Source organism: Pseudonocardia sp. ZF1, from assembly GCF_056835605.1.
In genome coordinates, this window is the sequence record NZ_JAJNBY010000001.1 from 5,561,960 (window position 1) to 5,618,287 (window position 56,328).

Genomic DNA, 56,328 nt, shown 5'->3' on the forward strand with positions numbered 1-56,328 from the left:
ACGGGGCGACCGTGACCCGCCCGGTCGCCTCGGCGGCGGCGAGGTAGGTGACGTCGACGGTGTGCTTGCCGCCGTTGTTCACGCCGAACGCGGCGTCGCCGTTGGTGTAGGCGGGCCTCATCTCGCCGCGCAGCTCGGCCAGCGCGTAGTCCCAGTCGATCGGCATCGGGATCTTCTCGACCTCGTAGCCGGCGGCCTCCGCCCGGTCGCGGAAGACCCGCGGGGCGCGGTACGTCGGCGAGTCGATCAGCTCGTCCGGGGCGGTGGCCAGGCGGAGCATCCGGGCGACCCGCGGGTAGTGCTCGCGGGCGAGCACGTCGTAGTCCAGCTCGCGGGGCATCGTCGCGGCGAACACCTCGGCCGAGGGCTGGAGCGTCATCCCCTGGTAGAGCAGCGAGCCCCCGCCGACGCCGGCCGCGCAGAACGCGTCCATCCCGTTGCCGCCGACACGCTCCAGCAGCCCGGTGTACCGGCCGGGGGACAGCGGCACGGCGCCCGGGGTGCTCGCGGTGGGGCGCCCCAGCAGCACCGACAGCGGGTTCGGCGGTCCGTCCAGGGGGTCGGCGACCGTGTCGAGCCAGAACAGCCTGCGGTCGGGGTTCGTCGTCACTCGGGGGAAGGTCTCGGCGTCCGGCCCGGTGACCCACCGCCGTCCGCGTTCGAGGACGAGCACGTCCACACCGGCCTCGGCCAGGCGCAGCGCCGTGACGCCGCCGCCGAACCCGGAGCCGACGACGACCACCCGTCGCTCCTCCCGGGTCACGCTCACCCGGGACGGCGCGGCGGCGACCGCGGTGCCCGCTCCGAGCACCCCCAGCCCGGCGACACCGGCAGCACCCAGCAGGACCGACCTGCGGCTGATCGAGCGCATCGGGGAGCTCCTCTCGGAAAGACACCCGACTGGACACCTGTCCACCCGTAGTGGATCACGGTAGCGGCACCGCCCGGCGACCCGGGGCCGGGGCGGTCGACGGCTAGGCTGGGTCCGGTGGACGGAGCATTCTCCCGGCGGAGCGAGGTCGCGCCGGCGACCCGGGACCGGCTGCTCACGGCCGGGGCCGAGGAGCTCGCCGACAGCGGCGCCGCGACGTTGACCGTGCGCCGGGTCGCGCGCCGGGCGGGGCTGTCCCCGGCCACCGCGTACAAGGTGTTCGCCTCGAAGGAGCACCTGCTCGCCGCGGTGTTCCTCGCCCACCTGCGCAGCGCACCGGGTGCCGAGCCCGCCGCGGACCTGCCGGTCGAGGAGCGCCTCGCCGGCTACGTCGACGGCCTGGTGACCGCCCTCGACGGCGGCGGCGACCTCGACACCGCGCTGCGGTCGGTGTTCCTCGGCCACGACCCGGACGCGCGCCGGATCCGGGACTCCGTCGTCGCCGACTTCCAGGAGCGGTTCGACCGGGTCTGCGGCGACGACCTCACCGGCGACGCGCGCCGCACCGCCCGGCTGCTGCTCGCGGGCGCGCTGGTGCTGACCGGGACCGGCATCGACGACGCCGCCGCGACCCGCGCGGAGCTCGTCCGGGCCGTCCGCGCGCTGCGGCCGGCACCGGCCGGTCAGACCGCGAGCAGCTCCGTCGACCCGAGCCCCAGCTCGTCGAGCGTGGCGCGGACCTCGCCGGTGTAGACCGGGTTCATCAGCAGCACCGACCGCGGGGGCGAGTCCAGCAGGTCCTTCGGGGCGCGGATCGGCAGCCCGAGCCCGCCCATGAAACGCCCCTGCAGGCCGGGGTTGATGTCGACGACCGCGCCGACCGCGCCGGTCCCCTCCGCACCGCCCTCGACGACGTTGAGGAAGGTCAGCCCCTTCGCCCCGCCGCCCCAGACGACCACCTCGTCGCCGGTCGCGGCCCGGCCGCCGAGCCATTCCCGCCAGCGTCCGACCTGGTCCGACACCCGGGTCGCGAAGTCCCGGCAGGCGCTGCGCAGCGCCTCGCGCAGGTGCGGCTCCAGCTCGGGCGCGCCCGGCGTCCCGTCCGGACCCGCCTCGGCGACGACGTACTGGTCGGCGTAGGTCAGCCGCACCTGCGGGTCGGAGAAGCCGACCCCGGTCAGGAACGTCCCCATGGTCGCCGGGGTGAAGTAGGAGCAGTGCTCGTACTGCAGGTCCCAGAAGGCGCCCTCGTCGAGGATCCGGCCCAGGTCGGGCACCTCGGCGAGCAGCGCCCGGCCGCCGCCGCGACGCAGCCCGGCGTACAGCTCCGCGCCGAAGACGGCGAGGTCGGGGATGTGCTCCAGGGTGTGCCGGCAGACCAGGGCGGCGGTGTCCGGCTCGACCTGGTCACGGGCGAACTCCGCGGGGACGGCGGTGAGCCGGTCCGCCAGCTCCGGGCGGACCCGCTGCGGCACGAAGTGCGGGTCGATCCCGGTCACCCGGCCGACGCCGGCGCCGAGCAGCTCGGCGGCGAAGTCACCGGACCCGCACCCCACCTCGACGACGTGCCGCCCGGCCAGCCCGAACCGCGCCACCCAGTCCGCGGTGACCTCCGCGGCGTAGGCGGCGAAGCGGGGGGAGTGGTGCTGGGACTCCTCGTGGTCGCCGGTGTAGTCGAGCAGCCCCGGGTCGAAGTCGCGGTTGAACACCAGCCCGCAGCGCTCGCACAGCACGAGCACCTGGTCACCGGTGGCCACGGAACGCGCCGAGACCGGGTCGGGGAGCACCGCGGTGCCGTGCACCGGCAGCCCGGTCGCGGAGAAGAACGGGTCGCTCGCGGGCGCGTCGCACGCGGGGCAGCGGTTCAGCACCGGGCGAGACTAGCGGCAGGCCGTCACCCGTCCGTGCGCGCGCTCCGCCCGGGACCGGGCCCTCAGCGGTTCAGCACGCCCTGCGGGTCCTGCGCGTCCGGGACGGCGCTGCCGGAGGTCCCGAGCAGCTTCTGCCACTGCGGGTGGTCGACGACGTCGGGCACGCTCTCCACCCGTCGTGCCGCCGCGAGCACCTCGACGGCACGGGCGGCGTCGCCCTCGGTGCCCGCGCGCACCGTGCGGGCCAGCTCCGGCCAGGTCTCCCCGCCGAGCAGGCCGTTGACGTCGTCGGCGCGGTGCGCGCGCTGGAACTCGCTCACCGCGGCTGCGGTGCGGTCGTCGAACCGGCCGTCCGGCTTCCCGGTCAGCGACCCGGCGTCGCGCAGCAGGTACTGGGCCGCCTCGACCATCGGGCCGCGATCGCCGGTGCGCAGCAGCGGCCAGCTCGCCTTGGTCGACTCGGTGCGCGAGAGCCGCCTGCCCAGCAGCCCCGCCACCTCGCGGCGCAGCCGGGGCAGCGCGGCGTAGAGACGGTCACCCGGGCAGAGGGTGTTGCGGTAGTCGCGGTGGCCGTAGAGCTCGGTCGGGGCGATGCCGTAGCGCAGGCAGATGTAGGCGCAGGTGACGCGCAGCGAGTTCCACAGCGCCGGGGTCGGGTCGACCCCCATGTAGGTGCCCTCGTTCTCGATGCCGATCGCGATGACGTTCTGACCGGGCGAGTGCGCCCCCTCGACGACGCGGCGGCCCCCGTTGAGCTCGCCGAGGCTCCAGAGCCTGCCCTCCATGACGTGCCCGCCACGCGAGATCGTGAAGTGCTGCCCCGAGTCGAGCCAGCCGTTGCGGTCCATGTGGTAGTTCTGGATCGCCCTGGCCATCCGGTGCGCGGCGCCGACGCTGTAGTCGTTCGTGTTCGCCCCGGCCGTGTGGTGCACCAGGATCCGGATCGGGCGCCGGTCCCAGATCTTCGGCGGGAACTTCGGCTTGCGCGCGCCCCACTCGAAGCAGCGCGCGACATACGGGACCGGCACGCCCTCGGCGAGCGGACCGGCACCGGCCGGGCCGGGCATGCCGTCCGGCCCCGGGACCGCCGACGGGCCGGGCACCGGACCCGTGGCGGGCGGAGCGGGGTCGGTGGTCGGCGGCGGCCCGGCGAACGCCCGGCCGGGAAGGACCAGGCCCGCGCCGGCGACCGCACTCCCGACCAGCAGCCCGCGGCGGCTCCAGCTCTGTCCCGGCTCGCCCATCGCTGCTGCCCCCTTCGGCGGCACCGCCGGCACCGCCTCCGTCACACACGCCACATCCGTCCCGTGCGACTCCGCATTCTCTCGGTTCACGGGAAAAGGACGGCGCGGGCGCGCCGGTCGAGCGCGTCACACGGGTGGGCGGTCCCTGACGACGCAGCTGCACCTTGCTCTTGTTACCGGTCGGTAATACTCTGGAGTCAGTTACCGGCCGGTAAGTCGATCGGCCCTGGCACGAACGGCGGTGAAGGACGGATGGGCCACTACAAGAGCAACGTGCGCGACCTCGAGTTCAACCTCTTCGAGGTGTTCGAGGTACAGGACCACCTCGGAACGGGACCCTTCGAGGACGTCGACGTCGACACCGCCAAGGGCGTGCTGTCGGAGCTGTCGACCGTCTGCACCGGCCCGCTCGCCGAGCACTACGCCACGATCGACCGCAACCCGCCGGTCTTCCACCCCGAGGACCACACGGTCACCACCCCGCAGGAGCTCAAGGACGCCTACAAGGTCCTCTGGGACGGCGAGTGGTGGCGCCTCGGCCTGCCGAACGAGCTGGGAGGCATGGGCATCCCGCCGTCCGTGCAGTGGGCCGCCGCCGAGCTGATGTGCGGCTCCAACCCGGCCATCTTCATGTACATGGCCGGCCCGAACTTCGCCTCGATCCTCCACGCGAACGGCAACGAGGAGCAGAAGCGCTGGGCCCAGCTGATGATCGACCGCGGCTGGGGCGCCACCATGGTGCTGACCGAGCCGGACGCGGGTTCCGACGTCGGCGCCGGCCGCACCAAGGCGATCCGGCAGGACGACGGCACCTGGCACATCGAGGGCGTGAAGCGCTTCATCACCTCGGCGGAGCAGGACTTCACCGAGAACATCATGCACCTGGTGCTGGCTCGCCCCGAGGGCGGAAAGCCGGGCACCAAGGGCCTGTCGCTGTTCCTGGTGCCGAAGTTCCACTTCGACAGCGGGACCGGCGAGCCGGGCGAGCGCAACGGCGCCTTCGTGACCAACGTCGAGCACAAGATGGGCCTCAAGGCCTCCACGACCTGCGAGCTGACCTTCGGGGCGCACGGCACCCCGGCCGTCGGGTGGCTGCTGGGCGACGTGCACGACGGCATCGCCCAGATGTTCCAGGTCATCGAGTACGCCCGGATGATGGTCGGCACCAAGGCCATCGGCACCCTGTCGACCGGCTACCTGAACGCGCTCGAGTTCGCCAAGGAGCGCGTGCAGGGCGCCGACCTGACGAAGATGACCGACAAGACCGCGCCGCGGGTCACGATCACCCACCACCCGGATGTGCGCCGCAGCCTGATGCTGCAGAAGGCGTACGCCGAGGGCATGCGCGCCGTCTACATCTACACCGCGACCTTCCAGGACAGGGTGCGCCTCGGCGACGAGGGCAGCGGGATCAGCACCGCGCTCGCGGAGAAGGTCAACGACCTGCTGCTGCCGATCGTGAAGGGCGTCGGCTCCGAGCGCGCCACCGAGCAGCTCGTGCAGTCGCTGCAGACCCTGGGCGGGTCGGGCTTCCTGCAGGACTACCCGATCGAGCAGTACATCCGGGACGCCAAGATCGACTCCCTCTACGAGGGCACCACCGCGATCCAGTCCCAGGACTTCCTGTTCCGCAAGATCGTCCGGGACAACGGCCAGGCGCTCGCGCACGTCGCGGGCGAGGTCCAGGCGTTCATCGACTCCGACGCGGGCAACGGCCGGCTCAAGGAGGAGCGCGAGCTCCTGCGCACCGCGCTGACCGACGTGCAGGGGATGCTCGGCACGCTGACCGGTTACCTCTACGGCTCCACCAAGGACGTCACCGAGCTGTACAAGGTCGGCCAGCACACCGTGCGGCTACTGATGGCGGTCGGCGACCTGCTCGTCGGCTGGCTGCTGCTGCGCCAGGCCACCGTCGCGCTCGCCGCACTGGGCACCGACGGCGTCTCCGCGAAGGACCGGGCCTTCTACGAGGGCAAGGTCGGCGTCGCGACCTTCTTCGCGAAGTCCGTGCTGCCCCGCCTGACCTCGGACAAGGCGATCATCGCGAACGCCGACAACGAGCTCATGGAGCTCGACGAGGCCTCGTTCTGATCCGGTCGGCGATGACGAAGGGCCCCGGGCGCGGACTCCCCGCCCGGGGCCCTTCCTCGTCGTGCCCCTACTGCGCGATGTAGCTCTCCAGCTGTTCGCGTTCCTGCTCCAGCATGTCCATCCGGGCCTTGACCAGGTCGCCGATGGACACGATCCCGGCCAGCGCCCCGTCGACGATCACCGGCAGGTGCCGCACCCGGCGGTCGGTCATGATCCGGGCGAGGTCGCCGACGCCGTCGTCGGGCGAGCAGGTGACCACCTCGGTGGTCATCACCTCGGCCACCCGCGCGTCGAGCAGCGCGGCACCGTGGCTGTGCAGCCGGCGCACCACGTCCCGCTCGGAGACGATGCCGACCAGCCGGTCCCCGTCGACGACGGGCAGTGCGCCGAGGTTCCGCTCGGCGATCGCGCGCAGCACCTCGCCCATCGAGTCCTCCGGCGCCACGGTGCTGACCGCGCTGCCCTTGCTCCTCAGAACGTCCGCGATGCGCATGGGGTACCCCGATCCCTCGCTGTCCGACGGCTGGAGGGATCAGGGTACGAATGTGACCTGGCTCTCGTCATCCCCTGACGGGGACGATCACCGGATCAGCCGCCGCACTGCACGATCGGCTGAGGGTTGTACTTGACCGTCCGCGTCTTGCTGGTCGTCTCCCCGGTCTGCACGTTGCGCATGGTCCGGGTGTCGGTCGCGGTGAAGCCGGGAGAGCCCTTGCTGGCGCTGCACGGCTGGCCGGCCGGGATGTTGACGACCTGCGGCTGGGTCGGGTTCGTCCGCGGCCCGGTCGCCGAGGTGACCTCGTACATCTTCTGCCCGATGAACGAGACGGTGACGTTGCTGGGCGTCCACGCCGTGCGGATCAGCACCGGGGTCGGGCCGTCGTTGCGGAACTTGACGTCGATGAGGTCGTTGAAGACCGTCGCCTCGCGGGCCACCGGGTAGCGGCTGATGTAGTAGCTGTGCTCCTTGTGCTCGATGTCGGTCATGCCGGCGAAGTACGACGCGTTGTACAGCGTCGTCGCGAGCTGGGAGACACCGCCGCCGACGCCGCGCGCCGGGTGGCCGTCCTCGATGATGCCGGCCTCGACGTAGCCGTTGGCGGCGTTGCGGGGGTTGCTGACGCCGTTGAGGCTGAACGTCTCGCCGGGCTGCACGATCTGGCCGTTGATGGCCTCGGCGGCGCGCTTGATGTTCTGCCCCGAGTCGGCGGCGAACCCGCCGGTGGTGAACGTCGAGATCTCGGTGGCGTTGCCCAGCGACTCCAGGTCGGCCGTGGTGATCTCGGCCGGCTTGTTCGCGTAGACCGCCGCGACCGTGCGCTCGCCCTGGCCGGTGAGGATCGGCAGCACGTTCGCGAAGGTGGCGTCGTAGTCGATGCCACGCCCGTCCTGCGACGGGACGACCCGCGGCGGGGTCGCGGCGAAGTCGAGCTGGGCGTCGACGCCGGGCTTCTCGGTGCCCGCCAGCTGCGGCTGCGCGATGTCCTCGAGGGTCTTGTTCGCAATCACCGGCTTCAGCTTCACGGGCCCCTCCGGGTCCGCGGTGAAGCTGAGCGCAGTCGTGATGTCCTCCGGGGTGATGGTCGCGTTCGCACCCTCACCGGTGATCGTCAGCGGGCCGGCGACGGCGGGCTTGGCGACCTCGTCGATGGCCTTCTGCACGTCGGCCGGGGTCGTGACGGCCTGCTCGACGATCAGCGGAAGCTGCACCGGCTCGCCGGAGGCCCACTGCTCCTCGACGACGCCGACGGCCGCGTCGACGTCGAGCTGCTGGCCGGGCTCCGGCGCGACCGGGGTCGGGGTGACTCCCTGCCACTCGACCGAGCCCTCCTTGGGCTCCTTCATGACCAGCGGGGCCATCTGCTCCAGCGCGGTGCGCACGGCGCGGTCGTCGGCGGAGTTGACCACCCCGACCTCGCGGGTGGTGAAGAACGAGGAGATCCGGGTGATCGGGTTCAGCGGCTGCTCGCCCGCCTCGTCGAGAGTGCGCGCGTAGTCGACCTGCAGGCCCGCGGCCTTCGGGTCGATCTCGGAGCTGACCTCACCGGCCTGGACCGGCACCGGCGCGGAGGAGCGGGGCTCGATCGCGGCCTGCAGCGTCTCGGTGGCCTGGGCGCGCGACATGCCGCCGATCTGCTGACCGGCGACGACGACGCCGCGCGGCACGCTGCCGGAGCTCAGCGCGAGGTCGCCGACGTAGCCGAGGACGAGCACACCGAGCGCGACGGCCGCGACGATCAGTCCGACCGGGCGCTTGCGCTGCGGGCCGTCACCGCCCTCGCCGTCGCCGTGCCCGTCGCCGTCCCCACCACCGGGGCCGCCGGGCCCACCGGGGCCTCCCGGCCCACCCGGACCGGTCGCGCCCGCGGGGCCGGTCGCACCGGCACCGAGGACCGCGGTGCCCGCGCCCGGGCCGCCGGTGTGGATGCGGGCGGTCTGCTCGGCGGCGCCGCCCGCGGGCGGCGTCGCGGCCGCGGCCGGGGTGACCCGGGGCAGGATCTGGGTGCGCTGCTCGCTGAGCGGGGCGACGCGGACGGTGTCCTGGTCCTGCCCCTCGGGGGCGGCGGGGACCGGGCGGGTCGCGTCCGGCGCACCGGCCGGCCGGGGGCCGGGCTGCGGCGCGGCGGGGGGCCCGCGGGGGCCGGGGCGCCGCCGGACGGCTGCGGGGCGGCCGTGCCGGACTCCGGGCGCTGCGGCGCGGGGGGCTGCTGGTGCGGGGCGGGCGACGGCGCGGCCGGACCGTCCGCGGTGGTCGCCTGCCCGACGACGGTGCGGGCCGCGGGGGACTCCGGCGGCGCCTGCTCGGCGGCCTCGGCCGGGTCGGCGGGACCGGACTCGGCGGCGGAGACCTCGGTGGCGCCCTGCGGCGCGGGAGTTCCCTGCGGCGCGGCGGGGGCGGCGGGGCCGGGCGAGGGACGGCGGGCGGGCATCACGGGGCGACCGGCACCGGCGGCGTCGCCGGTCTGCGGGTCTCCCGGCTCCGGCGCGGACGTCACCGGCTGCTCGTCCGCGTCGTCGGACGAGGGAGGACGCTCGGGCATGACGTGGGACTTCCTTTCCGCACTGCCATCGACTCTGTGATCGCGACCGGCGTCGTCGACTGCGTCGACACCGCTGTCGAACCGGGTGGGCCGCGGGTCCGTGCGGACCGGCGCGACCCGGGGGGTCAGAGGTAGAGACCGGTCCCGTGCTGGGTGGCCTCGGAGGCCACCGCGTGCAGGTCCCGCTCACGCATGACCAGGTGCCCGACGCCGGCGATCTCGACCTCGTACTGGTCCTCCGGGGCGAGCAGGACGCGGTCGCCGGCCTTCACCGTGCGCACGTGCTGTCCCACCCCGACCACCTCTCCCCAGACCAGACGCTTGGCGACCTGTGCGGTTGCCGGGATCACGATTCCGGCCGAGCTCCGTCGCTCGCCGGAACCCTCGACCCTCTTGATCATGACCCGGTCGTGGAGCATCTGGATCTCGAGTTTGGGCTCGGCCACCGGGCCGATGCTACGGGTGGGCCCTGACGCCCCCGGCGGCGCCCGGCACAGGCGACAGCATGCCCCGAACGTGGAACGCCCCGCGGCGCTACCGAGTCGGGGGTCGGGTGGCGCCGCGGGGCTCAGCAGGGGTTTCGCACCGGTACGACGACCTGTTACACCGCAAACAGTTTTCACTCGTCCGGAGCAGCGGGACTCAGGTGTTGGCGAGCAGGTACCGCCCGAAGTGCGGCACGGTGAAGGCGATCTGGCCGCGCTGGGCGGAGAACACCAGGCCCTTCTTGAGCAGGCTGTCGCGCGCCGGGGACAGCGACGACGCGCGCCGGTCCAGGTGCTTGGCCACCAGCGACGTCTCGACGGGGTGGTCCTCCCCGTCGGTCAGCTCGGCCATCGCCCGCAGGTACTCGCGCTCCGCGGGCGTCGCCCGCTCGAAGCGCGAGCCGAAGAAGCCGACCGCGAGCTCTGCCTCGGCCTCGGGGGCGGCCATCTCGACGTCCTTCACGCCGATCGGACTGGTCGGTGCGGCGTCCCAGGCGGCCTTGCCGTAGGCCTGCACGAAGTAGGGGTAGCCGCCCGAGCGGACGTAGAGGTCGTCGAGGGCCTCCTGGTCGAAGGTCGCCTCCTCGCGCTCGGCCGGGGCGATCAGCGCGAAGTCGGCGTCCTTGCGGTCCAGCCGGTCGATCCGCGAGTACTTGAACAGCCGCTCCGAGTAGGACTTCGACGCCGACAGCACCGCGGGCAGGTGCGGCAGCCCCGCCCCGACGACGACGAGCGGCACCCGGGCCTGGGACAGCTCGTGGCAGGCGGCGCAGAGCGCGGAGACGTCCTCGGGCCGCAGGTCCTGCATCTCGTCGATCAGCAGCGCGATGCCGGAGCCGACGTCCTGGGCCAGCTCCGCGACCTCGGTGAACAGCTCGACGAGGTCGATCTCGATGTCGCCGGAGTCCGCGCGCCCGTTCTTCACCGGGACGTCGATGCCGGGCTGCCAGCGCTCCCGCAGCTTCGTGCCCTCGGGGGACGACCGCAGCGCGAACGCCTTGAGCACGCCCAGCACCTCGTCGATGCGCTCGGGGGCCCGGTGCCGGACGGCGAGGTCGCGGACCGCGCGGTGCAACGCAGCGGACAGCGGACGGCGCAGGTCGGCGTCCGGGCGGGCCTCGATCTTCCCGGCACCCCAGCCGGCGTGCATCGCCATCGAGCGCAGCTCGCCGAGCAGCACCGTCTTGCCGACGCCGCGCAGCCCGGTGAGCACCAGGCTCCGCTCCGGGCGACCGCGGGCGACCCGCTCCAGGACGATCTCGAAGGCGTCCACCTCGCGGTCCCGGCCGGCCAGCTCCGGCGGGCGCTGCCCGGCGCCGGGGGCGAACGGGTTGCGCACCGGGTCCATGCGAGGACGGTATCCGCCGCTCTTCGGAATTCCGTAGACGACGGCGGCGTGTCGCGGCCCCGCCACCCGTGCGGCCCAGCGACGACGTCGGTCACCCAGCGTGGTCGCGATGCCCGTCCGGGCCGGCTCCGGCGTCGCCCGTGCGGTCCGCCGCGAACGCACCGTGCGAGCGGGGCCGGTGAACGCCTGCGTTGTCGTCACGATCCGGTGGCCCGCGCCCGGCGACCTTCCGCGACCGCGGTTGACCAGCAACACTTCGAGGCGTGCACCACCCTGTCGCACGTGACTACGCCCGGGAGGAGAGCGCTGTGGGCCGACACCGCGGACGGCACCGCGCCGACCGGATGCATCACTCGACGCTGCGGATGAAGCCGATCACGCTGCGTCGCCGACGGCTGGAGAGCCTGCGCAGCCTGCTCGCAGGAGCGCGCCCCGGCTGGTGAGAAGGACGGCGGGGGCGACCCCCGAACGCCCCCGCCGTCCACCACCCCGACCCGGACCTGCCGCGCCCGGCCGTCGCACCACCGGTGCCGCCGTCGCACCCTCCGCACGGGGTGCGGAGACCGCGTGCGGGGTGCGCCGGGAGACCACGCACCGCGAGGCCCGGTGACGGGTCAGGTGCGGTCGGGGCCGTCCACGACCTCGCCGTCGACGACCGGGCCGGTGCCCGCGGCGGGACCGGTGATGCGTGGGTACGCGGTCGCCGGGCGCGGCTCGGTGACGGTCTCCCCCTCGACCACGGTGGCGCCGTAGCGGATCCGCGCGGTGCGCAGGCTCGGTGCGGCCCGCTCGGCGGCGTTCACCATGCGACGCCGGACCAGGGCCCGCGTCGGGGGGAACACCAGGGCGAGACCGAGCACGTCGGTGATCAGGCCCGGCAGGAAGATGAGGATGCCACCGGCGGCGACGAGCAGCCCGTCGGTCGCCTCCTCGTGCGCCAGCTTCCCGCGCTGCACGGCGGTGGCGAGCGCGCGGGCGGCGCGGACGCCCTCCCGGCGGGCGAGCAGGAGCCCGATCACGGACCCGGCGAGCAGGACCAGCAGGGTCCAGCCCAGTCCGATCCACGCGATCAGCCCGGCGAGCGCGACGATCTCGAGCACGACGTAGAGCAGCACGAACGGCATGCCCGTACAACGCACGGGCATGCCGTTCTGCTCCCGGATCGCCCGAATTCCCCGGATCGGTCCCCGAGGCCCCCGGATGATCTCCCCAGGTCACCAGGTGAAGGCGACCCCGGGGTCGTGCAGCAGCGCGCCGACGTCGGCGAGGAACCGCGAGCCCTCGGCCCCGTCGACGAGGCGGTGGTCGAACGACAGCGCCAGCCGGCACACGGTGCGCACGGCCAGCTCGCCGTCGACGACCCAGGGGGCGGGCTTGATCGACCCGACCGCGAGGATCGCGGCCTCGCCGGGGTTGATGATCGGCGTCCCGGTGTCGACGCCGAGCACGCCGACGTTGGTGATCGTGAACGTGCCCCCGACCAGGTCGGCCGGGGCGGTCCGGCCCGCCCGGGCGGTGTCGGTGAGCGTCGTGAGCGCGTCGGCCATGCCGCGCAGGGTGAGCGTGTCCGCGTCGCGGATCTTGGGGACGACGAGACCACGCGGCGTCGCGGCGGCGATGCCGAGCTGGACGCGGGCGTAGTAGACGATCTCGCCGGCGCGCTCGTCCCAGCTGGCGTTGACCGCCGGGGTCCGGGCGGCGGCGAGGCAGGCGGCCTTCGCGACGAACGCCAGCGGGGTCAGCTTGACCCCGGCGAACTCGCGCGAGGCCCGCAGCCGGTCGCGCAGGGCCATCATCTCGGTGACGTCGACGTCGAGGAACTCGGTGACGTGCGGCGCGGTGAACGCACTCGCGACCATCGCCGCGGCGGTGGCCTTGCGGACACCGCGGATGGGCTCACGCCGGTCCTCGGTGGGCCGGGCGGTGGTCGTGCCCGGTCCGGCGGCGGTACCCGGCCCGGCGGCGAGCCCCGGGTCGCCGGGGCCCGAGCCGTCCGGCGCGGCACCCGAGGTCGCGGCGCCGGCGAGATCCCCGGCAGCGGCACCCCCCGCGGCGAGACCACCGGCAGCGGCACCCGCCGCGGCGGGACCCCCGGCGACCGGCGACCCGGCGGACGTGCCGGCAGTGCCCGCTCCGGCGCCCCGGCCGTCGGCCGCAGCGCCGTTCCCGGCACCCGTGAGCCCGGCCCCCGACGCGGCGGCGTGCACGTCCTCCCGGGTGATCCGGCCGTCCCGCCCGGTCCCCGTCACCGCCCGCAGGTCGACGCCGAGCTCCCGTGCGAGCAGCCGGACCGGCGGCGGAGCGAGCGGGACCTGGGCGGCACGCGGTCCGACCGCGTCGCCCCCGGCCCGGCCGTCGGAGCCCCCGGCCCGGCCGTCCGAGCCCCCGGTCTGCCCGTCGGAGCCCCCGGTCTGCCCGTCGGAGCCCCCGGCTCCCGGGTCGGCTCCGGTGGACGTCCCGGTAGCGGCCTGCTCCGGCGACCCGAGCGACTGCTGGGGCGACGGGACGGGGGCCGCGCCCGGCCCCGGGGCGTCCGGGCCCCCGGCGACGGGGTCCCCCGCGGCGACGGACCCGGCCGGCGCAGCGGAGGCGGTGGGCTCGCGCCGGGGCCGTCGCCGGGCGGAGCCCTGCCGCGGCCCGTACCCGACGAGCGTCGCGATCCGTCCGTCCCTGCCCGCCTCACCGATCTTCGCTCCGGTGTCGGCGCCGGCGTCGGGCGCGGACCCACCGGTGTCGATCGCGATGATCGGCGTCCCCACCGCGACGGTCGCACCCGGCTCGGCCAGCAGCTCGCCGACCGTCCCGGCCCACGGTGAGGGCAGCTCCACGGCCGCCTTCGCCGTCTCGATCTCCACGATCACGTCGTTCACCGCGACCGTGTCCCCCGGCGCCACCCGCCAGGTGACGATCTCGGCCTCGGTCAGCCCCTCGCCGACGTCGGGCAACTTGAAGTGCTCACGCATGTGCTCGTCCTCACCAGGCCAGGGAACGGTCGACGGCGTCGAGCACCCGGTCCAGGTCCGGCAGGTACTCCTCCTCCAGCCGCGACGGCGGGTAGGGCGTGTCGAAACCGGTCACGCGGAGCACCGGCGCCTCCAGCGAGAAGAAGCACTCCTGCTGGATCCGGGCGGCGACCTCGGAGGTCACCGACGACTCCGCGGGCGCCTCGGACACCACGACCAGCCGACCGGTGCGGCGCACCGAGTCCGCGACCGGGCCGAGGTCGAGCGGGGACAGCGACCGCAGGTCGACCACCTCGAGCTCGCGGCCCTCCTCGGCGGCCGCGGCGGCCGCGTCGAGGCAGGTCTTCACCATCGGCCCGTAGGTGGCGACGGTCAGCGTCGAGCCCGGCCGCACCACCCGCGACGCGTGCAGCGGGTACGCCGACGCCAGGTCGGCGCCGTCGAGCTCGCCCTTCTCCCAGTACCGGCGCTTCGGCTCGAAGAAGATCACCGGGTCGTCGGAGAGGATGGCCTGCTGGATCATCCAGTGCGCGTCCGACGGGGTCGAGCAGGTGACCACCTTCAGGCCCGCGACGTGCGCGAACAGCGACTCGGGCGACTCGGAGTGGTGCTCGACGGCACCGATCCCGCCGCCGTAGGGGATCCGGACGACAACCGGCACCGGCACCCGGCCCTGGGTCCGGTACCGCAGCTTCGCCAGCTGGGACACGATCTGGTCGTAGCCGGGGAAGACGAACCCGTCGAACTGGATCTCGCAGACCGGCCGGAAGCCGCGCACCGCGAGCCCGATCGCGGCGCCGATGATCCCGGACTCCGACAGCGGGGTGTCGAGCACGCGCTGCTCGCCGAAGTCCTTCTGCAGCCCGTCGGTGATGCGGAAGACGCCGCCGAGCCGGCCGACGTCCTCACCCATGACCAGCACCTTGGGGTCGCGCTCCATCGCGGCACGCAGGCCGTCGTTGAGCGCCTTCGCCATCGTGGTCGGCACGGCTCAGTCCTCCTGGTCCGCGAACGACGCGTGGTAGGCCAGGAACTCCTCGCGCTGGCGCTCCACCGTCGGCGACGCCTCGGCGTAGACCTGGGAGAACATCCGCTCCGGACCGGGCTGGGGCATCGCCCGGCAGAACGCCCGCATCCGCTCGCCGAGCTCGTCGGCCTCGGCCTCGACGGCGTCGAAGAAGTCGGCGCCGACGCCGTGCCGGCGGGCCAGGTGCACCCGGACCCGCTCGATCGGGTCCTTGAGCTTCCACAGCTCGACCTCGTCGGCGAGCCGGTAGCGGGTCGCGTCGTCGGAGGTGGTGTGGGAGTCCATCCGGTAGGTGAACGCCTCGATCAGCACCGGGCCGTTGCCGGTGCGGCACTCGTCGAGCGCCCAGCGGGTGACGGCGAGGCTGGCGAGGACGTCGTTGCCGTCCACCCGGACGCCGGGGAAGCCGTAACCGCGGGCGCGCTGGTAGAGCGGCACCCGGGTCTGGCGCTCGGCCGGCACCGAGATCGCCCACTGGTTGTTCTGGCAGAAGAAGACCAGCGGCGCGTCGTAGGCGGCGGCCCAGACGAAGCCCTCGTGGACGTCGCCCTGGCTCGTGGCGCCGTCGCCGAAGTAGCAGATGGTGGCCTCTCCGGTGTCACCGTCGGCGGAGCCGACCCCAGCGGCACCGCCGCCGACCTTCGACTCGAAGCGCTGGCCCATCGCGTACCCGGCGGCGTTGAGGCACTGGTTGCCGATGACGATCGTGTACGGGTGGAACCGGGTCGCGACCGGGTCCCAGGTGCCGTGGTCGGTGCCGCGGAAGATGCCGAGCAGCTCGGTCGGGTCGACCCCGCGGCACCAGGCGACGCCGTGCTCGCGGTAGCTGGGGAAACACATGTCCTCGGGTGCGAGCGCGCGGCCGGAGCCGACCTGCGCGGCCTCCTGGCCGAGCAGCGGCACCCAGAGGCCGAGCTCGCCCTGGCGCTGCAGGGAGTTCCCCTCGCGGTCGGCCCGCCGGACCAGGACGAGGTCGCGGTAGAGCGACTGCAGGTCCTCGGCGGTGATGTCGGCGGCGTAGCGGTCGAAACGCTCGTCGGGCACCCGCTCGCCCTCGGGGGTGAGCAGCTGGACGAGCTCCGGCCCGCCCTCGTCGACGCCCTTCAGCCCGGCGACGACCTGGTCGTGGCTGGGCCGGGATCGCGGATCGGTCGGTATCCACGCCTGGGGTACGTCCACGGCAGACCTCCTCGGTCGCACCGGGCGGGGTCACGCCCGGGAGCGTCGGCTCCGGGCCCGTGCGGGTGGTGCGGGCCCCGGGACGCGCAGGCGCGTCACCGCCGATCCTGGCACGTCACCGGCCCCGAGGAGAACCGGTGCCCCGCAGGTCGACGGGTGGACGACGGACCGTCGGACGTCCACAGACGACGGTCCCGGCACCCGGCCGGGACCGTCGCGGGAGCGGGTCAGGCGCCGTGCGGGCGCTCCGGGTCCGGCGGCGGGAACGCCGGGGGCTGCTGCGAGGTGCGCTGCGTCGGCGCGTCCGCACCGCCCGCCGGGTACGGCGGGTTCCCGGCGGCCGGGCGGCCCGGGGCGGGCGGGGTGGTGCCCGGCGCGCCGTAGCCGTAGCCGGGCTGCGGGATGCCCGCCGCGTCCTTCGCCTTGCGCGCGGCCCCGGCGATCTGGTTCGTGTACTTGCCCTTGGTCTGCTTGTCGACGAACTGGGCGGCGGAGTCGAGGGCCTTGCCCGCCTTGTCCGGGTTGGACCGGGCGTAGCGGCGGGCGGCCTCGACCGCTCCTGCCAGAACGGTGAGTCTGCGGAACAGCGACATCGTCGAGGACCTCCGTGACGAATGCGGCACCGCGTCGGACCGCGGCGCTGGGTCGTCGCACCAACAGTAGGCGAACGGGCACGGACCGGCGCGGCGTTCCACCGGCGTGCGACGAGCACGTAACGGATCGACCGTGCGGGCGGCGGTGACCCGCCGACAGGTGGCAGGATCCCCGCCGTTCGACCCCGCCTCACCTGGAAGGCAACCGCATGACGACCGCGAGGACCCGCAGCGTCCGCTCCCTGACCGGGATCGCACTGAGCCTTTGCCAACCTGACGGACGGGCAGGTCAGAGCGTGTGCGGCGTGGCGTGACCTCGAAGGGGTGAAGCTCCTGGTAGACGAGCGGTTGCTGAGACCAATCCGTCCGACCAGGAGCTTCAAGGTGCTGTCCTACCCGTCCGGGATGACCGTGTCCACCCACACGCTGAAGATGGTCAGCACGCTGCTGCGTCGTCACCGCCGCGAACGCGCGACCCGCTGGCGCAGGCTCACCCCGGGCCGTCAAGCCCTGCTGGTCGTGGCGCACCTGCGCACCGGTGACACCTACGCCCAGCTGGCCTGCGGATTCAAGGTCGGGACCTCCACGGTGTACCGCTACCTGCGCGAGGCCATCGACCTGCTCGCTGCGATGGCCCCGACCCTGGAGCAAGCGATGCAGGTCGCGGCGCGCAAAGCGTTCGTGATCATCGACGGGACCCTGCTGCGCATCGACCGGGTCGGCATGGCGAGCGGCTATGACCGGGGGTTCTACTCGGGCAAGCACAAATGCCACGGGCTGAACGTGCAGGTCATCGCCGACCCGGTCGGCCGGTTGGTGTGGATCTCCCCGCCGCTGCCCGGGGCCCGTCACGACATGGGCGCAGCCCGCGAGCACGGCATCATCGACGCGCTCACCGAGTACGCGATCCCGGCCGCCGGCGACACCGCCTACCAGGGTGCCGGGCCTACGGTCGCGGTCCCGCAGCGCCGTCGGCGCCTCGACCCCGACACCGGTCGTTACCGACCCTTGTCGGTGAACCAGAAGGCGGTCAACGCCGCGCACGCCCGCCGTCGCGGGCCGGGCGAGCGGGTCAACGCCGAGCTGAAGACCTGGAAGGTCCTGCGCAAGATCCGCTCCAGCCCGAACCAGGCCGCAGCGCTCATCGCCGCAGTTCAGACCCTCATGATCGCCAACACTTGATCAGGTTGGCAAAGGCTCACTGTCCGCACTGACCGCACTGGTCCTGACCGGCTGTGGCGCCGGCGCGACGGCAGCGGGGGAGGCGGTTCCGCCGAGGCCACCGGCACCGATGCTCCGATCCCGGCCGTCGCCAAGGACGACCGGCTCGCCGCGATGGTGCCGGCCGAGGTGCGGCAGGACGGCACGTGGGTCGTCGGCACCGACCCGACCTACCCGCCGAACGAGTTCACCGCACCCGACGGCACCACAATCATCGGGATGGAGGTCGACCTCGGCAACGCCATCGCCCAGAAGCTGGGGCTGACCGCGAAGTTCGAGCAGAGCCAGTTCTCCGGGATCATCCCGGGCATCACCGGGGGCCGCTACGAGGCCGGCATCTCGTCGTTCACCATCAACGACGAGCGCACCAAGGTGCTCGACATGGTCGGCTACTTCTCCGCGGGCACCAGCCTCGCCACCCGCAAGGGCAACCCGGACGGGATCGACCCGAACGACCTCTGCGGCAAGGCCGTCGGCGTCCAGCAGGGCACCGTGCAGGTCGAGGACGTGCAGGCCCGCACCAGGAAGTGCACCGACGAGGGCAAGCCGGCCATCCAGGTGACCGAGCTGCAGGCCCAGACCGACGTGACGCTCGCGCTGAACTCGAACCGGATCGTCGCGATGCTCGCCGACTCCCCGGTCGCGGCCTACGCGCAGACCACCACGAACGGCGCCGTCGAGGTCGTCGGGCAGCCCTACGACACCGCCCCGTACGGCGTCGCGCTGAAGAAGAACGACGGCCAGTACGCCCAGGCAGTGCAGGGCGCCGTCCAGTCGCTGATCGACGACGGCACCTACAAGAAGATCCTCGACAAGTGGAACGTCGCCAACGGCGCCATCGCCACGTCCTCGATCAACGGTGGCTGAGCCGGCGACCACCGGCGCCCGCCCCGAGCCCCGCGACGCGGTCGCCGTCCGGCACCCCGGACGGTGGGTCGCGATCGCGGTGCTCGCGGTCCTGGGCGCGATGCTGGTCAACACCCTGCTGACCAATGAGAACTTCGGGTGGCCGATCGTCGCCCAGTACCTGTTCTCCGCGCCGGTGCTGAACGGCTTGGCGAACACCCTCGTGCTCACCGTGCTGTCGATGCTGATCGGCATCGTCGGCGGCGTCGGGCTGGCCGTCATGCGGCTCTCGCCGAACCCGGTGCTGTCCGGGGTGGCCGGGGTGTACCTGTGGCTGTTCCGCGGTACCCCGCTGATCGCCCAGCTGCTGTTCTGGAGCTTCCTGTCGGCGCTCTACCCGAACCTGTCGCTGGGCATCCCGTTCGGCCCGGAGTTCGTCGTGTTCGACACGAACTCACTGATCACGCCGTTCCTGGCGTGCCTGCTGGGCCTCGGGCTGAACGAGGCCGCCTACATGGCCGAGATCGTGCGCGGCGGCATCCAGTCGGTCGACCAGGGCCAGAGCGAGGCCGCCGGGGCGCTCGGCATGACCCGCGCCCAGACGCTGCGCCGGGTGGTGCTCCCGCAGGCGATGCGGGTGATCATCCCGCCGACCGGCAACGAGACCATCGGCATGCTGAAGACGACGTCGCTGGTCGTCGTCATCGGCTACACCGAGCTGCTCACCTCGGTGCAGCGGATCTACTCGACGAACTTCCAGACCATCCCGCTGCTGATCGTGGCCGCGGCCTGGTACCTGCTGCTGACCTCGCTGCTCACCGCCGGTCAGCGGGTCATCGAACGCCGCTACGGCCGCGGAGTCGCCGGTGCCGTCACCGAGGCGACCCCGCTGGTGCGGCTGTTCTCGTTCCGGACGGGAGGGAAGACCTCGTGACCCCGATGGTCCGCGCCGAGACGGTCGGCAAGAGCTTCGGCGACGTCGAGGTGCTCCGCGGCGTCGACCTCGTCGTCGAGCCCGGGCAGGTCTGCTGCGTGATCGGGCCGTCCGGCTCGGGCAAGTCCACGCTGCTGCGCTGCATCAACCACCTCGAGACGATCGACACCGGGCGGCTCTGGGTGGGCGGCGAGCTCATGGGGCTGCGCGAGGAGAACGGGAGGCTGTACCGGCTGCGCGACTCCGCGCTCGGCAGGCAGCGCCGCGAGATCGGCATGGTGTTCCAGCGCTTCAACCTGTTCCCGCACCGCACCGCGGCGGAGAACGTGATGGAGGCACCGGTCGTCGTCCGCCGGGAGTCCCGCGCGACCGCACGGAAGCGGGCCGTGGAGCTGCTCGGCCGGGTCGGGCTGGCCGACCGGGCCCACGCCTACCCCGCGCAACTGTCCGGCGGGCAGCAGCAGCGCGTGGCGATCGCCAGGGCGCTGGCCATGCAGCCGAAGCTGATGCTGTTCGACGAGCCGACCTCGGCGCTCGACCCGGAGCTGGTCGGCGAGGTGCTCGACGTGATGCGCGAGCTGGCCCGCGAGGGCATGACGATGATCGTCGTGACCCACGAGATGGGTTTCGCCCGCGAGGTCGGCGACGCGCTGGTGTTCATGGACGACGGCCGGATCGTCGAGTCGGGCGACCCGCGCGCGGTGCTCTCCGACCCGCAGGAGGAGCGCACCCGCGCGTTCCTGTCGAAGGTGCTCTAACCGCGGGGGATGCGCCCCATCAGGAAGAACTCCGGGTTGGGGCGCAGCGCGGTCAGGTGCGCGAGCCGGTTCGACATCGCGAACAGCGCGGTGATCGCGCCGACGTCCCAGATCTCGTCCTCGGACAGCCCCGCGGCGCGGGCGTCGTCGAGGTCGGCCTCGGTGAGGGCCTCGGAGTTCCGGGCGACCAGCAGGGCGAGGTCGACGATCGCGCGCTCGCGCTCCGACAGCTCCACGGCGTAGGGGTTGGTCGCGACGCGGTCGGCGATCTCCGGGTCCTTGTAGCGGACCCGGAGGATCGCGCCGTGCGCGACGACGCAGTAGGTGCAGTTGTTCGCCCCCGAGGTGGCGACGACGACCAGTTCGCGCTCGGCCTTGGACAGTCCGTCGTCGGAGTCCATCAGCGCGTCGTGGTAGTCCAGGAACGCCCGCAGCTCCCGTGGGCGCCGCCCCAGTGCGCGGAACACGTTCGGGACGAACCCCGACCGCTCCGCGATCGCGCCGATCCGCTCCGCCAGGTCCGGCGGGAGCCCGTCGGGGTCGACGTGCCCGAACCTGCTCACCTCGTGCTGTGCCATGACGCGGACGCTAGCCGTCCGGGCCGTCAGCCGGGAGCGGCGACGCCGGTCCGGTAGGCCCACACCACGGTCTGCAGCCGGTCCCGGGTCCCGATCTTCGCCATCGCCCGGCCCAGGTGCGACTTGACCGTGGACGTCTCGACGACCAGCTCGTCGGCGATCTCGGCGTTGGACAGCCCGCGGGCCAGCATCCGCACGATCTCGGTCTCGCGCGGGGTCAGCGGGGCGACCCCGCCGTCGGGCGCAGCGTCCGGGGCGGGGCGGCGACGCGCGAACTCGGCGATCACCCGGCGGGTGACGGTCTGGTCGATCAGCCCGTCGCCGCGGGCGAGTCGGCGGACGGCGTCGACGAGGTCGTCGGGGTGGGTGTCCTTCAGGACGAACCCGCTCGCGCCCGCCTCCAGCGCGCCGAACACGTAGTCGTCGAGGTCGAAGGTGGTGACGACGAGGACAGCCGGGACCGGGTCGTCGAGGCCGGTGATCTCCCGGGTCGCGACGAGCCCGTTGCCACCGGGCATCCGGACGTCCATGCAGACGACGTCGGGCCGGTGTGCGCGCACCAGCGCGACGGCCTCCGGCCCGCTCGACGCCTCGCCGACGACCTCGACGTCACCGGCCAGCTCCAGGAACATCCGGAACCCGGCCCGGACCACCGCCTGGTCGTCGGCCAGCACCACCCTGATCACGCGCGTCCCCCTCCGGTCTCCGGGCCGGGATCGTGCGGGACGACCAGGCGGACCCGCCAGCCGTCGTCGCCGGTCCGGCCCGCCTCGAACGTCCCGCCGACCAGCTGTGCCCGCTCACGCATCCCGGCCAGCCCGAACCCCCGGGTGCCCGGCGCGCTGCCGGACTCCGGCGGGGTACCACGCGCGGGGCCGTTCACCACCTCGACGGCGACCCGGCCGTCGGCGTGGGTCACGGTCACCCGGACCGGGGCGCCGGCGGCGTGCTCACGGGCGTTGGCCAGTGCCTCCTGCACCACCCGGTAGCAGGTGACGTCGGCGACCGGGGACGGCTCGCCCGGGTCCCCGCGCCGGACCAGCTCCACCGGCCCGCCCAGCTCCCGGGCCTGTTCCACGAGCCCGTCGAGCTCGGCGAGACCGGGGACCGGGGCGTCGGCCTCGGCGCCGCCCGCCCCCGGCTCCCGCAACGCTCCGACGACCAGACGCAGGTCGTGCAGGGTGCGGCGACCCTGCTCCCGCAGCCGGGACGCCGTCCGGCGCGCCTCGTCCGGGTCCCGGTCCACCAGCCGCTCGACCACCGCGGCCTGCACGACCATCGCCGACAGGTGGTGCGCGGCGACGTCGTGCAGCTCGCGGGCCATCCGCGCCCGCTCCCGGGCGACGGCGGCGTCCGCCCGTTCCCGGTACGCCGCGACGACACCGGCGGTGTGCACCCGGTCGAGCTCGGCGTAGCGACGCCGGGTCCGCAGGTACACGCCCAGCAGCAGCGGGCCGCCGTAGACCAGGACCGCCGACAGCACCTGGGCGACGACCAGCCCGGCCGCGCCGAGCAGCGCACTGTCGGACGGTCGCACCGCGATCCCGGTGAGCACCACGGTGGTCTCGACGACCGCCGCCGCGCCGACCAGGACACCGGCCCGTCGCGTCGGGAGCCGGGACCCGCAGGTGCCGGCCGCGACCGCTGTCGCCGGGCCCCGCAGGGCCGCACCCACCGGCAGCAGGACGACGTTCACCAGCTCCAGGCCGACCGTCAGCGCCAGGCAGACCGCCGGGGCGGTGCGGCGCAGCGCCAGCAGCAGGTTCTGCACGGTCACCACCCCCAGGGCCAGCGCCGCCGTGCCCGGCGCCAGGCCCAGCTCCGCGGCCGGGCCCGGTGCCAGTACCACCGGGGTGACCACCGCGAGCGTCCCGGCCGCGACGAGCACGGCCAGCGCGGCGTCGCGGCGTCGCGGTCCGGCCAGGCCGAGCGCGGTGAGCCGGGCGTCGAGCCGGTCCGCGCCCGTGCGGGGCGGCGGTTCGGGGTGCGGGTGCATGGGGTCTCCGGCCTCGGGTGGGGTGATCGTAGGGCTCAGTAGGTGAGGCTCGGCAGCAGCAGGCCCGCCACGACCGCCACCACCGCGACGCCGGTCAGCGCGACCAGCAGCAGCACCCGGCCGGTCACCGGCCACCCGCCGGCCCGGGCGCGCAGCGCGGTGACCACCCCGGCCGCCGCGACGGGCACGCCCGCCAGCCCGATCCACTGGAGCACCTGGAGCCCGCGCAGGACCGGGAGCGGCACGTCGCCCAGCGACGCGATCGCGAGCACCGAGACCACCCAGCCCGCGAGCGCGACGAGCGCGGCCACCGCCGCCGCCCGGGTGAGGCCGTGCAGGACCCGGTCGGTCCGCGGCCGGGCCGCGACGACGACGCCGTACCGGCGCCGCCACAGCGCCCCCGCGGGCCAGGCGACCAGCGCGCCGAGCAGCACCACGACCGAACCGGCCAGCACCGTGCCGAGCAGCGCCGCGTCGCGCAGCGGGCCGACCGGCAGCTCGGTGAACGCCGCGTCGTGGCCCAGCGCGGTGACCCGGCCGTCGACGTCGGTGCGCACGGTCAGCAGCCGCTGGCCGCCGACCTCCCGCCACAGCCCGGGCCGGACCTCGGCGTAGGCGGCCGGACGGACGTCGTTCGGGGCGGGGGAGACCAGCAGCGTGCCGTCCGGACGGGCCGCCACCCGCATCTGCCCCATCAGGTTCATCGCGCCCATGAAGGTGCTCGCCGACCGGCGCGCCGACTCGTAGGTGCCCGCGATCGCGGCGGCCCGGGCCGGGGTGCCGGCGTCCGGGGCGGGCGCCGGGCCCGCCGTGCCGGGCAGGTAGCGGTCGGTGAACCCCTCGGTCACCGCGCGCCGCAGCTCCAGCGTGTCCGCGCCGCCACGCCCGCTGCTGTTCGTCGTGACGAACACGCCGATCCGCTCGGCCGGATACAACTGCAGGTGCGAGTGGAACCACTGGGTGTCGCCGCCGTGGCCGAGGACGGGGTGGCCGTTGCGGCTCTCGTCGAACAGGCCGGGTGCCATCCGCGGCCCGTCGGCGAGCGCGCCGAGGGTGTCCGGGCCCAGCGCCGGACGCTGCATCAGCGCCCACGCGGCGGGGGAGAGCAGTGGGGTCGAACCGGGCGCGCCGAGCAGGGCCGAGGCGAACCGGCCCATGTCGGTGGCCGACGCGCTGAGCGACCCGGCCGGGGCCGGGCTGACGAACTCGAACGGTGCCGGCGGGGCGTCGACGCTGGTGTAGCCCTCCGACATCGCCCCGGCGGCGGCCGCGGGCAGCGGCTGGTCGAAGGTCGCGGTCGTCATGCCGGCACGGTCGAGCACCTCGCGCTGCACGTAGCGCTCGAAGGGCTCCCCGGTGACCCGCTCGACGACGTACCCGGCCAGGCCGTAGCCGTAGTTGGAGTACGACGGCACGGTGCCGGGGGTGCCGACCTGCTCGGGTGGGTCGGTGGCGAGGAACTCCCGCAGCGACGGGCCGCCCGGCGCGGCGCGGATGAGGCCGCGGATCTGCTCCTCGAAGCCCGCGGTGTGGCTCAGCAGGTTCCGCAGGGTCACCGGGCCTCGGGGCATCGGCACGTCGATGTCGAGGTAGCGGCGGACGTCGGCGTCGAGGTCGACCAGGCCGCGGTCGGCGAGCTGCAGCACGGCGACCGCGGTGGCCACCTTCGACACCGACCCGACCCGGAACAGCGTCCGGTCGGGGTCGACGGGTCTGCCCGGCCCGGCCGAGCCGTAGCCGCGGGTGGCGAGGACCTGCCCGTCGCGGACGATGGTGACCGCGGCCCCGGCGATCCCGGTCCGGTCGAGCGCGGCGGGGACGAGGCCGTCCAGCCAGGCGCCGACGTCGGCGGGGCCGAGCGGAGCGGTCGGGACGGCCGCCCGCGGGGCCGGGTCCGGAGCCGGCGCGGCCGGGGACCCGCAGCCGCCGACCAGGGCCGCGACCAGCACGACGAGCAGGGCGACGGCGGCGGGGCCGCGGCGGGGCGGGCCGCCGGTCCGGCATGCGGTGATCATGCCGTCGAGCCTCGCCGGAACGCGTCCCCGGCACATCGGGCGCGGGTCGGCACTGCGGCCTACGACCTCCGACGGAGGCCGGCCTTCCGCGCGCGAGGCCCCATCGGGGACCATGTCGCGCCATGGGAGTCCCGGAGCAGGTCCGTACGCAGCTCGCGACCTGGTGCACCGAGCAGGTACCCGACGGCGAGAGCGACCGGCGCCGGATCGCCTACACCACGGCCGGCAGCACCGTCACGATCCTCGACCGCCGGCCGCCCGCGTTCCCGGAACTGGGTACGGCGTGGTCGTCGACGGCGCTGGCGCAGCTGCGGGCCGACGACCCCGGGCCGGGCAGCTGGACGCTGTACCGCGTCGCCGACCCCGGCTCGGGGCAGCGCTGGCAGCCGGCGGGACCGCCGGACACCGACCCGTTCGTGCTGCTCGCGCAGGTCGCCGACGGGATCCGCGCGAGCAGCTGACGCTCAGTCCTCCCGACCGCCCGTGACGGCCGGGCGCGGGCCCGGGGCCATGGCCGACGGCGTCGACGGGCGGGACGGCTCGTCGTCGCGCGGCGCCGTGTCCGACCCGCGCGGGGCCGGGCGCGGTGCGGGCACCGGCGTCTCGACCGCCTCGTGGGCGGTGACCGGTCCGGCCTGCACCGGGACGGCGACCGGGACCTCCGGTGCCTCCGCGGCCGTACGGGCGGCGGGCACCGACGACAGCGGCGGGACGACCGGGACCGCGGGGTCCGGCCGCACGGCGGCGGTGCGGTCCCCGGTGCCGCGTAGGAACCGCGCCGAGGCCTGGTTCAGCACCTCGAGCAGGGTCGTCCCGGACGAGGCTGCCCGCGGCTCGTCCCCGACGACGGCGAGCATCCGCGGCGCCGCCGCGGTCAGCAGCAGCCCGTCGGCCTGCATCGCACCCGCACCCAGCACGACCACCAGGTCGGCGGTGTCCGCCGGGGGCAGCGTGCCGAGGACGTCGTCGACGGGCTCGGAGACGACCAGGCCGAAGCCCGGGACGCCGCGGCCGGCGTCGGCCGCCCAGGTCTCGGCGAGCTGTGGGTGGGTCCCGGCGAGCTCGCCGAGCAGCCGGTCCAGCTCGTCCCGGTCGGCGACCTCGCGCCGGGCGCGGTCGAGCTCCTCGCACGCGTCGGTGTAGGCCTGCGGGTCGTGCGCCCGCAGCGCCGCGACGACGGCCTCGTGCTCCGGGGCCCGTGCCCCGTCGGGCACCCGGTCGGCGCAGGTGGCGGCCAGGCGCTCCAGCTCGTCGGCGGCCTCGGCGGGGTCGCCGTGCTCGTCGTAGTCGACGATCGCGCGGGCGACCCGCTCCGCGGCGGCCAGGTCCGGCACCGAGACCGGGGAGTCCTGCTGCAGGAACAGCACGTCGTGGCGGAGCGCGCCGACCGACCGTGCGGTCGCCGCCACCCGGTCCAGGGTGTCGGTGAGCGCGGGCAGCTCGGAGGGGTCCCGCGGGATCGGCAGCCCCAGCATCGAGCACAGCCGCGCGATCTCGTCGTCGCGGCGGGTCAGGTCGAGGTGGTGGACGATCGCGACCACGTGGTCGTGGTTCTGCGGGGCCTCACCGGCGACGCGGAAGCGGCGCAGGTGCGGCTCGGCGTCCTTCTGCTCCTGCGGGCGGAAGTAGGACCGGGTCCGGCCGCCGGAGTCGAGGAAGTCCACGTAGCGGCGGATCACGTCGGCGCCGCCCTGGGGCAGCGGCTCCACGATCTCGATCGCGGGGCCTGCGGCGTAGCGGGCGCGGTCGTCGCGCTGGCGGGCGGAGTGCCCCTGGAGCGCCTCGAACTCGGCGCGCAGGCCCTGGTGGACCAGGCGGCCGACGACCTCGCGCAGCCGGTCGGCGTCCGGGGCCGCGGCGATGGTCTCCAGCGAGCGCAGCACGCAGCGGGCGACCTGGGTGACGGCGCCGCGCCGGTCGGCGTCGAGGTCGCGCAGCAGGCCGGGGACGATCCGGGCCTCACCGGTCTCGGCCCCGGCCACGACCCGTCCGGCCCGCTCGCAGCAGCCCGCGACGTCGGCCGGGTCGGGCATGCCGTCGACGTCGGGGAGCTGCTGGCCGCGCCGGGCGTTGCGGTCGGCGCCGACCCGGGCGAGCAGGCGGCGCAGCCGCTGCAGCTCGGGAACCGGCAGCTCCGGGAACGACCTGGCGACGCGGCCCGCGACGCTCGCCGGCAGCGCGTCGTGCACCGCGGCGACGCGCTCGGCAGGCGCACCGGTCAGCAGGACGCGCATGCCGTAGCCGGTCAGCTCGGCCAGCGCCCTGGCGAGCTCGCCGGGGCTGGTGTCGGAGAGCACGACGAGCGGCTCCTCGGCCACCACGCCGAGCAACGTCGACGGGTGGGCGGGGTCCTCCTCGGGGCGCGGCGGGGCCGCGGCCCCCAGCGCGGTCGACAGGGTCCGCAGACCGGCGGGCACCCGGCCGGCGCGCACGTCGCCCGTGATCCGCGCCGCCGCCGTCCGCGGTGCCGCTCCGCCGCGGCCGGCCGACGCCAGCCGTTCGACGAACGCGACGAGCGCGTCGATGTCCGTGTCCTCGGACACCCGGACGTCCAGCATCTCGCCTCACACCTCCGCCGTACCTGTGTCGTCGCCCCGGGGACGACGTTCACGGTGTGTATCGCCGTGAACGGCCCGGTGTTCCGCCTCCGCCGCGACTTTCCGGCCGGGACCGGTCGGCCACCATCACGACGAGCGACGGAGCCGGGTCCCTTTCGGGGCACACGGCGGGTGCGGGTTCGTCCACTCGGACGTCCCCGGTTCCCCGCGAGAGGCTACCTGCTGGGGCGCCACGCTGGGCCGATCTCGTCGACACCGTGCCACGACGCCCCCTCCAGCACCCTCCGCCGTCCACAGTGGGTTGCCGAGTTCGTCCGGGCACTACTCCATCGGAGTGAAATGCCCGAGTCAGCAGCAGCGGGCGGACGGGACGCGGTCCTGACGGTCGGTCCGCTCCCGCCAGAACTCGCGCTCGCCCAGCACCGGGGCACCCGGATGGTGGGCCGCCCGATGGGCGAGGTAGCGCTCGTAGTCGCGCTCCCCGGCGAGCTCGCGCAGGAACGTCCAGAACGCCCGGACCCGGCTCATCCGGAGCCCCCGGCCCGCGCGAGCTCGCGCTCCTCGCGGGTGGCGACCAGTCCGGCCGGCGCCTGGATCCGGGACTCGACGTACGGGTCCTCGGAGCCGCCGGGCAGCGGGCGTCCGCGCAGCACGGCGACCCACACCCGGACCGAGTCGGCCAGCACGATCACGATGAGCACCGCGAACAGGGCGGTGAGCACGGTGTCGACGGTCGTGTTCACGACGACCTTCTGCATCGCCTCGACGGTCTTGGCGGTGCCCAGGCTGGTCTTCCCGGCGTCGAGCGCGGCCTGGTACTGGTCGCGCTGGGCCCAGAACCCGAGCTTGGGGTTGTCGGAGAAGATCTTCTGGTAGCTCGCGGTCAGCGTGACGACGGCGTCGAACACCAGCGGCACGAGCGTGATCGGTGCGTAGCGGGCCCGGCCGGTGCGGATCAGCAGCGTCGTGCAGACGGCCAGCGCGACCGCCGCGAGCAGCTGGTTCGCGATGCCGAAGAGCGGGAAGAGCTGGTAGATCCCGCCCAGCGGGTCGTTGACGCCGGCGTAGAGCAGGTAGCCCCAGGCCCCGACGATGACCGCGCTGCAGATCCAGGCACCCGGGCGCCAGCCCGTGTCGCGGAAGCGCGGCCAGACGTTGCCGACCGTGTCCTGCAGGATGAAGCGCCCGACGCGGGTGCCGGCGTCCACCGTGGTGAGGATGAACAGCGCCTCGAACATGATCGCGAAGTGGTACCAGAAGGCCCGCATCGCGTCGCCGCCGAAGACCTGGGAGAACACCGTCGACAGTCCGACGGCCAGCGTCGGCGCCCCGCCGGAGCGCCCGACCAGGGTCTGCTCCTCCACGGCCTGCGCGGCCGCGGTCAGGTCGGCGGGGGAGATCGTGAACCCGATCTGCTGCACCGCGGCGGAGGCGGACTCGACCGTCGGCCCGAGCACCGTCGCGGGCATGTTCATCGCGAAGTAGAGGCCGGGGTCGAGGATGCAGGCCGCGGCCAGCGCCATGATCGCGACGAAGGACTCGGTGAGCATCGCGCCGTAGCCGATGACCCGGATCTGGGACTCCTTCTGGATCAGCTTCGGCGTCGTGCCCGAGGCGACCAGGGCGTGGAACCCGGACAGCGCACCGCAGGCGATGGTGATGAAGACGAACGGGAACAGCGAGCCCGCCGCGACCGGGCCCTGCCCGTCGGAGGCGAACCGGGTCAGCGCGTCCATCTGCAGCGACGGCCAGGCCAGCAGGATCGAGGCCGCGAGCAGCACGACCACGCCGACCTTCATGAACGACGACAGGTAGTCGCGCGGCGCGAGCAGCATCCAGACCGGCAGCACCGAGGCGGCGAAGCCGTAGACCACCAGCGCGAGGGTCAGCTGGTTCGCGGTCAGGTGGAAGACCTCGCCCCAGGACGAGTTCTGCACCCAGCCGCCGCCGACGATGGCCAGCAGCATCAGCGCGACGCCGACCACCGAGACCTCGATGATCTTCCCCGGTCGCAGGTAGCGCAGGTAGAAGCCCATGAACAGGGCGATCGGGATCGTCATCGCGAGCGAGAACGTGCCCCACGGCGAGTCGGCCAGGGCCTGCACGACGACCAGCGCCAGCACCGCCAGCAGGATCACCATGATCGCGAGGACGGCGACGATGGCCGCCGTACCGCCGACCGGCCCGATCTCCTCGCGGGCCATCTGGCCGAGGCTGCGCCCGCTGCGACGGGTGGAGAAGAACAGCGTGACCATGTCCTGGACCGCGCCCGCGAACACGACGCCGACGATGATCCAGATCGTGCCGGGCAGGTAGCCCATCTGCGCCGCGAGCACCGGACCGACCAGCGGGCCCGCACCGGCGATGGCCGCGAAGTGGTGGCCGAACAGCACCCGGCGGTCGGTGGGCTGGAAGTCCTGCCCGTCGTCGAGGCGCTCGGCCGGGGTGGCACGGGTGTCGTCCACGCGCAGCGCGCGGTGGGCGATGAAGCGGGAGTAGAAGCGGTAGGCGATCGCGTAGGAGGCGACCGCGGCGAACACCAGCCAGGCCGCGGAGATCTCCTCGCCGCGGGTGAACGCGACGATCGACCAGGCGATCGCCCCCACCACCGCCACCGCGACCCAGATCGCGATCTGCCTCGGGTCGCGACGACGGGCCGTGCCCGTCCCCCCGGCCCCTGGCTCTCCCGGTCGCTCCGTCGTGACCATGCCGCCCCCTGCTCGTGCACCGTGCGTGACCGACGCCGTCGTGGAGTCGACCCGGTCGGGCACGTTACGTCGAGCAACGTTCGCTGTCACCGGTCGTGGGACCGCCGTTACCGAGTCTCGACCCGGGGTCCCGTCCGCGGGGGCGGCGGACGGGGCGACTCCGGTGTGGTCGGCACGCAGCACGGAGCCCCCGCACACCGGGCGGTGTGCGGGGGCTCCGTGGGTCCCGCGCGGCCGGGGCCGCGGTGGGTCAGGCGCCGAGGCGCTGCTTCAGGGCCTCGAACTCGTCGCGGATCGAGGTCGGGAGGTTGTCCTCGCCGATCGTGGCGAACCACTCCTCGATCAGCGGGATCTCGGCCTTCCACTCCTCGACGTCGACGGCCAGCGAGGCCTCGACGTCGGAGCGCTCGGCGTCGACGCCGTCGAGGTCGAGCTGGTCGGCGGTCGGCACGAACCCGATGGGGGTGTCGACGGCGGCGGCCTTGCCCTCCAGGCGCTCGATGCACCACTTCAGGACGCGGCTGTTCTCACCGAAACCGGGCCACAGGAAGCGGCCGTCCTCGCCGCGGCGGAACCAGTTGACGTAGAAGATCTTCGGCAGCTTGTCCGCGTCCGCGCCCTTGCCGGTGGCGACCCAGTGGGCGAAGTAGTCGCCGACGTTGTAACCGAGGAACGGCAGCATCGCCATCGGGTCGCGGCGGACCTCACCGACGGTGCCGGCCGCGGCCGCGGTCTTCTCCGAGGACATGGTCGCGCCCATGAAGGTGCCGTGCTGCCAGCTGCGGGCCTCGGTGACCAGCGGGACGGTGGTCTTGCGACGGCCGCCGAACAGGATCGCCGAGATCGGCACGCCGTTGGGGTCGTTCCACTCCGGGGCGACGACCGGGCACTGGTCGATCGGCACGGTGTAGCGGGAGTTGGGGTGTGCGGCCTTGACGCCCGAGTCGGGCGTCCAGTCGTTGCCCTTCCAGTCCGTCAGATGCTGGGGGTCGCCCTCGAGGTCCTCCCACCACACGTCGCCGTCGTCGGTCAGCGCGACGTTGGTGAACAGCGCGTTCCCGGCCTCGATGGTGCGCATGGCGTTCGGGTTGGTCTTCCAGTTGGTGCCCGGCGCGACGCCGAAGAACCCGAACTCGGGGTTGGTGGCGTAGAGCCGCCCGTCCTTGCCGAACTTCATCCAGGCGATGTCGTCGCCGACGGTCTCGGCGCGCCAGCCGGGCACGGTCGGCTGCAGCATCGCGAGGTTGGTCTTGCCGCAGGCGCTCGGGAAGGCGGCGGCGACGTAGTAGGCCTTCTCCTCCGGGCTGATCAGCTTGAGGATCAGCATGTGCTCGGCGAGCCAGCCCTCGTCGTGCGCCATGGCCGAGGCGATGCGCAGCGCGTAGCACTTCTTGCCCAGCAGGGCGTTGCCGCCGTAGCCGGAGCCGTAGCTCCAGATCTCCCGGGTCTCCGGGAAGTGGCTGATGTACTTGTCCTCGTTGTGCGGCCACGGGACGTCCGCCTGCCCCTCGGCCAGGGGGGCGCCGATCGAGTGCAGGGCCTTGACCCAGCGGTCACCGGCCTCGTCGAGCAGCGGCAGGATGTGCGCACCCATCCGGGTCATGATCTTCATGGAGATCACGACGTACTCGGAGTCGGTGATCTCGACGCCCAGCTTCGGGTCCTCGGCGTCGGTCGGGCCCATGCAGAACGGGACCACGTAGAGGGTCCGGCCCTTCATGCTGCCGCGGTACAGCTCGGTCATCGTCCGCTTCATCTCGGCGGGCGCGACCCAGTTGTTGGTCGGCCCGGCACCGCGCTCGGTCTCGGTACAGATGAAGGTCCGCTCCTCGACGCGGGCGACGTCGCCGGCGTCGGACGCGGCGTAGAAGGAGTTCGGCTTCTTCTCCGGGTCGAGCCGCACGATGGTGCCCTGCTCCACCAGCTGGTCGGTGAGCCGGGTCCACTCCTCGTCCGAACCGTCGCACCACACGACGCGGTCCGGGGCGGTCAGCTCGGCGATCTCCTGGACCCAGGCCGCGACGCCCTGGTTGGTGGTCGGTGCCTTGTCGGTGCCCGGAACGGTCGCTGCAGTCATGTCGTCCTGTTCTCCTCGCCGGCCCCGGCCCGTCACCGGGGGAACTACGACGGGCCCGCGACCGGAGTCGGTGACGGGCCCAGACGGGAAAAGGTGGTTTCCGAGGCTACCTGCGAAATAGTGCGCCACCCATGGGTGGAGTTGAGAGGTCAGGCACAGCACCGATCATGTAAATCGATCCAGTAGCCGACGGACGACGGCGATGTCCGCCCAGGTGACAGGCATGTCACACGAACGCAACCTGTTCCCGGTGACCGATTCGGCGACGATCCGTGACATCGGCACGCACATTCCGGGAGAAGCGTCGCGGAAATTCACCCGCAGGCCGGAAGCGACCGTTTCAACGCATTCTCGGAGCCCACTTAGGGCTTTCAGGAACGGAAGCGGTCAGCGCACGGCGGCGACGGCGCGCGCCAGCTCCGGAACCATGATCGGCAGCCGGTGCGCGGTCACCTGCCAGTAGCGCGTGCCGGGGTCACCGGCCCGCCACGCGTCGGCGAGCCGGACGACGGCGTCCGGATCGATCCGCCGGCGCGGCCGGGGTCGCATCCCGCAGCGCTCACGGACACCGGCGTCGAGCGCGCGCCAGGCGTCCTCGGCGGTGGTGTGGACCGAGACCTCCGGGCGACCCGGGACGACGTCGTGGTCCTCGGTGCCGGGATCCCCGGCGCGGTCCACGGAGTCACCGGGGTGCTCCCCGAGCACCAGGGTGTAGGCGCTGACCACCTCGTACGGCACGGCTGTCTCCCGTGTGGAGTCGGCACCGGCGACCGGCACCGGTCGCCGCGGACGAGCCGTAGTGAACCAGCCGGGGCACACCGGATCCGCCGAACGAGCGTCCGACGGGGCCGCGCGTCGCCGGAACCACCCGTCCGGGCAGCCGGACGGTCACCCGTGACCGTCACGGGTGGTCACCCGGTGCTCACACCCCGCGACGAGCGGTCAGCGGCGGGCGACCGCGTGTCCGGCGTCGGCGTCCACCGCGGAGGCACCGGCCGCCAGGACGTCCCGGTGCGCGCGGCGCAGGCCGAGCCCGGCCGTCACCAGCACCACCGCGACGGCGACCGCCGCCACCCCGGACGCGACGTCCACCCCGTGCACGAACGCCTCCCGCGCGGAGGCCAGCAGGGCCGCCGCGGTGTCGGCGGGCATCGTCGTCGCGACGTCCGCCGCCCCGCCGAGGGTCTCCCCGGCCGAGGACGGCGTCCCGTCGGGGAGCACGACACCCGCCCGGTACACCGCGGACAGCACCCCGCCGACCAGCGCGGTGCCGAGCACCGCACCGACCTCGTAGGCGGTCTCGGAGACCGCGGCCGCGGCGCCGGCCTTCTCCGGCGGGGCGGCGGCGAGGATCGCGTCGTTGGTGACGGTCTCGGACAGCCCGATCCCGGCGCCGATCAGCACCGCGGCCGTCATCAGCAGCACGACGGCCGAGTCCACCTGCAGGAACAGGCAGACCACGTAGCCGGTCAGGACGAGCGCGAGCCCGGTCGCGACGAGCTGGTGCAGCGCGAACCGGCGGGCCAGCCGCGCGGCGGCGAGCCCGGCCACGACCGTCACCACGAAGCCCGGCAGCAGGAGCAGGCCCGCCTGCAGCGGCGAGTACCCGACGACCAGCTGGAGGTACTGGGCGGAGAAGAACAGCAGCCCGGTGAGCCCGAACATGGTGGTGGCGTTGGCCAGCGCGCTGTGCCGGAGCACGGGGCGGGCGAACAGCTCCAGGTCGATCAGCGGGTCCAGGCCGCCTCGCACGCGTCGCCGGTAGTGGGCGACGAACGCGGCCCCGGAGCCGACACCCACCAGCACCGACGCGACGACGGCGGGGGTCACCCCGCCCGCGGACCCGGCCAGCTTGAGGGCCAGGACCAGCGGTCCCATCGTCAGCAGCGACAGCACCACGCCGACCAGGTCGAGCCGGCCCGGCTCGGTCTCCCGCGACTCGGGCACCACCAGCGGCGCGACGACGAGCAGCAGCGCCATCGGCGGCACGCTCATCACGAAGATCGAGCCCCACCAGAAGTGCTCGAGCAGCAGCCCGCCGACGATCGGGCCGAGCGCCGCACCCGCGGCGAACCCGGTCGCCCAGATCGCCAGCGCGAGCCTGCGGTGGGTCCGGTCGAGGAACACCGACCGCAGCAGGGCCAGCGTGGAGGGCATCAGCATCGCGCCGAACACACCGAGCAGGGCGCGCGCCGCGACGAGCTGGGCGGCCGAGGTGGCGAACGCGGCGAGCAGCGAGACCGCACCGAAGCCGGCGACACCGATCATCAGCAGCCTGCGGCGGCCGATCCGGTCGCCGAGGGTGCCCATGGTGACCAGCAGCCCGGCGAGCACCAGCGGGTAGATGTCGACGACCCACAGCAGCGTCGCCGCGTCCGGGCGGAGCGCGGCCGAGAGCTCCGGCAGCGCCACGCCGAGCACCGTGTTGTCGATCGATACCAGCAGCGTGGGGATGGCGAGCACCGCGAGCGCGAGCCAGGCGCGCGGCCCGGGCCGCGGCGCCACGTCCGGCCCGCCCCTGTCCATCGCCGCGCCCCCTGCGCCGACCTCCGGCCGTGACATCGCCGTTCTCCCTCGTGCTCGTCGTCCCGTGGTGCCCGGATCCGGACGCAGCTTTACCGTCCGGACGGTACATCTTTATACCGTCCAGACGGTACAGTCCATTCCCGGCCCGGACTGTGAGGCGGGGCACGGGCACTAGGCTTCGCCCATGGCGTCCCACTCCGAACGACGGAACGCGGGGACACGGGGACCGGGCTCGGCCCGCGACCGGGTCCTCGACGCGTACGAGACGCTGCTGATCGAGCAGGGGCCCGGCGGCGCCACCCTCGACGCGGTGGCGGCGGCCGCCGAGGTGTCCAAGGGCGGGCTGCTCTACCACTTCAACTCCAAGGAGTCGCTGGTCGGCGGCCTGCTGGAGCGGTTGCGCGAACGCAGCGCCCGGGACGCCGAGCTGATGCGCTCGGACACGGCGGGCACCGTGGCCTACTACCTGCGCACCTCGATGCCGGGCAACACCTCGCCGGTCGGGCTGACCCGCACCTACCTCGCCACCCTGCGCATCGCCGACGGCACCACCTCCGGGGAGGCCGCACGGAGCGCGCTGGCCGACGTCGACGCCGACGGGCTCGCCGCGCTCGGCGAGGAGATCCACGACCCGGTCGTGGCCTGGCTGGTGCAGCTCGTCGGGGACGGCCTCTACCTGCGCACCCTGACCGGCGCGCCGCTCACCGGCGGGGTGTCGACCGACGAGCTGCTCGACACACTGCGGGAGCTGCTCGCCGCCCGTTCCTGAAACGGATGAACACCTCGCGCGCAGAGCGCGTCGAACCGGTCGCGCGGGGTAGTCTCCAACCCTGCACACGCACGGGGAGGGGCCCACTGTGGAGGGAACCGGCGGCTATCTCGCACTGGTCGTGGTCGGAGTGGCGATCACGGTCGTCGTGGGCCAGATCCTGCTGCGCACCGGACAGCCGTTCCTGGAGGACGTCTTCCAGAACAAGGAGACGTCGCACTCCATCAACCGGCTGCTGGTGGTGCTGTTCCACCTGCTGACCCTCGGCGTCCTCGGCATGATCTCGGTGATCGACATCGACAGCATCACCGGCGTGCAGCAGATCGTGTTCAAGATCGGCGCCGTGCTGCTGATCGTCGGGATCGCCTACGGCGTCTCGATGCTCGTGCTGCTGCGCATCCGCGAGCGGCGCCGCCAGCAGAAGGTGTCCGCGGACATCGACCGCTCCATCGCCGAGCAGCGCCGCGGCGTCGGCCGGTTCCGGCGCGGAGCGAACACCGACAGCGAGGGCCGCACCCCCGCCGACCAGCCGGAGGACTGACCCCGGGCTCAGCCGGGGTCTCCGGGCAGGCCGGTCACCGCGTCGGCGAGACCGTCGCCGTCGAGGTCGGTCCAGAACTCCGGACCCCGTCCGGAGTCGACGACGAGCGTCTCCGCCACACCGTCGCCGTCGGCGTCGCGGGCGGCGGGCCCGGACACCGGGACCGATCCCGCGACGCCGGACCGGGCCCGCGGCACCCGCACCCACCAGGGGACGGGCAGCGCCGCCGCGACCACCGCGCCCGCCAGGACCGTGCTCCCGGCCGGTACCGGCGGCTCAGCACGCACGGGACGCCTCCGGCAGCCCGCGGTCGGCGTCGGAGATCCGGCGCAGCAGCTCGTGGTCCGCGGCGAGCAGCACCGCGTCGCGCACCCGCCGGGCCAGCGCACGGTCCCGGGCGGAGCGGACCGCCCGCACCCGGGCCGCGACGAGCGCACCCACCAGCAGGACGAGCCCCGCGAGGGCGGGCAGCATCCCGGGACCCCCGGCCGGGAGCACCCGCGCGCCGGCCGCGAGGACCGACGCCACCCACACGGCCGATCCGGACAGGACCGCCCCGGACCACGCCCCGCGTTCCCGGCCCGGTGCGACGGCGAGCACCCGGCCCGCCGCGGCGACGAGAGCCCCGCCACACGACGGTGACGGAACGTGAGTGACATGTGTCACGTGGACGCCCTGATGCCGCAGTGCGGCTGCGGCCGCACGGCGGCGCAGGACCGGCCCGCTGCGGCGCCCCCAGGCGTCGTCGAGGGTGCGGGCGGGACCGTCGAGCGCGGCCGTCCACCACCGGACGTCGCCGGCCCGCCCCGCGCGCCGGGCCGCGTCCGCCGCCAGGCCGTCGACCTGCACCGACAACGTCGCGAGAAGATCGGCGCGGGCCTGGTCGAGCGCGGTGCGCAGCGGCGGTCCGATGCTGCCCGACAGCGGTTCCCGGTCCATGCCGGACAGTGTCGGAGGGACCGTTCCCGGGTGGATCCGTAGGACTGCGCAGCGGCCCCGGGTGATCGTCGTCCCCCTCTCATGGGCAAGGCTGAACCGCAGCGTGGACACGGACGAATCAGCCGACCGGGGCAACCCCACGGGCTCCAGGGACGTCCACTGATCGGGCAATACCGAAGACGCCCGACACCAGAACCGCAACCGGACCGTGATCGCGTCGTTGGACGAGTAAGCGGACCTGTATGGAGGAAGTGTGAGCGCCGTTACGCCCGCCCGCCCGACCGTCACGCCCGATGCGAGCGCCCCCGCGCGCCCCGGGCGTCAGAACGGTGCCGGTGCCGGACAGTCGCCGTTCCCGGCGAACCCTGCCCGACCCGGCGGGCGCGCTCCGCTGGCGCCGCAGCCGGAGGGACCCGAGGGCTTCCGTCGCCCGCGGCCCCGCCCGGCTCCGCGCCGCAGCGCGAACCCGGCGGTGTCGGTGATCGTGCCGACCCGCAACGAGGCCCGGAACCTGGAGATCGTGCTGCCGGCCATCGCCGCGGTGCGCCCGGCCGTGCACGAGGTCATCGTCGTCGACGGCAACTCGACCGACAACACGGTCGCCGTCGCGCGGCGCACGCTGCCCTGGGCGCGCGTCATCACCCAGACCCGCAAGGGCAAGGGCAACGCGATGGCCTGCGGCTTCACCGCCGCGACCGGCGACGTCATCGTCATGTTCGACGCCGACGGCTCGGCCGACCCGAACGAGATCCCGGCCTTCGTGAACGCGCTGGTCAAGGGCGCCGACTTCGCGAAGGGCAGCCGGTTCTGCAAGGGCGGCGGCTCGGACGACATCACGCTGCTGCGCAAGTCCGGCAACGCCGGCCTGAACACCGTCGCGAACCGGCTGTTCGGCACGCGGTACTCCGACCTCTGCTACGGCTACAACGCCTTCTGGGCCGACCTGCTCCCGCAGCTCGAGCTCCCGGACCCGGCCGCGCCGCAGCCCGAGGACGGCTCGATGCTCTGGGGCGACGGTTTCGAGATCGAGACCGTGCTCAACTGCCGCGTCGCGGCCGCCGACCTGACGATCACCGAGGTGCCGTCGGTCGAGCGCGAGCGCATGTTCGGCGAGACCAACCTGCGGACCTTCGCCGACGGCACGCGCGTGCTGCGTACCCTGATGGCCGAGCACCGTCGCATGGAGCAGCGCCGCAAGGCGTCCGGCTACGCCCGCTGACGCTGCTCGCACCGGCCGCCCCCGCCGGTCCGCAGCCCCATGAGGAGCGATTGCACGTGAGCGCCCTGCCGACCGCCACCGTGGTCGTCTGTGTCTACACCGAGAAGCGCTGGTTCGACATCAAGGCCGCCGTCGACTCGGTCCTCGACCAGGACGTGACCCCGCTGGAGACGATCGTCGTCGTCGACCACAACGAGCGCCTGCGCGAGCGGGCCGAACGCGAGTTCGGGCCGCTCGGGGTGGTCGTCGTCGCGAACGACAAGATGCAGGGCCTGTCGGGCGCCCGCAACACCGCGGTCGAGCTGGCCTCCGGTGAGGTCGTCGTCTTCCTCGACGACGACGCCGCGGCCCGCCCCGGCTGGCTGCACGCGCTCCTCGCCCCGTACGAGGACCCGGACGTCATCGGCGTCGGCGGGGTCGCGCACCCGAAGTGGCCCGACGGGCGTCCGCGGACGCTGCCCGGTGCCGCCCCCGGGGACCCGAACGCCACCGGTGAGCTCGACTGGGTCGTCGGCTGCACCTACACCGGCCAGCCCACCGAGCGCGCCGAGATGCGCAACCTCATGGGCTGCAACATGTCACTGCGCGCCGAGGTGTTCACCCGTGTCGGCGGGTTCGCCGAGGACATGGGCCGGATCGGCAAGAACCCGCTGGGCTGCGAGGAGACCGAGCTCTGCATCCGGGCCCGGCAGGCCTACGTCGCCGACGGCCGGAACCCGCGCATCCTGTTCGAGCCGCGCGCCGCCGTCGACCACCGGGTGTCCGACGACCGCGTCTCCTGGCGCTACCTGCTGCGCCGCGGCTGGGCCGAGGGCATCTCCAAGGCCGCCGTGTCCAAGGTCGTCGGGACCGGGGACTCGCTGTCCACCGAGAGCAGCTACACGATGAAGGTGCTGCCCGCGGGCGTGATCCGCGAGGCGAAGGAGCGCAACGCCGCCTCCACCGCCGCGATCGTCGCCTGCTTCGGCGTCACCGCCGCCGGCTACGTCCGCGGTCGGCTGCCCGGCGCGACCGCCCACGTGCGGCTGCCCGCGGGCCGGAACACCGGTGCCTGACCGGGCCACCGCCCCGGAGGCCCCGCACCCGCACGACACCCGGATCCGCTCCTACGTCCACCAGCGCGTCCGGCTCTCCGAGGGCCAGCAGTCCGCCTGGGACCGGCTGTGGTCGACGTGGGGTTCCGAGGTCGACGACGTCGTGGCGTCCGGGGTGTGGGACCCGGCCGCGACGTTCGGCCGGACCGCGCCGCTCGTGCTGGAGATCGGGTCCGGCATGGGCGAGACCACGGCGTCGCTCGCGACGGCCGAGCCGGGGATCGACCACGTGGCCGTCGAGGTCTTCGAGCCCGGCCTGGCCCAGCTGCTCATGCGGATCGAGCAGGGCGGCCTGTCCAACCAGCGGCTGCTGCGCGGCGACGCCGTGGAGCTCCTGACCCGGGTCGTCCCGCCCGCGTCGCTGGACGGGCTGCGCATCTTCTTCCCCGACCCGTGGCCCAAGCGGCGGCACCACAAGCGGCGGTTGATCCAGCCGGAGTTCGCCGCGCTGGCCGCGTCACGGCTGCGGCCGGGTGGGTTGCTGCACCTGGCCACCGACTGGCCGCACTACGCCGAGCAGATGCGCCGAGTGGTCTCCGCGGAGCCGTCGCTGCGCCCGGACGACCGCTTCCCGCTCCGTCCGGACGGCTGGCAGGACCGTCCGTCGTGGCGTCCGGTCACCAAGTTCGAGGACCGGGCCCGGCTGGAGGGACGACCGGTTCGTGACCTGCTGTACGTCGCCGACCACGCCCCCGGCACCGGTGACACACGGAGAGTGACCGACTACGGTCGGGAGGACCCCCGACCCGGATCCCCACCCGAGTGACCCCCGAAGGACGCCCGTGACGACGGTGGAGCACGGCAAGAACTCGCACCCCGCTCCCGCGGCACCGAAGCGGCCGGTCGACCGACCGCCCGGCTTCCGGCCGAGCCCGACGCCCCGCCCGATGACGGGCCCGCCGCCGGGCGCCCTGTCGGGTCCGGGTCAGGGGCCCGGCCCGGTGTCCGGGGAGTCCGGCGCGGAGCGGTCCCGCCGGTCGGTGTCGATGGTCCCGCTGGTCGGTCCGGTCGAGGGCCCCGTGCAGGCCACCACCGCCGTGGCGCGGCCCGGGGTGGAGACGACGACCGTCGTCGACCGGTCGCGGGTGCGGCAGGCTCCGCCACGGGAGCAGGGACCGGGCGGGTCCGGGCCGCTGCGGGACCAGCAGGCCCCGGCCGAGCGGGCCACGGTCGCGACGCCGCTGCCGGAGCGCGCGACCGTCGCGACCCCGGTCCCGGGAACGACCCAGGCCCCCGGGAGCACCCCCGGCTCCGGCACCACCCCGGCCCCGGGATCGCAGCGCCCGGCCGCGGGCAGCCGCGAGCACGTCCTCAACCGGGTCGACGGCCCGGGCGCCGCGACCGCGGTCGTCCGCGTCGCGCCCCCGGCGGAGACCCGCACCGCACCGCCGGCGGAGACCCGCACCGCACCGCCGGTGGAGGGCCGTGGCGCGCCGTCGGCCGGGAGCCGTGTCGCGCCCCCGGCCGAGGCCACCGGTGGCTGCCCGGTCACCGGGCACGGACGCTCCGGCGGACACCCGCCGCCCCCCGGCGTCGCCGACGAGCGGGACCCCGCCCCGGTCGACCCGGCCGTGGCCGAGGAGTTCCTGCGCCAGGTGTACGCCGAGACCGAGCCGGGCGGCCCGCTGCCGGAGCGGCTGCGCCAGGTCCGCGCCGAGATCGACCGGGTCGGCACCTACACCCACACCACGCACGAGCTGGTCTTCGGCACCCGGGTGGCCTGGCGGAACTCCGCGCGCTGCATCGGGCGCCTGTACTGGCAGTCGCTGCAGGTCCGCGACCTGCGCCACCTGCACGACCCGGCCGACATCGCGCAGGAGAGCGTCGGGCACCTGCGCGCCGCCACCCGCGGCGGGAAGATCCGTTCGACGATGACGGTGTTCGCGCCGGACGCCCCGGGGCGGCCCGGCCCGCGGATCCGCAACGACCAGCTCGTCCGCTACGCCGGGCACCTCAACCCCGACGGCACCGTCACCGGGGACCCGGGGCAGGCCGACTTCACCGACCACGTCGTCGGGATGGGGTGGCCGCGACCGCAGCCGGCGGGCCGGTTCGACGTGCTGCCGCTGCTGATCACCGGCCCGGACGGGCGGTCCCGGCTGTTCGACGTCCCGCCGGACGCCGTGCACGAGGTCCCGCTGCGCCACCCCGAGCACCCCTGGTTCGCCCGGCTCGGGCTGCGCTGGCACTCGGTGCCCGCCATCAGCAACATGCCGCTGGAGATCGGCGGGGTCGTGTACCCGGCCGCCCCGTTCAACGGCTGGTACCTCGACACCGAGGTCGGCGCCCGCAACCTCGCCGACACCGACCGCTACGACCTGCTGCCCGAGATCGCGAAGCGGCTCGGGCTCGACACCCGGTCGGTGCGCACGATGTGGCGGGACCGGGCGATGGTCGAGCTGGTCCGCGCGGTCACCTACTCCTTCGACGCCGACGGCGTCACCATGGCCGACCACCACAGCGAGGCCGAGCGGTTCATGACCTTCCTGGCGAAGGAGGAGGCCGCGGGACGGCGCTGCCCGGCCGACTGGAGCTGGATCGTGCCGCCGATGTCGGGCTCGCAGACCCCGGTCTTCCACCGCTACTACGACGAGCCCGACCCGGATCTGCGGCCGGCGTTCCTGGAGCCGCACGGGCTGCGGCCCCGCGACGACCAGGGCTGAGGGCCGGTCAGGGCCGGGCGGTGACCGGGCTCAGGCCCGGCACCTGCCGGGTGCGGCCCCGGAACTCGGCGACGACCGTCCCGTCGGCGGCGCGGACGGTGACGTCGTAGAGCCCGGACCGGCCGCTCGCCGCCCGTTCGACCGCCTCGGCGGTGAGGACGTCGCCCTCGCGCGCCGGGCGCAGGAACGCGATGTCCGCGCCGCTGGCCAGGGCGGAGACGCCGTGGGAGTTGCTGGCGTAGGCCATCGCGGTGTCGGCGAACAGGAACAGGTAGCCGCCGTGGCAGACCCCGTGCCCGTTGACCTGCTCGGGGCGGACGGTCATGGTCGCCGTCGCCCGTCCGGGGGTGACCGCGACGACGTCGACCCCCGCCGCACGGCTCGCCCGGTCGCCGTCGCGCATGATCTCGGCGGTCCGGGTGGCGAGCTGCTCCGGCCCGGTCGGTGGGTTCTCCATGGGGACAGTCTCACCCGCGTGGGCGCCGGGCCGGGCGGGCGGGGCGACGGCGGCTAGGCTCCCCGGCATGAGCAGCGGGACGGGGCAACACGGACGCGGCGTTCCGACGGGCCCGCAGGAGCGCGTGCTGCTGGTGTGGGACGCACCCAACATGGACATGAGCCTCGGTTCGCTGCTCGGCGCCCGCCCCACCTCGGCCTACCGTCCGCGGTTCGACGCCGTCGGCCGCTGGCTGCTCGACCTCGCCGGCCCCGAGGCCGAGGCCGAGGCGTGTGTGTTCACCAACGTCGCCCCGGGCAGCATCGACATCGTCCGGCCCTGGGTCGAGGCCCTGCGCAACGTGGGTTTCGCCGTCTTCGCCAAGCCGAAGACCAGCGAGGACTCCGACGTCGACGACGACATGCTCGCCCACATCGGCATGCGCTCGGCCGAGGGCAGGCTGCGCCACGTCGTCGTCGCCTCGGGGGACGGGCGGGCGTTCCGGGAGCCGCTGGAGAAGCTCATCGAGGTCGGCACCGACGTCACGGTGATCGGCTTCCGCGAGTACGCCGGGTTCGCGCTGGCCTCGGAGACGCTGTCGTTCCTCGACCTCGAGGACATCGACGGCGTGTTCCGCGAGCCGCTGCCGCGCGTCTCGCTGGAGACCCTGCCCGACGAGGGCGCCTGGCTGCCGCCGTTCCGGTCGCTGCGCTCGCTGCTCGACCGCCGCTGACATGGCGGTCCTCCAGCGGCTCACCGCCCCGGTCGCGCTGCCCTGCACGCCCGGCTTCCCGGTCGTGCGCGACGCGGTCCTCGACGTCGACGACACCGGCCGGATCGCGTTCTTCGGCACGGCCTCCGACGCGCCGGCGACGGACGCCGTGGTGCGGCCGCTGCCCGGGCTGCTCATGCCCGGCATGGTCAACACGCACTGCCACACCCCCATGTCGCTGCTGCGCGGGATGGGTGGCGACCTGCCGCTGATGCCGTGGCTGACCGAGGTCATGTGGCCCGCGGAGGGCCTGCTGACCGAACAGGACGTGCACGCCGGGATGCTCGCGGGCTGCCTGGACCTGCTGCGGACCGGCTGCACCACCAGCGTCGAGATGTACTTCTTCACCGACGCCCTGGCCGACGCCGTCCGCACCGCGGGCTCGCGGGCCGTGCTCACCCCGGGGATCATCGCCGCGCCCGGCTGGGACCGGCTCGGGACCTGGGAGCAGATGCGCGACGACGTCTCCGCCCGGATCGACGCCCGCGGCGTGATCCCCGACGACGACGGCCGGATCGAGCTCGGCTACGGCCCGCACTCGGCCTACACGCTGCCGCCCGGCGCCCTGGAGTCGGTCGCCGCGGCCGCCCGCGAGCGCGGCGCACTGGTGCACACCCACGTCGCGGAGTCCCGCGGCGAGGACGCCCACGTGCGCGAGACCCACGGCTCCGTCCCGGCGATGCTCGACGCCGGCGGCGCGCTCGGCGGGCGGGTGCTGGCCGCGCACTCGGTGCACCTGTCCGACGACGACATCGCCGTCTACGCCCGGCACGGCGTCGCCGTCGCGCACTGTCCCGGCTCGAACGCGAAGCTCGCGGCGGGCACCGCCCGGCTGCTGGACCTGCGCCGGGCCGGGGTCCGGGTGGGGCTGGGCACCGACGGTCCCGCCTCCTGCGACGACCTGGACCTCTGGCACCAGGCGCGGCTCGCCGGGCTGATGGCGCGGGTCGGGGCCGACGACGCCGCCGCCCTCACCGCCGCCGACGTGCTGCTCATGGGCACCGCGGACGCCGCGCACGCGATCGGCCGCGACGACCTCGGCGCGCTGGAGGCCGGGCGGCGGGCGGACGTGGTGCACGTCGACACCGACGACTCCGCGTTCGTCGCGCCGTCGAACGACGCGCAGCTCGTGTCGAACCTGGTGTGGGCGGGCGGCTCCCGCCTGGTCCACGACGTGTGGGTGGGCGGCGAGCAGGTCATCGACGCCGGTGAGCCGACCCGGGCCGACCGCCGGGCGTCGCTCGCCGCGGTGCGGTCGATCTCCGCGCGGCTGCGCGGGCAGGTCTGAGCGCTCCCGCGCCCGTCAGCGGCCGAGTACGGCCGCGAGGTGCGGGTCGGTGAAGCGGCGGTCGGGATCGAACCGGTCGCGGACGGCGCGGAACGCCTCCCACCCCGGGTAGGCGACGGCGAGCTCGTCCGGCCCCCAGGCGTGCCGGGTGGTCCAGCAGGGCCGCCCGTCGGCGTCCTCGCAGACCGCGCCCGCGAGCCGGCGGACCGGCTCCTCCGCCGGTCCGCGGGTCCGCAGCCGCAGGTAGGCGGTGTCGCGACCGGACGCCGGGTGCAGCAGACCGGTCTCGGCCCGTCCGGTGCGCACCCGCACGGGACGCAGCTCCCGCCCCCGCGCGGCGACGGCGGCCCCCAGCTCGCGCAGGACCGTCCCGAGCGCGGCACGCGGCACGGCCCACTCGGACAGGTCCGGGTCCCACGGCTGCGGGTCCGGCAGGACCTCGTGCGGCGGCCCGGCCGTGCCGGGCGCCCAGCGCTGCGGCGGCGGCCACCCGGACCGCAGCCCCACCCCGGAGGACCACCACGACGACGCCAGCCGCGACACCGCCTGCCCCCAGCCGGCGCGCTCGACCGGACCGGTCGCCTCGGGCTCCGGCTCGGCCCAGCGCAGCACCGCGGACCCGGCGTGCGCCGACGGGCTGACCGCGATGTCGCACTCGGTCCAGGCGTGCTCGCCGAGCAGGTCCTCGCCGAGCACCTCGTCGATGCCGACGGCGCGCTCGTGCACCTGCAGCCGCGTGAGCGGGACGGTGCGGAGCTCCAGCGCGGTCGCGATGCCCAGTGCGCCGAGCCCGCAGCGGGCGGCGTCGAGGTCGGGTCCGGTGACGTCGCGGACGGTGCCGCGGCCGTCGACCAACCGGACGGCCCGGACCTGGCCGGACAGCGAGCCCTCCGCGGGGGCGCCGCCGTACATGCCCAGCCCGGTGGCGCCGCCGATGGTGGCGCGGGGCGCGTCGGGCACGGTGGCCAGCGCCCGGCCGGCGGCGGCGAGGGCGACGCAGAGGTCCGCGACGGTCTCCCCGGCCCGCACCCGCACGGTGTCCTCGCCGATCTCGACGACGCCGGTCAGCGCGGACACGTCGAGTAGTACGTCATCGGTCCGGACGAGGGGTCCCGGGGCGCGGCCGCCGGCACCGGTGGGGCGGACGGTGGCGCCCCGTTCCGCGGCCCGTCGCACGGCCGTCACGACGCCGGCCTCGTCGAGCGGGCGGTCGGTGCGCCGGGGGCCGGTCGCGGCGGGATCGGTGCTCATCCCTCGCAGGGTAGAACGCCGAGGGTCACCGTGCGGAACGATTCGAGCACGCGTCGCGGCGCGTCGTACGGCCGTCCGGTGGGACGGCGGTGAACGTGGTGGCGGGTGTGCCGGACGGGACGGCGAAAGCTGCGGCGAATGCCCTCTTGTGACCCGGACGGCCGCCCGATACGGTCACACTCCGTGGCGATCATGTCGCCACGCGAGTCCGGGACGAGGATGTCCCGCACTCGGCCCCGTCGCCCTGCCCGGAACCGCGCTCCCCACGGCTCCGGTCGGCGCCGACGGCGTCACCGGTGTCGCGCGCGCCACGCCGGTGGCCTCCGCACGCGCGAGGGCCGGGTGCGGTGGTCGGCTCCCTCCGACCATCGCCCCGGCCCTCGCCTTGCGTGCTGACGACCCAGCTCCCCAGCCGGTCGTCACCTCATCCCGCGGTCCCAAGGTGTGTCCGCGGGATGTTCTGGTGCATCCTCGGCGCTCCCGGTCCCCACCGGTCCTGCCGTGCGGCCGTACGCCTGTGGCGTGCGGCCACTCCCCGGGACGCTCCGGGGGTGTCGTGGTTGCCTCGCGTACCGATCCGGTCGCGAAAGGGTGCCGAACGGCCGTACCGCGCCGCCCGTGCCGGCGGAGCGACCGGGCCGGATACCCGTCCGGTCGCTCGGACGCCGCTCAGGCCGTGCGGGTCAGCCGGTGCCGCCCGGCACCGCCCAGCAGATCGGCGATCGCGGCCCGGTCCGCGGCGCGCTCGGCGTCGCGACGACGGCGCAGCATCACCATGGCGGCGTCGCCCGGTGTGTTCCAGGCGCCGTCGTCCTGCTCCTGCGGCGCGTGGCCGAGCGGCTGCGCCGGGACCGGTGCGACCTCGGCGTGGAACGCGGCGACCGTGTCCCCGGTCGGCCGGACCGCGCCACCGCGGCGGGTCGTGCGGACGGTGCCGCGGTGGACGCGGCGCACGGCGTTGCCGGCGCTCCCGCTCCGCCGGCCGTCCCGCCAGCCCCCGACGGTGAGGGCGTGGAAGATCGGGGTCTCCTCCTGGATCTCGTCGTGCGACTCGTGCCGGCCGGGGAACGGCCAGCTCTCCTGCGCGGCGCGTCGCGCCCGGATCGACGACTCGAGGCCACCCGCAGCGCTGTCGAACTCGTACACCCGCCGTACCTCCTGCTCGCCTGACATGTGGGGACCCACGGCCTGGTCCGTATCGCGTACACCCGGTACCGCCGTTCGGCCCACTCACCCGGTCAACGGGTGACACACGAGAGGGGAAACGGGGGTGACAGTTCTGGTTGCGAGGTCCCCTCGTACGAGTGGCGTGACCGGTCCAGGACTCTCCGTGTTGTCTACGGAGCGTGTTCACTCGGCCTCCTCCTGGAGCAGTCGGTGACGTCGGTTCGGAGTCCGGCCCGTCGGAAGCCCTCGGCGACAGGTCCTCGCCTCGGCCCAGGTGACCACGATCCGGCACGTCGCGACCACCATGCGGCGGTGCGTCACCACATCGCCACTCCTTCGTGCCGGCGCGGCCCACGGAGTGTCGACTACACGGGTGTAGTTCGACGGAAAGTCACGAATGGCTGTCAGCACTGCTCCGTCCGTTCCGGCGCTGGTCCGTCCGGGGTGCAGTGCTCGGGGGCCGGGCCGTCACCGTTGCGTGCACCGCGCCACCCCGGCCGATCCGCCGTACCGTCGTCCCATGACGGAGCGGACCGGGCGGCCCGCCGCTCCTGCCGGGAGCGGCATCCCGCGCCCACGGCACGACGACGACCCTGCCCTTCGCGGGCGCGCGTCCGCGGACGGGCACCACGCAGAACCGGCGCACGCCGCGGACGAGGACTCCGGCGCCGGGCACGCACGTGTGGTCGCCCCGCGGCCCGCCGATCCCGGGGCCGGCGCCCACCGGGCCACCCCCGCCCCGCACGACGACACCGAGCCCCTCCTCGACGACACCACCGACCACCATCGCGCCGCCGGCGGGCGGACCGGGCCGCACGTCGCGGACCCCGTGGCGCGGGCCGCCGGGGCGCGTCCCCGCCCGTCGCCGCGGGCGGAGATCCCGCGCCCGCTGCGGATCGCCTCCGAGGCGTGCGCCCGGATGCTCGTCCTCGCCGCCGGGTTCGCGCTGCTCGTCTTCCTCGTGATCGAGCTGCGGGTCGTGGTCGTCCCGGTGGCGATCGCGGTGCTGCTGTCCGCGCTGCTCGCCCCGCTGGTCCGGTGGCTGCACGAGCGGCGGGTGCCCCGCGGCATCGCGACGGCGCTGGTGATGGTCGGCGGTCTGGCCGCGCTCGGGGGGCTGCTGACCGCCGTCGTCAGCACCCTGGTCGACGGCACGTCCCAGGTGGTCGCGGAGGTCACCGACAACGTCGGCTCGCTGCAGGGGCTCGCCGACGCGACGCCGTTCCGGATCGACGTCGGCGTGCTCGGCGACCAGGTGCTGCAGGCGGTGCGCGACAACCAGCAGACGCTGACCTCCGGCGCGGTGACGACCGCCGCGACCGTCGGGGAGATCCTCGCCGGGTTCGCGCTCTGCCTCTTCGCGTTGATCTTCATGCTCCACGACGGCCGCCGCATCTGGGGGTTCGTCCGGCTGCTCGCCCCGCGGGCCCGGCGCTCGCGGGTCGACGTCGCCGCCCGCCGGGCGTTCGCCTCGCTCGTCGGCTACGTACGGGCGACGGTGCTGGTCGCGATCGTCGACGCCATCGGGATCGGCCTGGGCCTGTGGGCGACGGGTGTGCCGTTCGTGCTGCCGCTGACCGCGCTGGTGTTCCTCGGTGCGTTCGTGCCGATCATCGGGGCGGTGCTGACCGGCGCCGTCGCGGTGCTGGTCGCGCTGGCCTCCGAGGGACCGGTGACCGCGCTGATCGTGCTCGGTGTCGTGCTGGCGGTGCAGCAGCTGGAGAGCCACGTGCTCCAGCCGGTGCTGATGGGCCGGGCCGTCCGGCTGCACCCGCTGGCGGTCGCGCTCGGCGTCGCGGTCGGGGTGGTCGTCGCCGGGATCGCCGGCGCGCTGCTCGCCGTCCCGCTGCTGGCCGTACTGACCGCCGCGGTGCGGTCCCTGGTCGCGTCGCGCGAGGTCGCGCCGCGGGCGGTGGACCCGCTGCGCCCCCGCGAGGCGAACCCGCCGCCCGCCCTGCCGGGCTGAGCGCACGCCCTGCCGCGCAGTGCCTGCGGTGGGACGATCGCGCCGTGCGTTATCTCGTGACGGGTGCGACCGGCTACATCGGTGGGCGGCTCGCGCCCCGGCTGCTGGGCCACGGTCCGGAGCCCGACCTCGTCCCGGACCAGTCCACGGGCCCGGTCCACGTGCGCTGCCTGGTCCGCAACCCGGACAAGCTCGCCGACGTGCCGTGGGCCGCCGACGCCGAGATCGTGCAGGGCGACCTGCTGGACCCGGACAGCGTCCGCGCGGCCTGCGAGGACGTCGACGTCGTCTACTTCCTCGTGCACTCGCTGTCGGACTCCGACTTCGCCGCCACCGACCGGCGGGCCGCGCTGATCCTCGGGGAGGCGGCGCGCGCGGCCGGGGTGAAGCGGATCGTCTACCTGGGTGGTCTGCACCCGGACACCGGAGCGGGGAAGCTCTCGGCCCACCTGGCGTCGCGGGTGGAGGTGGGGGAGACCCTGCTGCGCTCCGGGGTGCCGACGGTCGTGCTGCAGGCCGCGGTGATCCTCGGTTCCGGCTCGGCCAGCTTCGAGATGCTGCGCTACCTGACCCAGCGGCTCCCGCTGATGGTCACCCCGCGCTGGGTGCACAACCGGATCCAGCCGATCGCGGTGCGCGACGTGCTGCGCTACCTGATCCGGGTCGCGGAGATCGACGCGCCGGCCGCCGAGCTGAACCGGACCTTCGACATCGGCGGCCCCGAGGTCCTCACCTACTACGAGATGATGCAGCGCTACGCCCGCGTCGCCGGCCTGTCCCGGCGCCGGGTGCTGCCGGTGCCGGTGCTGTCGCCGTCGCTGTCCGCGCACTGGATCAACGTCGTCACGCCCGTCCCGAAGTCGATCGCGAAGCCGCTGATCGAGTCCCTGGTGCACGAGGTCGTCTGCTCCGAGGACGACATCAAGGACCGCATCCCCGACCCGCCGGGCGGGCTGATCGGCTACGACCGCGCCGTCGAGCTGGCCCTGTCCCGCATCACCGACGGCGAGGTCGAGACCCGCTGGTCGGGCGCGACCGTGGCGAACGTGCCGTCCGACCCGCTGCCCAGTGATCCGGAGTGGGCCGGCGGCGACGTCTACCTCGACGAGCGCGAGCAGGTCTGCGCCGCCACCCCGGAACGGCTGTGGACGGTCGTCGAGGGCATCGGCGGGGAGCGTGGCTGGTACTCGTTCCCGCTGGCCTGGTCGGTGCGCGGCTGGATGGACCGCGCGGTCGGCGGCGTCGGGCTGTCCCGCGGCCGTCGCGACCCGCACGACCTGCGCACCGGCGACGCGCTGGACTGGTGGCGGGTGGAGCGGATGGTCGAGCCCGGCGGGGCCCGCCCGGCCGGCAGCGACCGCGACCCGGAGGAGGGGCTGCTGCGGCTGCGCGCGGAGATGAAGGTGCCCGGCCGGGCCTGGCTGGAGATGTCGGTGCGCCCGCGTCCGGGCGGGTCGACCTACCACCAGCGGGCGGTGTTCATCCCGCACGGCCTCCCCGGCTACCTGTACTGGTGGTCGGTCGCGCCGTTCCACGGGATCGTCTTCGGCGGGATGGTCCGCAACATCACCCGCACCGCCGAGCGCGACGGTGACGTCCCCGCCCCGGCGAGCCGCCGTCCGGCATGGCTGCGGTCCCGGTCGCACCGCGACCGGGCGGCCTGACCGCCTCCGGGTCGGCGCTCCCCCGACCACGGTGGCCCGGGCGGCGGCGTCAGCCGCGGTCGGGGCCCGAGAGGGCGGCGATCAGCACGGCGGACTCGCGCTCGGACACCGAGCGCGCGAAGTGCAGGAGCACGGCCTCGGTGTCGCCGGGGCCGTCGAGCAGGTCGCGCAGGGCGCGCGCGGTCTCCTCCTCGCGGCTCGCGGCCGGCGTGTAGAGGTAGGCGCGACCGTCCAGCTCGCGCTGCACCCAGCCCTTGCGGTGCAGGTTGTCGAGCACCGTCATGACGGTCGTGTACGCCAGCGGACGGGCCGGGGCCAGGCGGGCGCGGACGTCGCGCACCCGGCACGGACCCGCGTCGCCCCACAGCACGTCCATCACGGCGGCCTCGAGCTCACCGAGTCGACCACGCATGTTGCCTCCCGGACCCGAGGGTAACCGCAACCCCCCATGCTCCCCCGGTCGGTGGGCCGTCGGATCAGCAGCCGGACAGTGCGTGCACGGGCTCCACCGCACGCGGTCCCGGGCCGAGCACCACCCAGCGCCCACCTGCGGCCTCCACCTGGGGCAGCGCGGCGCGGACCTCGTCGAGGAGCTCGGGCAGGAACAGCAGGACACGGTCCGGGCGCAGGCCGGCGAGCTCGTCGGGGGACACGACGGGCACGTCGCTGCCCGGCATGCGGTGGCCCTGCTTGGCCGGCGAGGCGTCCCCGACGGCGGCCAGCAGCGACGCGTCCAGCCCGGCGCGGCACACCAGGGGCACCGCGCGGGACGCCGCGCCGTAGGCGGCGACGGTGCGTCCCGCCGCCCGCTCGGCGACCAGCCAGTCGCGCAGCAGGTGGGTGTCGTCGGCGGCCGTCTGCAGCCGGGCGAACCCGGACGGCTCGGTGACGGCGAGGGCGCGTTCCTCGTCGACGAGGCGGCGGGTCTCGGCGTCGGGCTCGGCGCCGGCCCGGGCGGTGACCAGCACGGTCCCGCCGGACAGCGGGTACCACCACGCCCGGTGCACGCCCAGGCCGTGCCGGCGCAGTGCGGTGTCCAGGGCGGGCAGCGACCAGTAGCCGTAGTGGCCGTGGCGCAGGTCGAACCACTGGCCGTCACGCAGCACGGTGCCCAGCGACAGCAGCTGGAGCGCGAGCGTGCCGCCGGGTGCGAGCAGCGCGACCCGCCGGGCGAGCGCATCGGCCTGGTCGGGCTCGTGCAGCAGCCCGTAGAAGTCGACGACGAGGTCGGCCCGCCCGGTCGCGGACACCGCGTCCGTGTCGAGCGCGGTCATGCCGCGCCCGGTCAGCCGCGGGAGCCACGAGCCGCCGTGCGGGCTGCCGAACTCCGCGACCCGGCCGCCCGGGCGGACCAGCCCGGCGCGGGTGAGCCGGCCGACCGAGCGGTCGCTCTGGTCGGCCATCGCCCGCGGTTCGACGCCGTGCAGCTCCTCGGCCACCGCGGCATCGGTCTGCAGCTGGGCGAGACCGCAGCCGGCGCACAGCCACATGCGCAGCGGGGCCGCCGGGTCGGGCAGCGGGGCGTCCCGGGCGGGCATCCGGTCCCACGGCGGCTGCTCGCCCAGGTCGAGCACGACCGTGCCCGTGGCACCGCCACAGGCACGGCACCGGGTACCCGGCGTCGGGTCGTCGGTCATGCGCCACCCCTTCGTCGCATCAGTACTAGGTCCGATAGTAGATACGGGGGCTGAAAGCCCGCTGTGAGCCCGATCGGAGCAACGTGGACTTGCGCAGCGTCACCAGGACCGGGGCCGCTCGTTGTCGTTTCCGGTACCCCAACCGCAGCCCACCGCGCGCCCGTCGCACGCGGTGACCGGACCCGAGGGAGGTCGAGTGGACGTCGTACGGACCGTGGTGCCCGGCGCGCTGCTGCTCGACCCGACCGTCGCCGACACGTCCGGCCCGGACCTCACCGCCTTCACCGTGCGGCGACGGCGCCGCCCGGCCCGCGACGCCGTGCTCGGCCTGTTCGGCCATCCCGGCGACGCGGTGCTGCTCGGCGTCCCCCGCGGCAGCGGTTATGCCGTCGTCATCGACGCCCGACCGGACGCCGACACCTTCGGCCGGCTCGCCGTCGCGCTGCTCGAGGGCCCGCAGCGACTGCTCGTCCCTCCGGGCTGCCTCTACGGCGTCCAGTCCGTCGCGAGCGGGACCGTCGTCGAGCTGCGCAGCGCCACCCGGCTCCCGCGCCGGGAACGCTTCGACGTCCACCCGGACGACCCGGACCTCGCGGTCCGCTGGCTCCGCCCCCGGCCGGCCCGGACACCGGGCACGGCACGCTCCTGGGCCGCGCTGACCACCCGCCTCGGGGCCCCCGCGGGCCCCCGCCGGGACCGCGTCTCCCTCTGGTGACCCCGGGCGCCGTCCCCGGTGTGAGGACGGGCGCATGTGAGCCCGTCGGCCCGGTCGGCCAGATCACGAATCGGTCACGTAACGTCGGTACCAGGCCGGATCGACGACGCCCCGCGCCGGACTGCGGCACGACCGTGTCCGCCGGGACGTGGACACGAGGGGTTGCCGAGGTGCTGAGCGAGCGCGAGAACCGTCGACTGCACGAGATCGAGGTGCAGCTGCGACTGACCGACCCGCGACTGGTCCGCCGGTTCTCCGCACTGAACGCCGCACTGCACGCCCCGGCCCGCCACGGCGGACGGCTGCTCGCCGGGTTCGCCCGCGACCGGCGCACCGTGCACGGCTCCGGCCCGTTCCCGACGGTACTGCTGGGAGCCGCACTGGTCGTGCTGCTGCTCGGTGCCGTACTGGTGAGCGTGCCGGTCGTCGTCGCGGGGATCCTCATCGCCGGCCTCGCCCTGGCCGTCGCGGCCACCACCGGACCGCAGGCGCACCCCGGAATCGCCTGACGCGGCACCCCGCACCGCGCGGTGCCGCCCCGGACCGGCGCCGACCGGTGCCGCCCCGGAGGGGCGGCGTGGCCGTGGCGCGCGACCGGGGTCCTCAGCCGTGGGCGAGGTCGGAGAACCGGCTGTAGTGCAGCTGGTGGGCGACGGTGATCGTCGTGGTCGGGCCGTTACGGTGCTTGGCCAGGATCAGGTCGGCCTCACCGGCGCGCGGGTCGTCCTGCTCGAACGCGTCGGGGCGGTGCAGCAGTACCACCATGTCCGCGTCCTGCTCGATCGAGCCGGACTCACGCAGGTCGGACAGCATCGGCCGCTTGTCGGTGCGCTGCTCGGGACCACGGTTCAGCTGGCTCATCGCCACCACCGGGACCTCGAGCTCCTTGGCCAGCAGCTTGATCTGCCGGGAGAACTCCGAGACCTCCTGCTGACGGGACTCGACCTTGCGGCCCGAGGTCATCAGCTGCAGGTAGTCCAGGATGATCAGCTTCAGGTCGTAGCGCTGCTTCATCCGGCGCGCCTTGGCCCGGATCTCCATCAGCGTCAGGTTCGGCGAGTCGTCGATGTAGAGCGGCGCCTCGGAGATCTCCGACATCCGCCGCGCCATCCGCGTCCAGTCCTCGTCCGACATCCGGCCGGCGCGCATGTCGGCCAGCCGGATCCGGGCCTCCGCGGACAGCAGACGCATGACGATCTCGGACTTGCTCATCTCCAGCGAGAAGAACGCGCTGGTCATGCCGTTCTTGATGGAGCAGGAGCGGGCGAAGTCCAGACCCAGGGTCGACTTGCCCAGACCCGGCCGGGCCGCGACGACGACCATCTGGCCCGGGTGCAGACCGTTGGTGACCTGGTCGAGGTCGGCGAAGCCGGTCGGCACACCCGTGGACTGGCCGCCCCGGGAGGCGATCGCGTCGATCTCGTCCATCGTGGGCTGGAGGAGCTCCTCCAGCACCGTGTAGTCCTCGGTGGTGGTGCGCTCGGTGACCTCGTAGACCGCGGCCTGGGCCCGGTCCACCGCGTCGTCGACGTCGCCGCCGTCGGCACCGTGGTAGCCGAGCTGCACGATCCGGGTACCGGCCTCGACCAGCCGCCGCAGGACCGCCTTCTCGCCGACGATCTCGGCGTAGTACGCCGCGTTCGCCGCGGTGGGCACGGTCGCGATGAGGGTGTGCAGGTAGGGCGCGCCGCCGAGGCGGACGAGCTCACCGCGCCGCTGCAGCTCCGCCGAGACCGTCACCGCGTCCGCGGGCTCGCCACGGCTGTAGAGGTCCAGGATCGTCTCGTAGACGGTCTGGTGGGCGGGCCGGTAGAAGTCCTCCGGCTGCAGGACCTCCACGACGTCGGCGATCGCGTCCTTGCTCAGCAGCATGCCGCCGAGCACCGACTGCTCGGCCGTGAGGTCCTGCGGGGGCTGACGGTCGAACGTGGCGCCCTCGCCGGGTCCGGAGGCCTTCTCGCCGTCACGGACCGCACGGGGCTTGTTGCCGGGACGATCGTCCGTCAGAGCCATACGCAGCGTCACCCCCGGTGGACACAGTACCGAACGCACGTTCGACGCGCGAGTGGTACGTGCTGCCACCCGCGACCGTCGTCGGTGATCTGCCGGCCGGCGCGGTGCCCGACGGACCGCGGCGGGCGCGGTCCGGGGAGCAAGGCGCTCGCGTACCGGTACGGCCGACACTAGGTCGGCCGCGGGCCCGTGGCGAACCGGCCTGGTGATCGAACTGGGGATGAACTGTGCACGGATGCCGCCCGTCCCGGGACCGTGCTGGGGACAACCTGGGGACAGGGGACCGGAACGGGCCGTCTGCGCAGGTCAGAGGCATACTCACAGCTGTGGACAACTTTGCTCTGGCGTGTCGTCGCACGCCGCGTACGGGCGTGTCGGAGCGCCCGGCGGACCGCTCGCCGCCCGGCGCGTCCACAGGCCCGCCCGACGAGTGGATCGTCACCGCACGGCGTGTCGGCTGCGTGACAAGACATCCGGTGTGGGGTCGTCCGATCGGTGTCGATCGTCCATCCGGGACTGCGCACCGTGTGCGCGACGCCCGTCCGGCCGGCCCGGACACGCGAAAGGGCGGTGCCCGGAGCACATGGCTCCGGACACCGCCCTGTTCACGCTCGGTGGTCGAACGACCACCGGACCGCTCAGCTCGCGACGACCGCGATCGGCAGCTCGGTGGTGACCTCCGGGTGCAGGCGGACCTGCACCTGGTGCTTGCCCAGGGTCTTGAGGTGACCCGGGACGTCGATGCTGCGCTTGTCCAGCAGCGGGCCGCCGGCCGCCTTGACGGCGTCGACGACCTGGGCCGGCGTGATCGAGCCGAACAGACGGCCGGTGTCGCCGGCCTTGGCCGGGACGGTCACGTTGATGTTGCGCAGCTGCGAGTCGACCTGCTGGGCGTGGCCCAGGTCGCGGATCTCGCGGGACTTCTGGGCCCGGCGGATCTGCTCGACCTGCTTCTCGGCGCCACGGGTGGCGACGACCGCGAGCTTGCGCGGCAGCAGGTAGTTGCGGCCGTAGCCGTCCTTGACCTCGACGATGTCACCCGGGGCACCCAGGTTCGGGACGTCGGCGTTGAGGATGAGCTTCATGTGTCTCCCCTTCCTCAGCGAGCGGTCGAGGTGTACGGCAGCAGGGCGACCTCACGGGAGTTCTTCACCGCGACGGCGACGTCCCGCTGGTGCTGCCGGCAGTTGCCGGAGACCCGACGGGCACGGATCTTGCCGCGGTCGGAGATGAACTTCCGCAGCAGACCGGTGTCCTTGTAGTC

The 56,328-nt window shown here is 74.3% G+C and carries 53 protein-coding genes (2 of these 53 only partly in view); 21 read left to right on the forward strand and 32 right to left on the reverse strand.

Annotated features, from left to right (window positions below; genetic code table 11):
• Positions 1-871 carry the 5' portion of a GMC oxidoreductase gene (locus ZF1_RS26815; RefSeq protein ID WP_482638624.1) on the reverse strand. 779 nt of this gene lie to the left of the window's left edge, so 871 of the gene's 1,650 nt are visible here — the first part of the coding sequence; the start codon lies at positions 869-871; its stop codon lies off the left edge, out of view.
• A gap of 117 nt (positions 872-988) precedes the next feature.
• Between ZF1_RS26815 and ZF1_RS26820 the strand changes: the two genes are divergently transcribed.
• The gene (locus ZF1_RS26820; RefSeq protein WP_251783364.1) at positions 989-1,624 is read left to right on the forward strand and encodes a TetR/AcrR family transcriptional regulator; all 636 of its coding nucleotides are present in this window, start codon (positions 989-991) and stop codon (positions 1,622-1,624) included.
• Here ZF1_RS26820 and ZF1_RS26825 read toward each other — a convergent pair.
• Together ZF1_RS26825 and ZF1_RS26830 are read right to left on the reverse strand one after the other, a co-directional pair.
• Positions 1,555-2,742: a class I SAM-dependent methyltransferase gene (locus ZF1_RS26825; RefSeq protein WP_482638625.1), complete on the reverse strand. Its 1,188-nt coding sequence runs from the start codon at positions 2,740-2,742 to the stop codon at positions 1,555-1,557. The two genes, ZF1_RS26820 and ZF1_RS26825, sit on opposite strands and share 70 nt — an antisense overlap.
• Before the next feature lie 62 nt (positions 2,743-2,804).
• Positions 2,805-3,986: a peptidoglycan recognition protein family protein gene (locus ZF1_RS26830; RefSeq protein ID WP_482638626.1), complete on the reverse strand. Its 1,182-nt coding sequence runs from the start codon at positions 3,984-3,986 to the stop codon at positions 2,805-2,807.
• Between the two features lie 252 nt (positions 3,987-4,238).
• Here ZF1_RS26830 and ZF1_RS26835 point away from each other — a divergent pair, with 252 nt between their 5' ends.
• A complete protein-coding gene (locus tag ZF1_RS26835; protein WP_482638627.1) occupies positions 4,239-6,077 on the forward strand; it encodes an acyl-CoA dehydrogenase in 1,839 nt (612 codons plus the stop codon).
• Between the two features lie 67 nt (positions 6,078-6,144).
• On the opposite strand, the gene ZF1_RS26840 is transcribed toward ZF1_RS26835, so the two are convergent.
• Both ZF1_RS26840 and ZF1_RS26845 read right to left on the reverse strand, forming a co-directional pair.
• Entirely contained in the window at positions 6,145-6,570 is a 426-nt protein-coding gene (locus ZF1_RS26840; RefSeq protein WP_073576089.1) for a CBS domain-containing protein, read from the reverse strand.
• A 95-nt stretch (positions 6,571-6,665) separates the two neighbouring features.
• Positions 6,666-8,291 (reverse strand): VanW family protein, encoded by a 1,626-nt coding sequence (locus ZF1_RS26845; protein WP_482638628.1) that lies wholly within the window; start codon positions 8,289-8,291, stop codon positions 6,666-6,668.
• Between the two features lie 75 nt (positions 8,292-8,366).
• Between ZF1_RS26845 and ZF1_RS26850 the strand changes: the two genes are divergently transcribed.
• The gene (locus tag ZF1_RS26850; protein ID WP_482638629.1) at positions 8,367-9,158 is read left to right on the forward strand and encodes a hypothetical protein; all 792 of its coding nucleotides are present in this window, start codon (positions 8,367-8,369) and stop codon (positions 9,156-9,158) included.
• Between the two features lie 85 nt (positions 9,159-9,243).
• Here the strand turns inward: ZF1_RS26850 and ZF1_RS26855 are convergent, their stop codons facing one another.
• Complete coding sequence (locus ZF1_RS26855; RefSeq protein ID WP_043276256.1) at positions 9,244-9,564, reverse strand: GroES family chaperonin; 321 nt, start codon at positions 9,562-9,564, stop codon at positions 9,244-9,246.
• A 196-nt stretch (positions 9,565-9,760) separates the two neighbouring features.
• Positions 9,761-10,951: an ATP-binding protein gene (locus tag ZF1_RS26860; RefSeq protein WP_482638630.1), complete on the reverse strand. Its 1,191-nt coding sequence runs from the start codon at positions 10,949-10,951 to the stop codon at positions 9,761-9,763.
• Between the two features lie 308 nt (positions 10,952-11,259).
• Here ZF1_RS26860 and ZF1_RS26865 point away from each other — a divergent pair, with 308 nt between their 5' ends.
• Positions 11,260-11,394: a hypothetical protein gene (locus ZF1_RS26865; RefSeq protein ID WP_255497807.1), complete on the forward strand. Its 135-nt coding sequence runs from the start codon at positions 11,260-11,262 to the stop codon at positions 11,392-11,394.
• 171 nt (positions 11,395-11,565) lie between these two features.
• On the opposite strand, the gene ZF1_RS26870 is transcribed toward ZF1_RS26865, so the two are convergent.
• The 5 genes from ZF1_RS26870 to ZF1_RS26890 form a co-directional block, all read right to left on the reverse strand.
• Positions 11,566-12,096, reverse strand: a complete 531-nt coding sequence (locus ZF1_RS26870; protein WP_482638631.1) for an FxsA family protein — start codon at positions 12,094-12,096, stop codon at positions 11,566-11,568.
• Positions 12,097-12,165: 69 nt separating this feature from the next.
• Entirely contained in the window at positions 12,166-13,914 is a 1,749-nt protein-coding gene (locus ZF1_RS26875) for a dihydrolipoamide acetyltransferase family protein (protein ID WP_476653154.1), read from the reverse strand.
• A 10-nt stretch (positions 13,915-13,924) separates the two neighbouring features.
• Positions 13,925-14,890: an alpha-ketoacid dehydrogenase subunit beta gene (locus tag ZF1_RS26880; RefSeq protein ID WP_405421646.1), complete on the reverse strand. Its 966-nt coding sequence runs from the start codon at positions 14,888-14,890 to the stop codon at positions 13,925-13,927.
• 15 nt (positions 14,891-14,905) lie between these two features.
• Positions 14,906-16,120 carry a pyruvate dehydrogenase (acetyl-transferring) E1 component subunit alpha gene (gene pdhA, locus ZF1_RS26885; protein WP_476653156.1) on the reverse strand — a complete coding sequence of 405 codons (1,215 nt, stop codon included), beginning with the start codon at positions 16,118-16,120 and terminating at the stop codon, positions 14,906-14,908.
• 227 nt (positions 16,121-16,347) lie between these two features.
• A complete protein-coding gene (locus ZF1_RS26890; protein WP_482638632.1) occupies positions 16,348-16,713 on the reverse strand; it encodes an antitoxin in 366 nt (121 codons plus the stop codon).
• A 384-nt stretch (positions 16,714-17,097) separates the two neighbouring features.
• On the opposite strand from ZF1_RS26890, the gene ZF1_RS26895 reads away from it, so the two are divergent.
• The 4 genes from ZF1_RS26895 to ZF1_RS26910 all read left to right on the forward strand — a co-directional run bounded on the left by ZF1_RS26895 (position 17,098) and on the right by ZF1_RS26910 (position 20,472).
• The gene (locus ZF1_RS26895; protein WP_161152599.1) at positions 17,098-17,895 is read left to right on the forward strand and encodes a transposase family protein; all 798 of its coding nucleotides are present in this window, start codon (positions 17,098-17,100) and stop codon (positions 17,893-17,895) included.
• 153 nt (positions 17,896-18,048) lie between these two features.
• On the forward strand, positions 18,049-18,801 hold the full coding sequence (locus ZF1_RS26900; protein WP_482638633.1) for an ABC transporter substrate-binding protein: 753 nt from the start codon (positions 18,049-18,051) through the stop codon (positions 18,799-18,801).
• The gene (locus ZF1_RS26905; RefSeq protein ID WP_208822769.1) at positions 18,794-19,714 is read left to right on the forward strand and encodes an amino acid ABC transporter permease; all 921 of its coding nucleotides are present in this window, start codon (positions 18,794-18,796) and stop codon (positions 19,712-19,714) included. The genes ZF1_RS26900 and ZF1_RS26905 overlap by 8 nt, the downstream gene beginning before the upstream one ends.
• A complete protein-coding gene (locus ZF1_RS26910; RefSeq protein ID WP_482638634.1) occupies positions 19,711-20,472 on the forward strand; it encodes an amino acid ABC transporter ATP-binding protein in 762 nt (253 codons plus the stop codon). Before ZF1_RS26905 ends, ZF1_RS26910 begins: the two co-directional genes overlap by 4 nt.
• On the opposite strand, the gene ZF1_RS26915 is transcribed toward ZF1_RS26910, so the two are convergent.
• The 4 genes from ZF1_RS26915 to ZF1_RS26930 are packed head-to-tail and all read right to left on the reverse strand — an operon-like array spanning position 20,469 to position 25,061.
• Positions 20,469-21,050, reverse strand: a complete 582-nt coding sequence (locus ZF1_RS26915) for a peroxidase-related enzyme (protein WP_073576096.1) — start codon at positions 21,048-21,050, stop codon at positions 20,469-20,471. The genes ZF1_RS26910 and ZF1_RS26915 overlap by 4 nt on opposite strands.
• A 26-nt stretch (positions 21,051-21,076) precedes the next feature.
• Entirely contained in the window at positions 21,077-21,736 is a 660-nt protein-coding gene (locus tag ZF1_RS26920) for a response regulator transcription factor (RefSeq protein ID WP_073576097.1), read from the reverse strand.
• Complete coding sequence (locus ZF1_RS26925) at positions 21,733-23,046, reverse strand: sensor histidine kinase (protein WP_073576098.1); 1,314 nt, start codon at positions 23,044-23,046, stop codon at positions 21,733-21,735. The genes ZF1_RS26920 and ZF1_RS26925 overlap by 4 nt, the downstream gene beginning before the upstream one ends.
• Before the next feature lie 35 nt (positions 23,047-23,081).
• On the reverse strand, positions 23,082-25,061 hold the full coding sequence (locus ZF1_RS26930) for a serine hydrolase domain-containing protein (protein WP_350590311.1): 1,980 nt from the start codon (positions 25,059-25,061) through the stop codon (positions 23,082-23,084).
• 122 nt (positions 25,062-25,183) lie between these two features.
• On the opposite strand from ZF1_RS26930, the gene ZF1_RS26935 reads away from it, so the two are divergent.
• The gene (locus tag ZF1_RS26935) at positions 25,184-25,522 is read left to right on the forward strand and encodes a DUF3024 domain-containing protein (protein ID WP_073576100.1); all 339 of its coding nucleotides are present in this window, start codon (positions 25,184-25,186) and stop codon (positions 25,520-25,522) included.
• 3 nt (positions 25,523-25,525) lie between these two features.
• On the opposite strand, the gene ZF1_RS26940 is transcribed toward ZF1_RS26935, so the two are convergent.
• The 6 genes from ZF1_RS26940 to ZF1_RS26965 all read right to left on the reverse strand — a co-directional run bounded on the left by ZF1_RS26940 (position 25,526) and on the right by ZF1_RS26965 (position 34,966).
• On the reverse strand, positions 25,526-27,619 hold the full coding sequence (locus ZF1_RS26940; RefSeq protein ID WP_357438355.1) for a hypothetical protein: 2,094 nt from the start codon (positions 27,617-27,619) through the stop codon (positions 25,526-25,528).
• A gap of 348 nt (positions 27,620-27,967) precedes the next feature.
• The gene (locus ZF1_RS26945; RefSeq protein ID WP_073576102.1) at positions 27,968-28,147 is read right to left on the reverse strand and encodes a YbdD/YjiX family protein; all 180 of its coding nucleotides are present in this window, start codon (positions 28,145-28,147) and stop codon (positions 27,968-27,970) included.
• Complete coding sequence (locus ZF1_RS26950) at positions 28,144-30,327, reverse strand: carbon starvation CstA family protein (protein ID WP_346101942.1); 2,184 nt, start codon at positions 30,325-30,327, stop codon at positions 28,144-28,146. The genes ZF1_RS26945 and ZF1_RS26950 overlap by 4 nt, the downstream gene beginning before the upstream one ends.
• Before the next feature lie 250 nt (positions 30,328-30,577).
• A complete protein-coding gene (locus ZF1_RS26955; RefSeq protein ID WP_482638635.1) occupies positions 30,578-32,404 on the reverse strand; it encodes a phosphoenolpyruvate carboxykinase (GTP) in 1,827 nt (608 codons plus the stop codon).
• 387 nt (positions 32,405-32,791) lie between these two features.
• Positions 32,792-33,142, reverse strand: a complete 351-nt coding sequence (locus ZF1_RS26960; RefSeq protein WP_208822749.1) for a hypothetical protein — start codon at positions 33,140-33,142, stop codon at positions 32,792-32,794.
• Between the two features lie 204 nt (positions 33,143-33,346).
• Complete coding sequence (locus ZF1_RS26965; protein ID WP_482638636.1) at positions 33,347-34,966, reverse strand: MFS transporter; 1,620 nt, start codon at positions 34,964-34,966, stop codon at positions 33,347-33,349.
• 148 nt (positions 34,967-35,114) lie between these two features.
• Here ZF1_RS26965 and ZF1_RS26970 point away from each other — a divergent pair, with 148 nt between their 5' ends.
• Both ZF1_RS26970 and ZF1_RS26975 read left to right on the forward strand, forming a co-directional pair.
• Positions 35,115-35,699, forward strand: a complete 585-nt coding sequence (locus ZF1_RS26970; RefSeq protein WP_073576103.1) for a TetR/AcrR family transcriptional regulator — start codon at positions 35,115-35,117, stop codon at positions 35,697-35,699.
• Positions 35,700-35,787: 88 nt separating this feature from the next.
• Entirely contained in the window at positions 35,788-36,240 is a 453-nt protein-coding gene (locus ZF1_RS26975; RefSeq protein ID WP_208822747.1) for a hypothetical protein, read from the forward strand.
• A gap of 8 nt (positions 36,241-36,248) precedes the next feature.
• Here ZF1_RS26975 and ZF1_RS26980 read toward each other — a convergent pair whose 3' ends face one another.
• On the reverse strand, positions 36,249-36,527 hold the full coding sequence (locus ZF1_RS26980) for a DUF6802 family protein (RefSeq protein ID WP_345647719.1): 279 nt from the start codon (positions 36,525-36,527) through the stop codon (positions 36,249-36,251).
• Entirely contained in the window at positions 36,517-37,179 is a 663-nt protein-coding gene (locus ZF1_RS26985; protein WP_482638637.1) for a hypothetical protein, read from the reverse strand. The genes ZF1_RS26980 and ZF1_RS26985 overlap by 11 nt, the downstream gene beginning before the upstream one ends.
• A gap of 478 nt (positions 37,180-37,657) precedes the next feature.
• Between ZF1_RS26985 and ZF1_RS26990 the strand changes: the two genes are divergently transcribed.
• The 4 genes from ZF1_RS26990 to ZF1_RS27005 all read left to right on the forward strand — a co-directional run bounded on the left by ZF1_RS26990 (position 37,658) and on the right by ZF1_RS27005 (position 42,155).
• Complete coding sequence (locus ZF1_RS26990) at positions 37,658-38,398, forward strand: glycosyltransferase family 2 protein (protein ID WP_062403950.1); 741 nt, start codon at positions 37,658-37,660, stop codon at positions 38,396-38,398.
• 56 nt (positions 38,399-38,454) lie between these two features.
• Entirely contained in the window at positions 38,455-39,453 is a 999-nt protein-coding gene (locus ZF1_RS26995) for a glycosyltransferase family 2 protein (RefSeq protein ID WP_482638638.1), read from the forward strand.
• Positions 39,446-40,258: a tRNA (guanosine(46)-N7)-methyltransferase TrmB gene (gene trmB, locus ZF1_RS27000; protein WP_482638639.1), complete on the forward strand. Its 813-nt coding sequence runs from the start codon at positions 39,446-39,448 to the stop codon at positions 40,256-40,258. Before ZF1_RS26995 ends, trmB begins: the two co-directional genes overlap by 8 nt.
• Before the next feature lie 805 nt (positions 40,259-41,063).
• Complete coding sequence (locus ZF1_RS27005; protein WP_482638759.1) at positions 41,064-42,155, forward strand: nitric oxide synthase oxygenase; 1,092 nt, start codon at positions 41,064-41,066, stop codon at positions 42,153-42,155.
• 7 nt (positions 42,156-42,162) lie between these two features.
• On the opposite strand, the gene paaI is transcribed toward ZF1_RS27005, so the two are convergent.
• On the reverse strand, positions 42,163-42,612 hold the full coding sequence (gene paaI / locus ZF1_RS27010) for a hydroxyphenylacetyl-CoA thioesterase PaaI (RefSeq protein ID WP_345647730.1): 450 nt from the start codon (positions 42,610-42,612) through the stop codon (positions 42,163-42,165).
• Positions 42,613-42,679: 67 nt separating this feature from the next.
• Here paaI and ZF1_RS27015 point away from each other — a divergent pair, with 67 nt between their 5' ends.
• Both ZF1_RS27015 and ZF1_RS27020 read left to right on the forward strand, forming a co-directional pair.
• Entirely contained in the window at positions 42,680-43,324 is a 645-nt protein-coding gene (locus tag ZF1_RS27015; RefSeq protein WP_073576110.1) for an NYN domain-containing protein, read from the forward strand.
• Position 43,325: 1 nt separating this feature from the next.
• Positions 43,326-44,651 (forward strand): amidohydrolase family protein, encoded by a 1,326-nt coding sequence (locus ZF1_RS27020; protein WP_476653179.1) that lies wholly within the window; start codon positions 43,326-43,328, stop codon positions 44,649-44,651.
• A 15-nt stretch (positions 44,652-44,666) separates the two neighbouring features.
• Here ZF1_RS27020 and ZF1_RS27025 read toward each other — a convergent pair whose 3' ends face one another.
• A complete protein-coding gene (locus ZF1_RS27025) occupies positions 44,667-45,902 on the reverse strand; it encodes a D-arabinono-1,4-lactone oxidase (RefSeq protein ID WP_179761502.1) in 1,236 nt (411 codons plus the stop codon).
• A 669-nt stretch (positions 45,903-46,571) separates the two neighbouring features.
• The gene (locus tag ZF1_RS27030; protein WP_100879083.1) at positions 46,572-47,075 is read right to left on the reverse strand and encodes a hypothetical protein; all 504 of its coding nucleotides are present in this window, start codon (positions 47,073-47,075) and stop codon (positions 46,572-46,574) included.
• A gap of 514 nt (positions 47,076-47,589) precedes the next feature.
• Between ZF1_RS27030 and ZF1_RS27035 the strand changes: the two genes are divergently transcribed.
• Together ZF1_RS27035 and ZF1_RS27040 are read left to right on the forward strand one after the other, a co-directional pair.
• Positions 47,590-49,035 (forward strand): AI-2E family transporter, encoded by a 1,446-nt coding sequence (locus ZF1_RS27035; protein WP_482638640.1) that lies wholly within the window; start codon positions 47,590-47,592, stop codon positions 49,033-49,035.
• 44 nt (positions 49,036-49,079) lie between these two features.
• Entirely contained in the window at positions 49,080-50,699 is a 1,620-nt protein-coding gene (locus ZF1_RS27040; protein ID WP_482638641.1) for an SDR family oxidoreductase, read from the forward strand.
• A gap of 49 nt (positions 50,700-50,748) precedes the next feature.
• Here the strand turns inward: ZF1_RS27040 and ZF1_RS27045 are convergent, their stop codons facing one another.
• Positions 50,749-51,111 (reverse strand): BlaI/MecI/CopY family transcriptional regulator, encoded by a 363-nt coding sequence (locus ZF1_RS27045; RefSeq protein ID WP_251783333.1) that lies wholly within the window; start codon positions 51,109-51,111, stop codon positions 50,749-50,751.
• A gap of 64 nt (positions 51,112-51,175) precedes the next feature.
• On the reverse strand, positions 51,176-52,336 hold the full coding sequence (locus ZF1_RS27050) for a methyltransferase domain-containing protein (RefSeq protein WP_482638642.1): 1,161 nt from the start codon (positions 52,334-52,336) through the stop codon (positions 51,176-51,178).
• Between the two features lie 196 nt (positions 52,337-52,532).
• Here ZF1_RS27050 and ZF1_RS27055 point away from each other — a divergent pair, with 196 nt between their 5' ends.
• Together ZF1_RS27055 and ZF1_RS27060 are read left to right on the forward strand one after the other, a co-directional pair.
• A complete protein-coding gene (locus ZF1_RS27055) occupies positions 52,533-53,051 on the forward strand; it encodes a dTDP-4-dehydrorhamnose 3,5-epimerase family protein (RefSeq protein ID WP_346101916.1) in 519 nt (172 codons plus the stop codon).
• Positions 53,052-53,221: 170 nt separating this feature from the next.
• The gene (locus tag ZF1_RS27060; RefSeq protein ID WP_405420789.1) at positions 53,222-53,560 is read left to right on the forward strand and encodes a DUF3040 domain-containing protein; all 339 of its coding nucleotides are present in this window, start codon (positions 53,222-53,224) and stop codon (positions 53,558-53,560) included.
• A gap of 94 nt (positions 53,561-53,654) precedes the next feature.
• Here ZF1_RS27060 and dnaB read toward each other — a convergent pair whose 3' ends face one another.
• The 3 genes from dnaB to rpsR all read right to left on the reverse strand — a co-directional run.
• A complete protein-coding gene (dnaB, locus tag ZF1_RS27065; RefSeq protein WP_062403954.1) occupies positions 53,655-55,064 on the reverse strand; it encodes a replicative DNA helicase in 1,410 nt (469 codons plus the stop codon).
• Between the two features lie 638 nt (positions 55,065-55,702).
• Entirely contained in the window at positions 55,703-56,149 is a 447-nt protein-coding gene (rplI, locus tag ZF1_RS27070; protein ID WP_208822723.1) for a 50S ribosomal protein L9, read from the reverse strand.
• 14 nt (positions 56,150-56,163) lie between these two features.
• A protein-coding gene (gene rpsR / locus ZF1_RS27075; RefSeq protein ID WP_020623471.1) for a 30S ribosomal protein S18 crosses the window boundary here: on the reverse strand, positions 56,164-56,328 show its 3' portion. 72 nt of this gene lie beyond the right edge of the window; 165 of the gene's 237 nt are visible here — the last part of the coding sequence; its start codon lies beyond the right edge, outside the window — the gene reads right to left on this strand; it ends in the stop codon at positions 56,164-56,166.

Excerpts from the sequence above, each read along its gene's own strand:
- ZF1_RS27020 (WP_476653179.1), top strand. The coding sequence starts at position 43,326 with ATGGCGGTCCTCCAGCGGCTCACCGCCCCGGTCGCGCTGCCCTGCACG.
- ZF1_RS26840 (WP_073576089.1), bottom strand. The coding sequence starts at position 6,570 with ATGCGCATCGCGGACGTTCTGAGGAGCAAGGGCAGCGCGGTCAGCACC.
- ZF1_RS26835 (WP_482638627.1), top strand. The coding sequence starts at position 4,239 with ATGGGCCACTACAAGAGCAACGTGCGCGACCTCGAGTTCAACCTCTTC.
- ZF1_RS26965 (WP_482638636.1), bottom strand. The coding sequence starts at position 34,966 with ATGTCACGGCCGGAGGTCGGCGCAGGGGGCGCGGCGATGGACAGGGGC.
- dnaB (WP_062403954.1), bottom strand. The coding sequence starts at position 55,064 with ATGGCTCTGACGGACGATCGTCCCGGCAACAAGCCCCGTGCGGTCCGT.
- ZF1_RS26915 (WP_073576096.1), bottom strand. The coding sequence starts at position 21,050 with ATGGCACAGCACGAGGTGAGCAGGTTCGGGCACGTCGACCCCGACGGG.
- ZF1_RS26890 (WP_482638632.1), bottom strand. The coding sequence starts at position 16,713 with ATGTCGCTGTTCCGCAGACTCACCGTTCTGGCAGGAGCGGTCGAGGCC.
- ZF1_RS27035 (WP_482638640.1), top strand. The coding sequence starts at position 47,590 with ATGACGGAGCGGACCGGGCGGCCCGCCGCTCCTGCCGGGAGCGGCATC.
- ZF1_RS27025 (WP_179761502.1), bottom strand. The coding sequence starts at position 45,902 with ATGAGCACCGATCCCGCCGCGACCGGCCCCCGGCGCACCGACCGCCCG.
- ZF1_RS26870 (WP_482638631.1), bottom strand. The coding sequence starts at position 12,096 with ATGCCCGTGCGTTGTACGGGCATGCCGTTCGTGCTGCTCTACGTCGTG.
- ZF1_RS26900 (WP_482638633.1), top strand. The coding sequence starts at position 18,049 with ATGGTGCCGGCCGAGGTGCGGCAGGACGGCACGTGGGTCGTCGGCACC.
- ZF1_RS27045 (WP_251783333.1), bottom strand. The coding sequence starts at position 51,111 with ATGCGTGGTCGACTCGGTGAGCTCGAGGCCGCCGTGATGGACGTGCTG.
- ZF1_RS26970 (WP_073576103.1), top strand. The coding sequence starts at position 35,115 with ATGGCGTCCCACTCCGAACGACGGAACGCGGGGACACGGGGACCGGGC.
- ZF1_RS26945 (WP_073576102.1), bottom strand. The coding sequence starts at position 28,147 with ATGAGCCGGGTCCGGGCGTTCTGGACGTTCCTGCGCGAGCTCGCCGGG.
- rplI (WP_208822723.1), bottom strand. The coding sequence starts at position 56,149 with ATGAAGCTCATCCTCAACGCCGACGTCCCGAACCTGGGTGCCCCGGGT.
- ZF1_RS26830 (WP_482638626.1), bottom strand. The coding sequence starts at position 3,986 with ATGGGCGAGCCGGGACAGAGCTGGAGCCGCCGCGGGCTGCTGGTCGGG.
- ZF1_RS26985 (WP_482638637.1), bottom strand. The coding sequence starts at position 37,179 with ATGGACCGGGAACCGCTGTCGGGCAGCATCGGACCGCCGCTGCGCACC.
- ZF1_RS26875 (WP_476653154.1), bottom strand. The coding sequence starts at position 13,914 with ATGCGTGAGCACTTCAAGTTGCCCGACGTCGGCGAGGGGCTGACCGAG.
- ZF1_RS27015 (WP_073576110.1), top strand. The coding sequence starts at position 42,680 with ATGAGCAGCGGGACGGGGCAACACGGACGCGGCGTTCCGACGGGCCCG.
- ZF1_RS26950 (WP_346101942.1), bottom strand. The coding sequence starts at position 30,327 with ATGGTCACGACGGAGCGACCGGGAGAGCCAGGGGCCGGGGGGACGGGC.
- ZF1_RS26930 (WP_350590311.1), bottom strand. The coding sequence starts at position 25,061 with ATGATCACCGCATGCCGGACCGGCGGCCCGCCCCGCCGCGGCCCCGCC.
- ZF1_RS26925 (WP_073576098.1), bottom strand. The coding sequence starts at position 23,046 with ATGCACCCGCACCCCGAACCGCCGCCCCGCACGGGCGCGGACCGGCTC.
- ZF1_RS27050 (WP_482638642.1), bottom strand. The coding sequence starts at position 52,336 with ATGACCGACGACCCGACGCCGGGTACCCGGTGCCGTGCCTGTGGCGGT.
- ZF1_RS26940 (WP_357438355.1), bottom strand. The coding sequence starts at position 27,619 with ATGCTGGACGTCCGGGTGTCCGAGGACACGGACATCGACGCGCTCGTC.
- ZF1_RS26880 (WP_405421646.1), bottom strand. The coding sequence starts at position 14,890 with ATGGCGAAGGCGCTCAACGACGGCCTGCGTGCCGCGATGGAGCGCGAC.
- paaI (WP_345647730.1), bottom strand. The coding sequence starts at position 42,612 with ATGGAGAACCCACCGACCGGGCCGGAGCAGCTCGCCACCCGGACCGCC.
- ZF1_RS26955 (WP_482638635.1), bottom strand. The coding sequence starts at position 32,404 with ATGACTGCAGCGACCGTTCCGGGCACCGACAAGGCACCGACCACCAAC.
- ZF1_RS26935 (WP_073576100.1), top strand. The coding sequence starts at position 25,184 with ATGGGAGTCCCGGAGCAGGTCCGTACGCAGCTCGCGACCTGGTGCACC.
- ZF1_RS26860 (WP_482638630.1), bottom strand. The coding sequence starts at position 10,951 with ATGGACCCGGTGCGCAACCCGTTCGCCCCCGGCGCCGGGCAGCGCCCG.
- ZF1_RS27030 (WP_100879083.1), bottom strand. The coding sequence starts at position 47,075 with ATGTCAGGCGAGCAGGAGGTACGGCGGGTGTACGAGTTCGACAGCGCT.